Consider the following 57,671-nt stretch of genomic DNA (forward strand, 5'->3'; position numbering starts at 1 on the left):
GCCTTCCTCCTCATGGCCGCAGCGGCCGCGATCATGATCCCCGGTGCGCTGCTGTCGGCGGTCACCCCGATGGTGACGAAGCTGATGCTGACCACGCTCCACCGGACCGGCACCGTCGTCGGACGCCTCTCCGGGATCGGCACCGTGGGCGCCATCGCCGGCACCGTGGTGACCGGCTTCATCCTCATCTCGCGGGTCCCGATCACGTGGATCATGGTCGGTCTCGGGGTCGCCCTCCTGCTCGCCGCCGTGGCGACCGCGGTGTGGATCGGAAGCACCGGGCCCCGGCATGTCGCCACCGGCGCGGCCGCCGCTCTCGTCCTCGGCGCCGCCACCGTCGTCACGCCGAGCGGCTGCGACACCGAAACCGTCTACCACTGTGCCTCCGTGGTGGCCGACCCGGCGCGAGAGGGCGGTGCCACCCTCGTGCTCGACGGACTGCGGCACTCCTACGTCGACACCTCGGACCCGACCTATCTCGAGTTCGGCTACATCCGGGCGATCGCCGCCGGGATCGACAGTCGGCACGCTCCGGGTGAGCCGCTACGGGTCCACAGCCTCGGCGCGGGTGGTCTGACCCTGCCCCGCTACCTCGACGAGGTCCGTCCCGGAACGGTCGGCTCGGTGTCCGAGGTCGACCCCGGGGTGATCCGGCTCGACCGCGAGGAGCTCGCCCTGCCCGAGGACATCGCGCTGGACGTCCGGCTCGAGGACGCCCGCCTCGGCCTGGCCGAGCTCCCGGCCGGAGAGACCGACGTGGTGATCGGCGACGCCTTCGGAGGGGTGAGCGTGCCGTGGCACCTGACCACCCGTGAGACCGTGACGGCCATCGACCGGCTGATGACCGATGACGGGATCTACCTCGCCAACATCATCGACTACGGCCCCCTCGCCTTCGCCCGCGCCCAGCTGGCGACCCTGCGCGACGCATACCCCCATGTCGCCCTCGCCTGGCAGGGCGGCGGCGGGAACCTCGTCGCCGCCGCATCGCGCACCCCGATCGACGTCGCCGCCTGGGAGGACGGTATGGGTGCGCGAGGTCTGACCTGGACCGTCCTGTCCGGTGCCGAGCTCGACGAGTGGATCGGCGACGCGGACGTCCTCACCGACGACTATGCCCCGGTCGACCAGCTCCTGACGCCCTATCCACCCACCGTCGGGCGGGTCTGACCGTCCGATCTGCCGCCCCGGGCGTCCGGATGGCGATTCGTTGTCCAGATCGTGGCTCGGATTGCTGCCGAGATCGGTGTGCGCGTGCTTAGGTTGGACACGACCCGTCAATGCCGATCCGTCCGGGCCGAACCCCGGGGGCCCCTCGCGGTCCGTCGGAGCGGCTGACACCTACCCACGGAGGAACCCATGAGCCTGTCCGTTTCACCCGGTGCGCAGCTGAGCGAAGCTGAGCGCGCCATTATCGAGGGCCGGCCCGAGAACTGCGCCGTCCAGTTCCGGGAGCGGGTCGCCAAGAGCGGCGCCAGGGAGGCGTTCCGCTACCCCGACGCCGCCGAGCAGTGGCAGTCGGTGACGTGGGGTGAGGCCGGGGAGATCGTCGACCGCCTCGCGGCGGGCCTGGTCGCCTTGGGCGTCAAGCACCAGCAGCGGGTCGGCATCGCGTCCGGCACGCGCTACGAATGGGTGCTGGCCGACCTCGCCATCATGTGCGCCGGCGCGGCCACCACGACGGTCTACCCCTCGACGATGGCCGACGACGTCGCCTACATCCTCTCCGACTCGGAGTCGCAGGTCGTCTTCGCCGAGGACCAGCTCCAGGTCGCCAAGCTCGTCGAGCAGCGTGACGCGCTCCCGACCGTCTCCAAGGTCGTCGTCCTCGACAACTCGGTCGCCGTCGACGACCGCGACGGGTGGATCATCACCCTCGACCAGCTCGAGACGCTCGGCGGCGAGTACCTCGAGCAGAATCCCCGCGCGGTCGACGAGGCCATCGAGGCGATCGAGCCCGAGCACCTCGCCACCCTGATCTACACCTCCGGCACGACCGGCCGGCCCAAGGGCGTCCGGCTGCGCCACTCCTCGTGGACCTACGAGGGTGCCGCGATCCAGGCCCAGGACATCCTCAGCGAGGACGATCTGCAGTTCCTGTGGCTGCCGCTCGCCCACTCCTTCGGCAAGGTGCTCCTCTCGACCCAGATGGCGATCGGCTTCCCGACCGCGATCGACGGGCGGGTGGACAAGATCGTCGAGAACCTCGGCATCGTCAAGCCGACCTTCATGGGCGCGGCCCCACGCATCTTCGAGAAGGCCCATGGCCGCATCGTCACGATGCAGGCCGCCGAGGGCGGCGCCAAGGAGAAGATCTTCAACAAGGCGTTCGAGGTCGGCCGCAAGGTGGATGCCCTCAAGCGTGAGGGCAAGTCGGTGCCGTTCCTGCTCAACGTCCAGCACGGCATCTTCGACGCGCTGGTCTTCAAGAAGGTTCGGGAGCGCTTCGGCGGTCGGGTCCGCTTCTTCATCTCGGGTGCCGCGGCGCTGAACCAGGACATCGGCGAGTGGTTCCACGCCGCCGGGATCAAGATCCTCGAGGGCTACGGCCTGACGGAGACCTCGGCGGGCTCCTTCGTCAACCGCCCCAACGACTACAAGTTCGGCAGCGTCGGCCCGGTCTTCCCGGGCAGCGAGGTCAGGCTCGGTGCGGACGACGAGATCCTCATCAAGGGCCCCGGTGTCATGGACGGGTACCACAACCTCCCGGAGGAGACGGCCAAGACCCTGGACTCCGAGGGCTGGCTGCACACCGGGGACAAGGGGTTCATCGATGAGGACGGGCACCTGAAGATCACCGGCCGGATCAAGGACCTGTTCAAGACGTCCGGTGGCAAGTACATCGCCCCGAGCGCGATCGAGAGCAAGTTCAAGGCGATCTGCCCGTACGCCAGCCAGTTCCAGGTCTTCGGCAACGAGCGCAACTACTGTGTCGCGCTCGTCACCCTCGACCCCGACGCGATGGCCACGTGGGCCGAGGAGAACGGCATGGCCGGCGCCTCCTACGAGGAGGTCGTCGCCAGCCCCGCGGTCAGGCAGATGGTGAGCGGCTACGTCGACGAGATGAACCAGGGTCTGAACCGCTGGGAGACCATCAAGAAGTGGCGCCTTCTCGACCACGACCTGTCGGTCGAGTCCGGCGAGCTCACGCCGTCGATGAAGGTCAAGCGCAACGTCGTCGAGAGCAACTACGCCAAGGTCATCGACGAGATGTACCACGCGGAGAACTGAGCCGGCACCGACCTGGGAAGCACCCCGCGAGGGGCGGCGAAGCGGTGGTCATCCTCGTCGATGATCACCGCTTCGCCGTCCCTCGCGGCGCCTGATGGGTATGCGGTGGTCCGGTCTGTGGTTGTACTCGTGGGTGGTGGTGCGGGTCAGGCGACGCCGAGGTCGGCGCGGGCGTAGTGCCGCTGCCGCTCCTCCTCGCCCATGCCGCCCCAGATTCCGTAGGGCTCACGCACGGTCAGGGCGTGCTCGCGGCAGGCCTGGAGCACGGGGCACGAGTCGCATACGGCCTTGGCCTGCTCGATCCGCATCCGCCGTGCGCGACCGCGCTCGCCGTCGGGGTGGAAGAACATCTCGGACGGGAGGACCCGGCAGGAGCCTTCGACCTGCCAGTCCCAAAGGTGGGCAGCCGGAACCGGTGCCTGCGCCTGGATCGCCATGCCTGCCACCGTAGGAGGGATCCGGTGATGATGGGGTCAGCGGAAGGTATAGGTTTCGTATGCATCGTCGCAGGTCGGAGGCGGTTTGCCTGCGCTGCGCGAACGGCTGGCGGGGCGGTGGGCGACCCCCGCATACAATCAGGGGATGAGTCTCGCAGCACCCGGGGCGGAGTCCTCCGACCACTCGCCGTTCGCCGAGCTCGGCCTGACCTACGACGACGTGCTGCTCCAGCCGGGGGAGACCGACGTCGTCCCCAGCGAGGTCGACACGACGTCCCGGCTGACCCGCGGGATCTCGCTCAGCGTGCCGCTGGTCTCGGCCGCGATGGACACCGTGACCGAGTCCCGGATGGCGATCGCGATGGCCCGGATGGGCGGCATGGGGGTGCTGCACCGCAACCTGTCCATCGAGGACCAGGCGTACCAGGTCGACCTGGTCAAGCGCACCCAGACGGGCATGATCTCCAACCCGGTGACGATCGGTCCCGAGGCGACCTTGGAGGACCTCGACCACCGGTGCGGCGAGTACCGCGTCTCCGGCCTTCCCGTCGTCGGGGTCGACGACGAGCTGATCGGCATCATCACCAACCGCGACCTGCGCTTCACTCCCGTCGCGGAGTGGGCGACCACCAAGGTGAGCGAGGTGATGACCCCGATGCCGCTCATCACGGCACCGGTCGGCATCTCCCGCGAGGACGCAACCCTGCTCCTGCGCCGGCACAAGCGCGAGCGCCTGCCGATCGTCGACGGCGACGGGCGCCTCGCGGGTCTGATCACCGTCAAGGACTTCGTCAAGAGCGAGCAGTACCCCAACGCGTCCAAGGACGGCGACGGCAGGCTCCTCGTCGGTGCGGCGGTCGGCTACTTCGGTGAGGCCTGGGAGCGCGCCACGACGCTCATCGAGGCCGGCGTCGACGTCCTCGTCGTCGACACCGCCCACGGTCACGCCCGCCTGCTGCTCGACATGATCCACCGGCTCAAGGGCGACCCGGCCACCCGCCACGTCCAGGTCATCGGCGGCAACATCGCCACGCGCGACGGGGCCCAGGCGCTCATCGACGCCGGTGTCGACGCCGTGAAGGTCGGGGTCGGGCCGGGGTCGATCTGCACGACCCGGGTGGTCGCCGGAGTGGGGGTTCCCCAGGTGACGGCCATCCACAACGCCGCCAAGGCGTGCCGGCCCGCCGGGGTGCCGCTCATCGGCGACGGGGGCCTGCAGTACTCCGGCGACATCGCCAAGGCCCTCGTGGCCGGCGCCGACACGGTCATGGTCGGCTCGCTCCTCGCCGGCTGCGAGGAGAGCCCGGGCGAGCTGGTGTTCATCAACGGCAAGCAGTTCAAGTCCTACCGGGGGATGGGCTCGCTCGGCGCGATGTCCTCGCGAGGCAAGAAGTCCTACAGCAAGGACCGCTATTTCCAGGCTGACGTCGTCAGTGACGACAAGATCGTGCCGGAGGGGATCGAGGGCCGGGTGGCCTACCGCGGCACCGTCGGTCAGGTGGCCCACCAGCTCGTCGGAGGGCTGCAGCAGTCGATGTTCTACGTCGGAGCCCGCACCGTGCCCGAGCTGAAGACCAAGGGCCGGTTCGTGCGGATCACCTCCGCTGGGCTGAAGGAGTCCCACCCCCACGACATCGTCGGCATCGTCGAGGCCCCCAACTACACCGTCAAGGGCTGAGGGGGCCGGACTCGGGGTCCGGACCGGTCGCCGCCGGCGGCTAGGCTCTGCCCCGTGAACGAGATCGAGATCGGCAGAGGCAAGCGGGGACGACGCGCCTACTCCTTCGAGGACATCGCCGTGGTGCCGTCGCGCCGCACCCGCGACCCCGAGGAGGTCTCGGTCTCCTGGCAGATCGACGCCTACCACTTCGACATCCCGGTCATCTCCGCCCCGATGGACTCGGTCATGTCACCGTCGAGCGCGATCGCCCTCGGCCGGCTCGGCGGACTGCCGGTGCTCGACCTCGAGGGGCTGTGGACCCGCTACGACGACCCCGAGCCACTGCTGGCCGAGATCGCCGCCCTCGACCCCGCCCTCGCGACGAGCCGCATGCAGGAGATGTACTCCGAGCCGATCCAGGCCGAGCTCGTCGCGGCCCGCCTCAAGGAGCTGCGCGAGGCGGGCGTGACCGTCGCCGGGGCCCTGAGCCCGCAGCGCACTCAACAGCACTGGAAGACCGTCGTCGACGCCGGGGTCGACCTGTTCGTCATCAGGGGAACGACGGTGTCGGCCGAGCACGTCTCGGGACAGGCCGAGCCGCTCAACCTCAAGCGCTTCATCTACGAGCTCGACGTCCCCGTCATCGTCGGGGGCGCGGCGTCCTACACCGCAGCGCTGCACCTCATGCGGACCGGTGCCGCGGGGGTTCTCGTCGGCTTCGGCGGGGGCGCGGCCTCGACGACCCGCCGCACCCTCGGCATCCAGGTGCCGATGGCGAGTGCGATCGCCGACGTCGCCGCGGCCCGCCGCGACTATCTCGACGAGTCCGGCGGACGCTACGTCCACGTCATCGCCGACGGTGGAGTCGGCACGAGTGGCGACCTCGTCAAGGCCGTCGCCGTCGGCGCCGACGCCGTCATGCTCGGGGCGGCGCTCGCCCGCGCCACCGACGCACCGGGTCGTGGGTTCCACTGGGGCCCCGAGGCCCACCACGGCCAGCTGCCCCGCGGCGAGCGGGTCGAGGTGGGTGCCGCGGCGCCGCTGCAGGAGGTACTGTTCGGCCCCAGCCGCACCGCGAACGGCACGACCAACCTCATCGGCGCCCTTCGGCGGGCCATGGCCACGACCGGCTACAGCGACGTCAAGGAGTTCCAGCGGGTCGAGGTCGTCGTCGCGCCCTACCAGGCCTGAGAAGGATCCGCGTGGGCACGGTGCTGCGGCGGGCTGTCGGGACGTCGGTCGCGTCACTCACCGCCGCTCTCGTCCTCACCGGCTGTGCCGGGTTCGGAGAGGCTCCTGAGCCCACCCGGCTCACGGCTCCACCGCCGGGTGCGCCGACGCTGGCCACGACCGAGGCGTTCAGCGAGATCGACGCGGAGCTCGTCGCGCGCATGGTCGGCCATCACCAGGAGGCGCTCGACCTCGCCGCCCTCGTGCCCGACCGCACCGAGACACCCGAGGTCGTCGTCCTCGCCCAGGACATCACGGACGCGCGCACCGGGCAGCTGGCGGAGCTGGTCGACCGGCTCGACGGCTGGGGCGTACCGACCGGGACCCGATCCGCCGAGCCGGCCACAGCCCTTGCCGAGGCCGAGGGCGCCGAGTTCGACCGGCTGTGGCTCGAGGAGATGACCGCGCACCACGAGGACGGCATCGCGCTCGCCGAGGACGTCCTGGGCAGCGCGTCCGACCGCCCCACCCTGACCTTCGCCGAGCGGCTCGCGGAGACCGAGCGGGCCGAGCTCGGCCGGCTGGAGGCGATGCGCGGCGGGTGACCCGCGCATACCGACCGAGCGCACGCGGCGAGAATCCTCACGTTCGGCCTCCCGATCGGGGGACGCGCGGTTACTTTTGGGTAATGACGGACGTCCTCATCGATCCCGAGACCGACCCCAAGGCCACCTACGCGATCGACCCGGCCCGGGTCCGCGCGCTCACGCGGCTCGCCGTGGCCTCCGGCGAGAGCCACCGCGTCATCACGCCGATGACGGGCGGACCACTCGCCACCGTCCCGTTCTCCACCGAGGAGGACGTGGAGGAGGCGTATGCGGTGGCCCGGGCCGCCCAGCCCGCCTGGGCCGCGCGCTCGGTCGCCGACCGGTCGAAGATCGTGCTGCGCTACCACGACCTCGTCCTCGCCCGGCAGCGCGAGCTCATGGACCTCGTCCAGCTCGAGTCCGGCAAGGCCCGACGGCACGCCTTCGAGGAGATCGCCGACGTCGCGATCTGCTCGCGGCACTACGGCCGCAACGCCGAGCGGTACCTGCGACCCCAGCGCCGCGGGCCGGGAGCCTTCCCCATCCTGTCCCAGTCGGTTGAGTCGCACCTGCCCAAGGGCGTCGTCGGCATCGTGTCTCCGTGGAACTACCCGCTCGCCCTGGCGATCACGGACGCGATCCCCGCGCTGCTGGCCGGCAACTCCGTCGTCCTCCGGCCGGACGCCCAGGGCATCCTCTCGGCGCTCGCCGGGCTCGAGCTGTTCCACGCGGCCGGGCTGCCGCCGGAGGTGTTCCAGGTCGTCCTCGGTCCGGGGTCCTCGATCGGCCAGGCGGTCGTCGACCGCGCGGACTACGTCTGCTACACGGGGTCGACGGCCACCGGCCGTCGGGTCGCGGCGAGCCTCGCGCCGAGACTGGTCGGCTACAGCATGGAGCTCGGCGGGAAGAACTCGATGTACATCGCCGCCGACGCCAGCCTGAGCAGGGCGGTCGAGACGGCGGTGCGGGGGGCGTTCTCCTCGGCGGGTCAGCTGTGCATCTCGCACGAGCGACTCCTCGTGCACACCGACATCTACGACGAGTTCGTCCCGGCCTTCGTCGAGGCGGTCAAGGCCATGCGGCTCGGGACCGAGCTGTCGTTCGGCTTCGACATGGGCTCCCTCGTCGGGGAGCAGCAGCTGCAGACGGTCACCGAGCACGTCGAGGACGCGCGACGCCACGGAGCCCGGGTGCTCGCAGGTGGACGGCACCGGCCGGACATCGGCCCGTTCGTCTACGAGCCGACCGTGCTGAGCGACGTGACCTCGGCGATGATGTGCCGAGACCTCGAGACGTTCGGCCCGGTCGCGTCGATCTACCGGGTCGGCTCGGACGAGGAGGCGATCGCGATCGCCAACGACACCCCCTACGGCCTGAACGCCGCGGTCATGACCGGATCGGTGAAGCACGGTCGGCGGATCGCCGCCCGGCTGCAGGCGGGGACGGTGAACATCAACGAGGCGTATGCGGCGGCCTGGGCCTCCAAGGGCGCCCCCATGGGCGGGATGAAGGACTCCGGCGTCGGGCGCCGACACGGGCGGGAGGGCATCGTCAAGTACACGGAGCCGCAGAACGTCACCGCCCAGCACCTGCTCGGCTTCGGCCCCCCGCCGTGGGTGAGCGACGAGATGTTCGCGACGACGTTGACCGCCGCGCTCAAGGTCATGAAGAAGGTCGGTGTGCGATGAGCGCGGCGCTCGACAGCGATCGGGTCGTCGCCGACGACGTCGTGGGCGAACAGACGAGCGAGCCCGACTACGACGTCGTCGTCATCGGGTCCGGTTTCGGCGGTTCGGTGGCCGCGCTCCGCCTCGCCGAGAAGGGCTACTCCGTCCTCGTGCTCGAGGCCGGTCGCCGGTTCGAGGACGAGGACTTCGCGAAGACGTCGTGGGACGTCAAGAACTATCTGTGGGCGCCGCAGCTCGGCTGCTACGGCATCCAGCGGATCCAGAAGCTCCCGGACGTCATGGTGCTCGCCGGGGCGGGCGTCGGCGGCGGCTCGCTCAACTACGCCAACACGCTCTACGTCCCGCCGCGGCCGTTCTTCGAGGACCGGCAATGGGGCCACATCACGGACTGGCAGGACGAGCTGGCCCCGCACTACGACACGGCGCAGACCATGCTCGGCGTCGTCGAGAACACGTGTGAGGGCCCGGTCGAGGAGGTCATGCGCCAGTCCGCCGACGACATGGGCGTCGGCCACACCTTCCGCAAGACCCCGGTCGGGATCTTCTTCGGCGAGCCCGGTCGCACGGTGCCGGACCCGTACTTCGGTGGTGCAGGGCCGGCTCGCACCGGCTGCACCCTGTGCGGCAACTGCATGGTCGGGTGCCGGGTGGGCGCTAAGAACACCCTGATGAAGAACTACCTCGCCCTCGCCGAGGGACTCGGCGTCACCATCGAGCCCTTGCGCACCGTCGTGCGCCTCGGGGAGGTTCCGGGTGCACCCGGTCTCCACCGCATACTCCACGAGCGGACCGGGCCGCGGCGCGCCCAGGACCGGCGCGTGACCACGGCGCGGCACGTCGTCGTCGCCGCCGGCACGTGGGGCACCCAGACGCTGCTCCACTCGATGAAGGCCGAGGGCGAGCTGCCCCGCCTGAGCGAGCGCCTCGGGCAGCTGACCCGGACCAACTCGGAGGCGATCCTGGGGGCGGTGACGCAACGGGTGCCGGAGCAGACCGACTGCACCCGTGGCGTCGCGATCACCTCGTCGTTCCACCCGGACGAGAACACGCACGTCGAGAACGTCCGCTACGGGCCCGGGTCCAACGCAATGGGTCTGCTCTCCACGCTGCTCGTCGCCGGCGACACCGAGCGGCCCCGTCCGATGCAGTTCCTGCGCGACCTCGTCCGTGACCCGGGCCCGTTCGTCAAGACCTTCCCGATGGTGCGCCGGTGGTCGGAGCGGATCATCATCCTGCTGGTCATGCAGACCCTCGACAACTCACTGACGACCTCGGTCAAGCGCCGGGCCGGACGGTGGGTGCTCACCAGCCGCCAGGGCCACGGTGAGCCGAACCCGACCTACATCAGGGCCGGCCATGAGGCGATGCACGTCGTCGCCAAGCGGCTCCAGGACGTCACGGGGCAGTACACCGCGGCCGGCGGCAGCTGGCCGGAGGTGTTCGACATCCCGATGACCGCGCACTTCATCGGCGGCGCGCCGATCGGGGACTCGCCGGAGTCCGGGGTCCTCGACCCGTACCACCGGCTCTGGGGACACCCCGGCATCAGCGTGGTCGACGGCACGGCGATCAGCGCGAACCTCGGCGTGAACCCGTCCCTGACGATCACCGCCCAGGCGGAGCGCGCTTTCGCGCTCTGGCCGAACAAGGGTGAGGCCGACCCGCGGCCGGAGCAGGGCCGGGCCTACCGCAGGATCGACCCGGTGGCACCGCGTCGGCGGGCGGTCGAGCGGTTCACGCACGTGGAGAGTGCGAGACTGGCGGGATGACGCAGCACCCCCTCGAGCTCTTCGCCGTCGACGGCCTCATCGACTCCGACGCCAAGGACATGCGCGACACCGTGCGCGCCGTTCTCGCCGACCGGGTCCGCCCGCACATCGCGCAGTGGTACGAGGACGCCACCATCCCCGCGCGCGAGCTGACGCGTGAGCTCGGCGCGCTGGGTCTGCTCGGCATGCACCTCGAGGGCTACGGCTGCGCGGGGACCTCGGCCACCGCATACGGGCTGGCGTGCATGGAGCTCGAGGCGGTCGACAGCGGGGTGCGATCACTCGTCTCGGTGCAGGGCTCGCTCGCGATGTTCGCCATCTGGCGCTACGGCAGCGAGGAGCAGAAGCAGGAGTGGCTGCCGCGGATGGCGGCCGGCGAGGCGATCGGGTGCTTCGGCCTCACCGAGGCCGACTTCGGGTCCAACCCCGGGGGTATGCGCACGTCGGCCAAGCGGGACGGCGACGACTGGGTGCTCAGCGGCTCGAAGATGTGGATCACCAATGGCGCCGTCGCCGACGTCGCGATCGTCTGGGCGCGTACGGATGAGGGGATCCGCGGCTTCGTCGTGCCGACCGACAGCCCCGGGTTCACCGCCAACGAGATCACCCGCAAGATGTCGCTGCGCGCGTCGGTCACCGCCGAGCTCGTCCTCGACGGCGTGCGGCTGCCGGCTTCGGCGATGCTGCCGGACGCGCGGGGTCTGTCCGGGCCGCTGTCGTGCCTGTCCGAGGCGCGGTTCGGCATCGTGTTCGGGGCGCTCGGCGCGGCTCGGGACTGCCTCGAGGTGACGATCGACTACTGCCGCGAACGCGAGATCTTCGACAAGCCGCTCGCGGCGTACCAGCTGACCCAGGCCAAGCTGGCCGACATGACGCTCGAGCTCGGCAAGGGCGTGCTGCTTGCACTCCACCTCGGGCATCTCAAGGACACGGTCGGCGTGCGCAACGAGCAGATCAGCCTCGGCAAGCTGAACAGCACCCGGGAGGCGATCGCCATTGCGCGGGAGTGCCGCACCCTGCTGGCGGCGAACGGCATCACCGGTGAGTATCCGATCATGCGGCACGCCAACAACCTCGAGTCGGTGCTGACCTACGAGGGCACCTCCGAGGTGCACCAGCTCGTCATCGGGCAGGCGCTGACGGGCGAGTCGGCCTTCCGCTGAGGCGGGAGCCGTCGGACGACCCTCGACCTGAGGCCCGACCCCCGCTGACGCACCCGACGTACCTGCCGACCGCCGTTCTGAGCCGATGCGCCGGATCTGCGACCTGCCTCCTGCAATATCAGGCGCCTGGTCGCAGTCCGGGTGCGGTGGGCGGGGATCGGGCTCCCAGCACGCCGGGGTACCGTGAGATGCACCCAGACCAGCCGCTCCGGGGACTCCCCGCGCCAGATCGACCAAGGCCAGCATGCTCCGCACCGCCCTCCAGCCGAAGTGGCTCGGGGCCCTCGTCCTCGCGACCGTGTTCGCCGCGGTCTGCGGGTGGCTCGGCGCGTGGCAGCTGGAGGAGGCCCGCGCGGAGGGCCGGGCGCAGGCGATCGAGCGCGCGGCGTCGCTGCCGGTGGCCCCGCTCACCGAGGTCGTCGAGCCGCAGAGCGAGTTCCCGAGGGACGGGTCGACCCGCCGGGTGACCGCGACCGGGACGTATGCGGTGGACGACCAGGTGCTCATCGCCGAGCGTCAGCTCGACGGTCAGGTGGGGTACTGGGTGGTCAGCCCGTTCGTCGTCGACGGCACCGGCGCCACGATCCCCGTGCTCCGCGGCTTCGTCGCCGACCCGGACTCGGCCCCCGCGCCCCCGACGGGAGGTATCGCCCTCGCCGGGGGGCTGGCGCCGAGCGAGTCGCCCCGCAGCGAGGCCGGACTCGCCGACGGGGTCTACCGCTCCATCGACCTCGGGCTGCTCGTCAACCGCTGGGACACCGAGGTCTACAACGCCTTCGTCTTCGCCACCGAGGAGACGGCGCTCTCCGGTGCCGACGAGGGTGCGCCCGCAGCCCTCGAGGGGCTGACCCGGGTCCCGCCACCCACGGGCGAGCAGAGCGAACTGAATCTCAAGAACGCTATGTATGCCGTCCAGTGGTGGGTCTTCGCGGCCTTCGCGTACTTCCTGTGGTGGCGGATGGTCCGCCAGGCCCATCGCGAGGAGCTCGAGGCGTCGCTGGACGACGGCCCGCCGGACCGGACTCCGGATCGGCCCCCCGCCGACGTGACCCCGACCGACCCAGCCGCTGCCGACCCAGCCCCTGATGCGGCCGAACCCGAACGCGCGGCGGGCGCACCGCATACCCTCTCCGTTCCGACGACCACAAGGACCAGGTGACGTGACCACGACCCCCTCCGCTTCCCCAGCCTCGATCGGCAAGGCCCTGAGCTTCTTCAAGGTCTCCGCCATCACCGCCGGTATCGCGATGTTCGTGCTCATCGCCGAGATGGTGCTCAAGTACGGCTTCGGCAACGACGTGCTCGCCTGGTGGAGTCCCGTCCACGGGCTGATCTTCATGGTTCTCGTCGCCGCGACGACCAACCTCGGCTTCAAGGTCGGCTGGCCGCTCGTGCGGATCGGGCTGATCCTGCTCGGGTCGTGCATCCCGTTCGTCGCGTTCGTCATCGAGCGCCGAGTCGCCGAGGAGATCGAACCGCTGACCGCGGATAGGGTTGCCGCGTGACTGCTCCCATGACCGCGAGGCCCGTCCTCGTGGTGGACTTCGGCGCCCAGTACGCCCAGCTCATCGCGCGGCGGGTGCGCGAGGCCAGCTGCTTCTCGGAGGTTGTGCCGCACACGATGTCGACCGAGGAGATGCTCGCCAGGGACCCTGCCGCGATCATCCTGTCGGGTGGGCCGTCGTCGGTCTACGCCGACGGTGCGCCGGGGCTCGACGGGTCGCTCCTCGAGGCGGGAGTGCCGGTCTTCGGCATGTGCTACGGCTTCCAGGCGATGGCGCAGGCGCTCGGCGGAACGGTCGAGCGGACCGGCCTGAGCGAGTACGGCTCGACCCCGGCCCACATCCTCGACGGATCGTCGACGCTGTTCAACGGCCAGCCCGCGGAGCAGTCGGTCTGGATGAGCCACGGCGACTCGGTCGGGTCCGCCCCGGACGGTATGCGCGTGACGGCTGCCACCGCCGGCGCACCGGTGGCCGCGTTCGAGGACGACGAGCGCCGGCTCTACGGGGTGCAGTGGCATCCCGAGGTCATGCACTCGACCTTCGGGCAGCGGGTCCTGGAGAACTTCCTGCTCCGCGGGGCCGGGCTGGCGGGGGACTGGACGCCGGCGAACGTCGTCGATGAGCTCGTCTCCTCGGTGCGCGAGCAGATCGGGGAGTCGCGGGTCATCTGCGCGCTGTCCGGTGGCGTGGACTCCTCGGTCGCCGCCGCGCTCGTCCAGCAGGCGGTCGGGGACCAGCTGACCTGCGTCTTCGTCGACCACGGGCTGCTGCGGGCAGGGGAGGCCGAGCAGGTCGAGAAGGACTTCGTCACCGCGACCGGTGTGGACCTCGTCGTCGTCGACGCCCGAGAGCGGTTCCTGTCGGCCCTGGCCGGGGTGAGCGACCCCGAGGAGAAGCGCAAGATCATCGGGAGGGAGTTCATCCGGGTGTTCGAGCAGGCGGCCCGCGACATCGTCGGGGCTCATCTCGGATCGGACGACCATCCGGTCGAGTTCCTCGTCCAGGGAACGCTCTACCCCGACGTCGTCGAGTCCGGCGGTGGCAGCGGCACCGCGAACATCAAGAGCCACCACAATGTCGGCGGCCTGCCCGAGGACCTCCAGTTCACGCTCGTCGAGCCACTGCGGCTGCTGTTCAAGGACGAGGTGCGGGCGGTCGGAGCCGAGCTGGGGGTGCCGGACGAGATCGTGAAGCGGCAGCCGTTCCCCGGCCCGGGGCTGGCCATCCGGATCGTCGGCGCGGTGAGCGAGGAGCGGCTCGAGGTGCTGCGTGCCGCCGACCGGATCGCTCGCCAGGAGCTGACGGCCGCGGGGCTGGACGACGAGATCTGGCAGTGCCCCGTGGTCCTGCTCGCCGACGTGCGATCGGTCGGGGTGCAGGGGGACGGCCGGACCTATGGGCACCCCATCGTGCTGCGACCGGTGTCGTCGGAGGACGCGATGACGGCGGACTGGACCCGGGTGCCCTACGACGTGCTCGCCAAGATCTCGACACGCATCACGAACGAGGTGCCCGAGGTGAACCGGGTGGTGTTGGACGTGACGTCCAAGCCCCCGGGGACGATCGAGTGGGAGTGAGCAGCCGCTACGGCACGTGAGCCGGGAGGCTGAGGCGGGCTTGCGGCTGCCACTCCCGCGACAAAGGAGATCGAGTGGGAGTGAGCAGCCGCTCCTGAGGTTTGTGTCATGGGGACACGCCGACGCCGCGCCTGCCTCGCCGGCGTGTCGCCATGACACAACCGGCCGGCCGATGTCGTGCGCGTGACGCCGGCGGTCGGTCGACCGGGGCGGAAGCAGCGGAACACCCGTCCCGCACTCGGCGTTGGGGGACAATAGATGTGCAGGACACGCGCGTCCATGGCCGGAAGGAGAACCCCACGATGCTCGCGGCACTGATCGGGCTGCTCGGACTCGGGGGTCTGGCATGGGGGACGACGCACTACGTCCGCTCCCGACTCAGCCCGCGGCTGCAGGCTCGCCGTGAGCGCCACCGTCGGATCGCCCTCGGAGTGGTCGCCGTGAGCGGGACCGCCCTTCTCATCCCCGACGTCATCGCCGGGCTGATCGTCGCGTCGACCGGTAGCTCCGGAGGTCTGGCCGCGGTCGGCTGGTTCCTGTACCGCCTCGTCGCCGTCAGCGCGATCGGCATCTCGCTGGTCGTGATGTGGCTGACCAGCGATCCCGTGACGAACAAGGTCCGGCGCGGTCGCGACGCCGTCGTCGCACGGGTGCCGTTCGGGCCGGCTCGCGACGTCCGCAGGATGCGTCGTTCGCTCGGCGCGACGTCGTTCCCGCAAGAGTGGAACGCGCTGCTCGAGTACGACCGGGAGCTGACCCGCCGGCTCCTGCGCTACCAGCGCGACGCCGACGCGGCCGCATCCGCCCCGATCATGGCCGACCTCGAGCACCCGCTCACCCGCGCGGCCGTCGACGCGATGTTCCGCTGTGACACGCTGCGCACCATGCAGCCGCCGGCGCACGTCCCCGACGTCCTCGCCACCGACTACGGTCGGGCGGTCGCGGAGTTCGATCGCGCCCTCGCCGCGGCCGAGGAGTTCGCCGCACGCAACGTCAGGTCGACGGTCGCTCCCGATGAGCAGCGTGTCGTGGCCGACGCGGCTCGGACGCTGACCTTCCTGCAGACCAACGCGACGACTCCGCAGGAGCGAGCCACCGCATACACGAAGATCAGCGAGAAGCTCGCCTCCGCCCAGGCCAGCGCGGGCGCGGAGGCGACCGAACCGGTTGCGCAGTCGTCCCACCCGTGGCTCACCGTCGAGGAGCGGGCGCGGGTCGGTCGCGACTGAGTCGCTGGACCCGGCCGTCCTGCGCTGCAACCAATTCGCTCATTCGCCCCCCGCGGCTCGTCGGGTAGCGCTAGCGTGTGGCCCAGGCCACACGCACCAGACCCCGTCGGACGGGTGTGACCTCCTGTACCTGGTGCTTCCTCCTCTCGCACGGCAGAAGGCACCGACATGAACAGACGACTGGCTATGGCTGGCGTGGTCCCATTGTTGGCCACCTCGCTCGCGGCGCTCGGACAGGCCCCGGCGATGGCGGTTCCCGACGACCGTTCCGACCGTGAGCTGCCCGCTCACCTCGCCGACCTCAAGCTCGACGCCCCGGTCGAGCGAACCGACGTCTCGGCCGCACAGCTCGACGCGTCTCTCGTCGACGCGGAGGGCACCGGCACCGTCATCGTGAGGCTGAAGGACACGGCCGTCGCCGAGCGCGACCTTCCGGACGCTGCGGCGCCGCGGGCCAGGGCGGACCTGCGCTCGTCGCAGTCGGCGCTGATGGACAGGATCACGGCGCTCGACCCCGACGCGCGACTCGTCGCCCAGACCCAGCTCGCGCTCAACGCCGTGTTCGTCGAGGTCGACCGTGCCGTCCTGCCCCAGCTGGCGAACGACCCGGCCGTCCAGCGCATCGCGCCCGTGGGCACCTATGAGCTCGACCTGTCCGAGACCGTTCCCTACATCGGTGCGACGACCGTGCAGCAGGGCGGCGTCACCGGCAAGGGCATCCGGGTCGCCGTGCTGGACAGCGGGATCGACTACACCCACGCATCCCTCGGCGGATCGGGAGACCCGGCTGACTTCGAAGGCAATGACCCGACGGTCATCGAGCCGGGCACCTTCCCGACGAAGAAGGTCGTCGGCGGATACGACTTCACCGGCAGTGCTTGGCCCAACGGCCCGGAGGCCCCGGATCCCGACCCGATCGACGATGGTCCCGGAGGCGGGCACGGCACCCATGTCGCCGACATCATCGCCGGCAAGGACGGTGTGGCGCCCGGTGCCGACCTCTACGCGGTCAAGGTGTGCTCGTCCGTCTCGAGCGCCTGCTCGGGCATCGCGCTGATCCAGGGCATGGAGTTCTCCCTCGACCCGAACGGCGACGGCAAGCTGAACGACCGGATGCACATCATCAACATGTCGCTCGGCTCCCCCTACGGTCAGCCGTTCGACGACGACCTCTCGGCGGCAGTCGAGAACGCGACAGCGGCCGGCGTCCTCACCGTGGCCTCGGCCGGCAACAGCGGCGACAAGCCGTATGCGAACGGCACCCCGTCGGCCGCGCCCAGCGCCCTGTCGGTCGCCCAGACCTCCGTGCCGAGCGCGCAGCTCGCCCTGATGCAGATCGTTGCGCCGGGGCCCATCGCCGGCCAGGTCCCAGCCGTCTTCCAGCCCTGGTCGGCTCCTCTGGCCTCGGCGATCGAGGCTCCGGTGCAGTACGGCGACGGCGCGGGCGGCAACCTCAACGGCTGTGCCGCCTTCGCGCCGGGCTCGCTGGCGGGCAAGATCGTGCTCGTCGACCGTGGTGCGTGCAACTTCACCCTCAAGGCCAAGAACGTCGGCGACGCGGGCGGCCTGTTGGCCATCATCGGGCAGAACGCGCCCGGCGACGCCTTCGAAGGTGGCGACGGCGGCGACCGGCCCATCACGATCCCGAGCTTCATGGTGACGCAGCAGATCGCGAACCGGCTCAGGTCCGGCCTGCCGAACACCGTGGTGCGCTTCGACCCTGAGGTGGGTCTCCCGCTCGCGGGCACGATGGTGGGCAGCTCCTCGCGCGGTCCGCAGCACGAGGACACCACCTTGATCAAGCCCGAGATCGGGGCGCCGGGTGCCTCGGTGTCGGCGATCGCCGGCACCGGGACCGACACCGGTCCCTTCGGCGGCACCTCCGGAGCGGCCCCGATGGTCGCCGGCGCGGCCGCCCTCGTCCTCGAGGCCTCCGGCGGCGTGAAGACCACCCCGAAGGGCAGGCCGGGCGGACGGGCTGTCGGGCACGGCCTGACGCCCATCGAGGTCAAGTCGCTCCTCGTCAACACCGGCTACACCGGCGTCGTCAACAACGCCCTGACGGGCGAGTTAGCGCCGATCACCCGCATCGGCGGCGGTGAGGTGCGCGTCGACAACGCGGTCTCGGCCGGCACGGCGGCCTGGGCGAGTGACGTCGAGTCCGGGACGCTGAGCTTCGGGTTCGTCGACGTCGCCGACACCGTGACGATCAAGCGCACGGTCACGATCCGGAACTACGACAACAAGAAGCGCACCTACACCGTCACGCCGACCTTCCGGTTCGACAACGACGAGGAGAACGGCGCGGTCACGGTCACCGCACCTGGCAAGGTCAGCGTCAAGCCCGGCAAGGGCCGTGACACGACCTTCACGGTCACCATGACGATCGACGGCTCGAAGCTCCGCGGCAACTTCATGAACTCGGGGAGTGCGGGTGCCGATCCGGCGACGCTGACGACGAACGAGTACGACGGCTACCTCGTTCTCGACGACGGCAAGCAGAAGATCCAGATGCCGTGGCACGTTCTGCCCCGCAAGGCCGCCCAGGTCGTGCCCAGCACGACGGAGATCGTGCCCGGCTCATTCCCGCAGACGATCGGACTGGACAACCAGGGTGTCGGGACGGCTCAGAACGACGCGTATGCGCTGCTCGCGACAAGTGACGACCTGCCCGAGGGCGCCTGGGGTGACCAGTCGCCGACCCCGGACATCCGGGCCGTCGGGGTGAACACCTTCCTGGTGCCGGCCGGTTTCTGTTCAGGCAACCAGTCGTTCTTGTGGGCATTCGCGGTCAACACGTGGGAACGCCAGCAGCACCTCCTGCCGGTCTCGCACCAGGTCTACCTCGACACGAACCAGGACGGGGTCGACGACTACGTCGTGCTCAACCGGGACGCGTCCGGCCTGGGGACGATCACCGACGGCCGCCAGCTGTCCTGGGTGCTGAACCTGGCGACGGGGTCAGCGTCGGCGTTCTTCTTCGCCGAGCACTCGACGAACACAGGGAACACCGTGCTGCTGCTGTGCGGTGAACAGATCGGCATGAACTCCGATGACCCACTCACCACCAGAGTCGACGTCGACGTCGTCGCCCAGGACTTCTACTTCGGAGGACCGGGCGACGCGGTGAACGACCTGACCGTCACTCCACTCGGCGAGCGGTTCTACGGTTTTACTGGTGACGTGGCCGGCGGAGACTCGGGGTCGCTGGAGGTCTACGACTTCGGGCCCTTCCCCGGCAACACCGACGAGCTCGGCCTGATGCTGTTCACCAACGGCGACCGCGGAGCCGGCAACCGCGGCGGCGCCACACAGGACACGGAGGCGCTGCTCTTCACACTGACCCCGTAGCGGGGTCGCGGTCCGGGAGCGACGCTGACGCATCGGACAACGAGTGACTGGAACGGTGTCATCACACCGTTCCAGTCACTCGTTCCGAACTCGTGCCAGCGCTCCGGTGCCGGAGAGCCCCTCACCGAACGCGGTCGCTGTGACCGACCAGTCACCGCGGAGGTGATGGCCGCCCTACCGCCGCTGCCGAGGGCGGAGGAGACTGAGATCGGCGGCACCGGCTGGACCGGGGAGGTCGACGTGGCTGGGACTGATCGCCGTTCCCCGTACTCCCTGCTTGTTCCGGCGGCGACGATCGTGGTCTTCACGCTCGGGGCCTGGGGGTTCGCGCTCGTCGACTCGGGGTCCTGGCTCGACCACGGCTACCGATCACTTCAGCTCTTCGTCATCGAAGCAGGCGACGGTTTTCCCGACCCGATCCCCTGGCAGCTCGAGGTCACGAGGTGGGTCGCTCCAGCGATAACGCTGCTCTCGACCGCTCTCGCGGTGGCGGTCCTGTCGCGCGGACGTCTCGACGCCTGGCGGGCGCGCCGGATGCGCGGCCACGTCATCGTCGCGGGTCTGGGCCGCCGCGAGACCGAGGCGGCCCTCGTCCTGCGCCGCGGCGGTCACGACGTCGTCGTCATCTCACGCCATCCTCCAGCCGGCGGTGTGCGCCGCTGTCGACGAGCGGGGATCGCGGTCGTTGAGGGTGACCCGCGCGACCCCCTTGCCCTCGAGGCCGGCGGTCTCGGTCGCGCCTCGGATCTCATCGTCCTCGACCCCGAGCTGGAGACCAGTGGCCGCGTCGCCCTGGCGGCGGTCGGTCTGGCGGCTGCACGGTCGGAATGGCCACTCGTCGTTCACGTCGAGATGGCTGATCCCGCTCTCGTCGGCCTGCTGAAGGCTCTGAAGATCTCGGAGCACCACGCCGCCGGCTGGCGGGTCGAGGAGCTCGACCTCGCCGGCGCCGGGGCGAGCATCATGGTCGACGCCGTGGCGCCCTGGGCCGATGGGTCTGCCCTCGCCGAGGTCCTCGTGGCCGGTGAGTCCACGCTCGCGGCTGCCGTCGTGTCGGAGCTGCGCCGGAGGTGGCGGCTGTCGGGTGGGGCGCCGGATGCCCTGAGCGTCGTCAGGACCGGATCCGGATCGGCCCTGTCGGTCGGAGCGGTGCCGAGCTCCGTGTACGTGTGTGCCGACGACGAGCCCGAGGCACTGACGACGGCGTTGGCCGTCTTGCGTGACTTCCCGGGCGTGCCTGTCGCTGTCCACCTCGAGCACACCGCCTCCTTCGGGACACTCCTCATGCAGGACGCGCATGATCTGCACGTGGTGAGTCTCGACACCCAGGTCCTCACCCCGGCGGTGCTTCTCGACACGACGGTCGAACGCATCGCCCGTGCGCTGCACGGGGCCTACCGGCGTCAGGCCGAGGCGACGTCCCCCTCGGCGCTGCCCTGGGCCGAGCTCGCCGAGTCCCTGCGCGCGTCCAATCGCGCGCAGGCCGAACATGTGTGCGACAAGCTCCGGGTGATGCGACGCGTGCTCCTTCCCGACGACGGACAGCCGACCGATCGGTTCACCGAGGACGAGATCCAGGAGCTGGGACGGCTCGAGCACGACCGCTGGGTGGCGGAGCGGCGGGCGGCCGGCTGGACTCCGGGGCCTCGCGACACGCACGCCCGCACGACGCCGTACCTCGTGCCATGGGAGGAGCTCACCGAGGAGGTGCGGGAGATCGACCGCCAGTTCGTTCGGGCCCTCCCGGACGTCCTCGCGGATTCGGGTCTTGTCATCCGTCGGTCAGGGGCTTCGTCGGTGCAGCCGTCGGCCGATCGTCCGGTCAGGAGCGGGTCATGAGTCACGATGTGTTCGTCTGTCATTCGTCGCAGGACCGCACGGTTGCGAACGCGATCGTGGCGCGGTTGGAGGGGCGGGGGATCCGGTGTTGGATCGCGCCGCGGGACGTGGTGCCGGGTCGGGAGTATGCGCAGTCGATCATCGAGGCGATCAGTGGGTCGCGGTTGACGGTGCTGGTCTTCTCGGCGCATGCGAACTCATCTCCGCATGTGCGTCGGGAGCTGGAGCGGACAGCCAGCCACGGCATACCGATCCTGCCGTTCCGGGTCGAGGACGTGGTGCCGGCCCCGTCGGTGGAGTACTTCATCTCGGATGCGCACTGGTTGGATGCGATGACGCCGCCGTTGGATCAGCACCTGGACCACCTGGTCGGCACGGTCCGGCTGCTGCTCGACCGACAGGGCCCGGAGGGAACCGCGTCGGTCGGTACCGAGGCGCCGCCCTCGGTTTCACCGGTAGTGCAGCCGGCCGCGCCGCAGCGTTCGCGCAGCCTGCTCCTGTATGCGGTGCTCGCCGGCGTCGTCCTGCTCGCCGCCGCCATCGTCGGGCTCGTCGTGGCGTTGGGCGGCCAGGCCGATGACGAGGTCGCCACCACCCCCTCCCAGTCCACCGACTCGACGACCACGTCGGTCTCCGATGGCGCCGAGGCCGGGTCCGGGCCGGTGACGGTCGAGTTCGACGAGGGGCTCGGTGCCGGCTGGACGTGGGAGAACGAGGACCCGGACTCCTGGACCGTGGCTGACGGCGCGCTGCGCATCGAGGTTCTGCAGAGTCCTCCGATTCGGAACGTCCTCGTGCGCGACCTTCCGGGCGGTGACGCCGTCGTGCAGACCCGCATCGACTTCGACCCGTCCACGCCCCGTCAGGCGGCCGGCCTCGCTCTCGTCGGCGACGACCTCGCGGACCGGGTGGAGCTGTGCTGGACGACGGAGGGACTGTTCCTGCACACCTACGAGGACGACGTCATGGTCGACGGCGTCGAGATCGCTCCGGACCAGTTCTCCGACAAGGAATGGGTCGGTGCCGAGCTGAGCTTCGAGATCGACTCGGGCTTCTACACCGCCCGGTTCCAGTCCGACGTCACGCCGGACTGGCAGATCAACACCGCGCCGGTGCCTGACTTCGTCACCCGGGTCGGTCTCCTCGCCTACACGACGGACGAGGCGGGGGCGGAGACCGCCGCCTTCACCCGCTTCGTCCTGCAGTGAACCCGTCCCGCCGCACACCTCGCCGACGAGGGAGGTCGGGCCGTTTCCACTAGGGTGGCTCCCGTGCTGAGGACCACCGCGGCAGTCATCGCCGGCAAGGCCGCTCGCGCGGCCTCCCGAGTGCGCGGCGGCGGTGGGTCCGCATTCCCGGGGCTGGTCGCCGAGCGCGTCGACCCACGCTTCCTCGAGCACGCCCTGGCGGACGTCCGAGAGGGCGTCGTCGTGGTCACCGGCACCAACGGCAAGACGACGACCACCCGGATGCTCGTGGCCCTGCTGCGCGCGCACGGCAAGCGGGTGCTGACGAACCCCACCGGGAGCAACTTCACCCGCGGCGTGATCTCGTCGATGCTCAAGGACCTGCCGCTGTCGGGACGGGCCCGAGCCGACATCGCCGTGCTCGAGCTCGACGAGGCGCACGCGCTGAAGTTCGCCGAGGTCGTCGCGCCCAGCCACGCTCTCCTCCTCAACGTCGCCCGCGACCAGCTCGACCGGTTCGCCGAGATCGACCACACGGCGCGGCTGCTCGAGCGCCTCGCGGGCCAGGCCACGGAGGGCGTGGTGCTCAACATCGACGACCCCTACGTCGCGCGCTCCCGCGAGGTCATCCCCGAGGGCGTCACGGTGCGCTACTTCGGCCTCGACGCCTCGATCGCGCATCGCCTGCCGGAGATCCTCGAGACCGACGTGCGCTTCGCGGAGGAGTATGCGCCGCCCGAGTCGGGCGATGGCGCGGGCTTCCTGCGTCCCCGGGACGAGCGCGAGTTCGACATCGTCGTGCCCGGCGGCGAGGACATCGGCCCGGTGGCGCTGCAACAGCGCGGACTCGCGGCGATGATCAACGCCACGGCGGCCACGACGACCGCTCGGATGGTGCTCGGCGACGCCTTCTCACCCGGGACCGCCGCCCGAGCCCTCGCCCAGGTGCGGCCACCCTTCGGCCGCGGCGAGGTCGTCGACGTCGACGGACAGCCGCTCGAGCTCGTCCTCGTCAAGAACCCCGCCGGATTCACGGTCGCCCTCTCGACCTACGGGTCGGAGCCGGTGGCCACGATGATCGCCATCAACGACGACTACGCCGACGGCCGCGACGTCTCCTGGCTCTACGACGTCAGCTTCGAGTCCCTCCGAGGGAGGGGAGTGGCCATGACCAGCGGGATCCGCGCATACGACATGGCCCTGCGGCTCCAGTACGACGACGTGCCGGTCGACGCGATCGAGCCGGCCCTCGTCCCCGCCCTGGACCGCTTCATCTCGGCCCACCGGGACGAGCCGAAGCGGCTCTTCTGCACCTACACCGCGATGATGTCGCTGCGCCGCACGCTCGCGGCACGGTACGACCTGCCGGAGTTCGGCGAGGAGGCCGCCGATGCCTGAGATCCCCCAATCTGAGTCGAAGGGGACCATCCGCGTGGTGCATCTCTACCCGCGTGAGATGAGTATCTACGGCGACCTCGGCAACACCCGCTGCCTCGAGAAGCGCATCCAGCGGCACGGCTACACCGCCGAGGTCGTCGGGCACAACCCCGGGGAGCCGTTCCCCGAGGACGGCCACCTGTTCGTCGGCGGCGGCGGGCAGGACTCCGGCCAGGTGCGGGTCGAGGATGACCTCGAGCGCAACGCCGACATCATCCGCTCCCTCGCATCCGACGGGACGCCGATGCTGATGATCTGCGGGATGTACCAGCTGTTCGGCAACGCCTTCATCACCGTCGAGGGCAACCGGCTGCCCGGCCTCGGCATTCTCGACGTGACGACCCAGGGCAACGCCAAGCGGATGATCGGGCCGGTCGTGCTCGAGACCGTCGTCGGCAAGGTCGTGGGCTACGAGAACCACTCCGGCTCGACCACTCTCGGTCATGGCCAGGAGCCGTTCGGCACCGTCCTGCACGGGTTCGGCAACAACGGGACCGACCGCACCGAGGGGGCGCGCACGGGCAACGTCTTCGGCTCCTACCTCCACGGGCCGATCCTGCCCGCCAACCCCGGCCTCGCCGACCTCCTTATCGGCCTGGCCGCCACGCGGGCGACCGGACGACCGTTCGAGCCCGAGCCCCTCACCGACGGTGTGGCCGACGAGGCGCGAGGCCGTCAGGTGCGGCGGCTGCTCGGCATCGCCTCCTGAGGCTCCCGGTCACGGGACCGGAAGTGGGTCTGCGGGTCGACGCTCCACAGGACCCACGACATGACGCCGAACGGGATCTCGGCGAGGTTGGTGAAGATCGACATCAGGATCACCGCGGCGGCCGAGAGTGCCGGGTCCGCTCCGAAGGCGACGAGGGCGGCGGCGGTTCCGGTCTCGGTGATGCCGATGCCGCCGGGCGTGATCCCGACCGCGGTCAGGAGGCGGCCGAGGGCGAAGGCGGCGAACGCGGGTGCGAAGGCCAGCTCGATGCCGGTCACGTGCAGCGAGATGAGGAAGATGCCGAGCTGGGCCGCGAAGAAGCCGACCATGCCGAGGGTGAGCGGCACCCAGGCCACCTGCACCCGCTCGATGATCCGGGCCCGGGTGTCGCGCATGGCGGCCTGCGCCCGGCGTCGGCGGCCGCGGCGGGGGCGTAGCCGCTCGACGGTCCGGTCGACGGCCCGCCCGACGACATCGGCCACCCGCCTCGAGGCGATGATGCCGACGAAGACCGCGAGGATCGCCAGCCCGGAGAGCGCTGCTCCCCAGGCCGCCTGACGCAGGAGTCCCGGCATCGCCGTGTGGGTGGCCGCGAGCAGTCCGATCGCCAGGACCGGCAACGCGACCCGGGTGAGGGTGTTCCACACCCCGGTGACGATCGCCGACGTGGTGACCGCGCGCAGGGAGAAGCCCCAGGACCTGCACAGCATGAACGTCGCCGCGAGGCCGACCGCTCCTCCGCCCGGGAAGAGTTTGGAGACGGTGGTTCCGGCGGTGTTGACGATGAAGGCCTTGGGGATGGTCAGACCCGGCAGCGAAGCCCGCAACGTCACCGCGTAGGAGACGAGGAAGGCGATGGTGAGGGCGAAGCAGGCGGCCAGCGCCAGGCCCGGGACGGTCGCCAGGATGTCGATGATGGCAGACCACGTGGTGTCGGTCACCCGGGGCAGCGCCCAGCCGAGCAGGGCGGCCGCCACGCCCAGGCTGAGCAGTAGCCGCAGGACCGACCGGACGGTCGGCCGCGGCATGGTGAGGGAGGCTGCGGGGTCGGACATCACCTGCCATCCTCCCGCATGCGACGCTGTACCGCGTGAAGGTTGCTCTCATCTCCGACTGCTACCCGCCCCGGGTCGGGGGGATCGAGTCGCAGGTGCGCGACCTGGCCCGTCGACTCGTCGACGCCGGACACGACGTCGAGGTGCTCACCGCCACCAACGGCACCGACGGTTCGACCCAGGGTGCCCGCGAGGTCGTCGACGGCATCACCGTCCATCGCCTCGGCACCCGGGTCCCGTTCGGACTGCCCGTCAACCCGGGCGGACGGGACCTCCTGCGGGATCGTCTGCAGGCGGGCGGTTTCGACGTCGCACACGCCCACGTCGGCGTGATCAGCCCGTTCGCGGTCGACGGCGGGGACGTCGCGCTCGAGCTCGGAATCCCGCTGACGGTGACCTGGCACTGCGTCCTCGGCGCGTGGGAACCGGTCGTGCGCCGGCTCGGTCACGCCGAACGATGGGCAGAGGCGGGAGCCGCCCTCCACGGCGTCTCCGAGATGGCCGCTGAGCAGGTGCGCTCCCTCGCCCCCGGCGCCACGGTCACGGTGCTCCACAACGGCATCGACGCCGGTGCGTGGCGGACCGACGACGGTGAGCCGACCTCCGAGAGGCGACCCCCGCATACCGGCCGGCCGGGCGGCACCGAACCGACAGTGGCCGCACCGGACGCGGCCGACGAGATGGTCCTGGAAGAGCAGCCGTTGCGGGTGGTGCTGGCGATGCGCTTCACGCCGCGCAAGCGCCCGCTGTCGGTCATCGGAATCGTCCGCCGCGCGCGCGGGCGGGCGGCGGTCCCCATCACGCTCGAGATCTGCGGGGGTGGGCCGCTGCTCGCGCCGGTGCGGGCGGCGGTCCGACGTCGCGGCTGGTCCGACTGGGTGTCGTTGCCCGGTCGCATCGACCGGGCAAGCCTCGTCGCGCACTATCGGGCGGCGGACGTCTATCTCGCTTCCTCGCGCTTCGAGTCGTTCGGCATCGCGGCACTGGAGGGCCGAACCGTCGGCCTGCCGGTGGTCGCTCTGCGCGGCAGCGGCGCCGAGGACTTCGTCTCGGACGGCATCACCGGCCTGGTCCGCGACGGCGACGAGGGGTTGGTCGACGGGCTGGTCGAGCTCGCGCACGACCGGGCGCTGCTGGCCCGGCTGCGGGCGCACAACGAGCGGGTGCCGCCCGCGCAGGACTGGTCGCGGATCGTCCGCGACGTCGAACAGGAGTATGCGCGGGCCCGGCGACTGCTCGCCGGCGGCACCGAGGGGCGACACACCGAGACGGTAAACCACTGGCTCGTGCGCGTCGAGGCCGTCGACGGCGTCGGACGCACCGTCGTGACGGTGCGACTCGAGCACGGCGCCGACCCGGTGCAGGTGCTCGCGAAGCAGGGGTGGGACGTCGTCGGCGGCGTCGAGGTCCGCCAGGAGGACCTGACGGTCGTCATCGTGCTCCGCGTCGAGCCACTGGACGTGCTGCGAGGGGCGGCCGAGCCGACGGCCGCTGCCGACCGACCCGTCGAGGACGGACTCACGCCGGCCGAGATCGCCGCTGCGACGCCCTACCAGCGGGTGGCGGTCTATGCCCTCGTCGAGAGCGAGCACGGGCTTCTCCTCACCGAGCTGTCGGACCGGACCTGGCGTCCGGGGGAGTGGACGCTGCCCGGCGGCGGGATCGACCCCGGTGAGTCGGCCCTCGCCGCTCTCCACCGAGAGGTGTGGGAGGAGACCGACCAGGTCATCGACGAGGTCGAGTTCCTCGGCGTCCTCTCGAACCACTGGATCGGCCGCGCTCCGGGCGGTCGGGTCGAGGACTTCCACGCCGTGCGGTTGTACTACCGCGGCCGATGCCGTCATCCGTCCGCTCCCGTCGTCCATGACACCGACGGGTCGACGGCGTCCGCTGCCTGGGTGCCGCGGACGAGGCTCGAGGCCGTCCCCGTGGCCTCGAGCCTCGCCCCGGCGCTGGCTCAGTGGCTGGACTGAGCAGCTCCCTCCTCCGTCGACGTGCCCGTGGGGGTCGACGGTGACGGGGTCGTGGCCGCACCGGCCTGTGGGTGTGATCCCGACCCGGGTGCCTTCGCATCGGCCGGCATGTCGAGCGGGCTACTCGCGACCGGCGGCGGCGGAGGGGCGATTCTCGGCGCCGTGTCCTGCGGCGGGGTGGGCGGCGGCGGGGTCGTCCGGCCCGCGTCGGCCGCACTCCGGCGGCCGGAGCGGATCACGACGATCAGGCCGATGAGCAGGATGAGGACGCCGACCACGATCACCGCTCCCGGACCGGCCGTCCCGAACGGGATGGACAGGCCGGCGATCTCGGTGAGGCCCACGAGGACGGCGAGGCCGAGGGCGATGGCCCCGGCGATCGTCGTCCCCCAGGCGACGGTGCGCGGGGAGCGGGCGGTGTTCTCGTTCATGGGAGTTGTCTGGGTGTCACTCATGGCGGTTGACTCCTGTGTTCTCTACGCCTGTCGATGATGCGACCGGTGCGGTGGCGCCGGTCAACGCTGCTCGCTCGGGCCGACGATGCGGATCGAGCCGAGCCGCACGGTGGCGTTGACGGTCAGGTCGGGCTCGCCGACTCCGAAGACGTGCTCCGCGTCCACCGAGGGACCGCCCTGGTTCTGCTCGCCGAAATCGGGGTCGGCCCCTTGGACGGTCACCGAGCCCAGCTCGGCGGACGAGACGATCCGGGTCGTGATCCCCTCGGGGACGTAGATCACCAGCTCGCCGAGGCTGACGTCCGCGGTGATCTCGTCCTGAGCGGGTGGTGTCGTGATCTGCCGCAGGTCGAGGGTCGCCTGGCCGGCGTTCCACTCGTACGAGGGTGACAGCGACTGGGCCGTGGGCTCCCAGGTCGTGCTGCCCCCGCCCTCCGGCGCAGTGGTGATGCCCCAGGTCCCGAGGAGGGACACCGCGAGGATGATCGAGAGCAGGCTGGTCAGTGCCGAGCGGCGCCCCAGGAGGCCGAGGACGACGGTGGTCAGGCCGCCGGCCGCGGCCGCGAAGAGCATCGCCACGAGGTCGGCCGAGGCGCCACCGAGCGGTCCGACGAGCTGGCCGACGCCGTATCCGACGATCGCGGCGCCGAGGGCGAGGAGGAAGCCGGCGAACCCGCCGCGCGGGGCCTTCGGCCGGTCGTATGCGGTGCTCGCCGAGGCGTGCGGCCGTGCCGGAGGCGGCTCGTACCCCTGCGGGGTTGCGCTCGCCGGCGCCCACACAGGCTCGGGGCGTCCGGTCGAGGACGTGCCGGGGGCCGGGGGAGGCGCGGATGTGTGTGCCGGTCCCGCGGTCCCGCTCGTCGAGCGGGCCCGGGTCACGAGCCACCACACACCCGCGATGAGCGCGACGGTGACGATCAGGGACCACCAGCCGCCCGCGTCGGAGAAGACCGGGCCGATCCCGAGGACTCCGAGAGCGATGATGACGAGGAGGAAGATGCCCCAGCCGTCACCCTCTCGGATCGCCTTCTCGGCGAGGATCGAGTCGTCCTTGTCCGGGATGAGCGCCCACGCGATGAGGTAGGCGAGGAACCCGACGCCGAGGAGCAGCAGGGCGATCATCCCGGCGCGGATGAGGAGGGGGTCGACGTGAAGCCGCTGGGCGATGCCGCCGCAGACGCCGGCGACCCAGCGGTCCTGGCTGCGTCGGATGCCCGCGGAGCGGATCTGGTCGAAGAAGCCGTCGGCCGACATGCGGGGCGACTGCGGCGAGGTGGGGTCACCGTCGGTGTGCGCGCCGCCGTGCTGCGAGCTCTCCGACTGCGGTGGCACGCTCGGCGGCGGTCCGGCCTGGGGTGGGGGCGAGGTGAGCGGGCTGACCTGCTCGTGCGGTTGGGTGTCGTTCATATCCTCATCGTGTCGCGCCGGCCCCTGCCGTGCCATGAGGGTCGCCCCTGAGGACCCCCTGATCGCACCCCTGGTCTGTGGCCAGGGCACTCCCGTGAGTGGGCGCGATGCGTCAGGATGAAGGTATGTCGACCGCTCCCGAACATCCGCGACCGCCGCTCGTCCGGCCCACGGACGGTCGCGTCCTGGCCGGCGTGTGCCGTGGGATCGCGACGCATCTCGGGGCCGACGTCAAGGTCGTCCGCATCGTCTTCGTCATACTCGGAGTCGTCAGCGGTGCGGGCATCATCGCCTATCTCTTCCTCTGGGCCCTGACCCCGGTCGAGGAGGCGCCGTCCGTCATCGACCCCGCGCGCCCCGTGCAGGAGCAGGGCGGGCATCCGTCGCCGGGCGCCGCGGCAGGTGGCGGTGGCTCCGCGACCGCCGCGCCCGGCGCATCGAGTGCCATTCCCCGAGGCGCCATCCTCCTGGCCATCGGGACCCTGACGACGCTCGCCGGCGGCATCGCGCTGCTGCAGAGCAGCGGCTGGAACGTGCGCGCCGGGGTGTTGCTCCCCGTGCTTCTCATCGCGATCGGCGCCGTCCTCGCCTGGGCGCAGCTCGACACCACCCAGCGGGCCCGGTGGGCAGGGGTCGACGGCTGGCGCGGCCTGGGCCTCGCCCGACTCGGGTTCGGGCTCGGTGTCGTCATCCTCGGCCTGCTCGCGCTCGCCACCCGCGGACAGTCGGTCAACGAGATCTGGGACGTGGCGCTGGCGACGCTGAGCATCCTCGTGGGTGCCGCCCTGATCTGTGCGCCCTTCGCCGTGCGGCTCTGGGCGGACTTCCGCCGGGAGCAGGACGCCCGCGTCCGTGAGACGGAGCGGGCGGACATCGCCGCGCATCTCCACGACGGCGTCCTGCAGACCCTCGCCCTCATCCAGCGCGGCGCCGACGACCCCGCCTACGTCACCCAGCTCGCCCGCAAACAGGAGCGGGAGCTGCGCGGCTGGCTGTACGGATCGCAGGAGGACCCCTCACAGACCCTGGCTGCGGCCGCCACCGCCGCGGCGGTCGAGGTCGAGGAGCTCCACGGGGTGCCCATCGAGGTCGTCGTCACCGGCGACCGGCCGCTCGACGACGGTGGCCGGGCGCTCGTCCGGGCGCTGCGCGAGGCACTGGCCAACGCGGTGCGACACGGGTCGCCGCCGGTGAGCGCCTACGTCGAGATCGGACCGGCCGCCGTGGAGGCCTTCGTCCGCGACCACGGGTGCGGGTTCGACCCCGATACCGTCCCCTCGGACCGGCTCGGGGTGCGCGAGTCGATCCTCGGTCGGATGACCCGGCACGGAGGAACCGCCGAGGTCCGCCGTCGCGACCCCGGGACCGAGGTCATCCTCTGCATGCCGCACACCGACACGGGCGGGGACGCCCACCAGGACGCCGGCGCGCCGGACCGCGCGGGCGACCAGCGCATACCCGTAGAGACCACGGTGACCGGGTCCCAGGAGACGGCACCGACCGAGCCTCGACCCGAGCCCGACCTCGAGGTCTCCATCGAGACCCGAGAACCCGATCCCGTGCCCCGAGGAGGGACCCCCCGATGACCGTCCGCGTCGTCCTCGTCGACGACCACCACATGTTCCGCACCGGTGTGCGCACCGAGCTGCTCGAGGCGGCGCCCGGGTTCATCGACTTCGTCGGTGAGGCAGCGAACGTCGAGGACGCCGTCAGCGTCATCCGGCGCGAGGAACCCGACGTGGTGCTCCTCGACGTGCACCTGCCGGGCGGCACCGGACACGGGGGTGTGGACGTCATCCACGGATGTCTCGGCGTCGAGACCGCGGCCGGAGCCCCGGTGCGCTTCCTCGCACTGTCGGTGTCCGACGCCGCCGAGGACGTCATCGCCGTCATCCGGGCGGGCGCCAGGGGCTACGTGACCAAGACGATCAGCGCAACCGACCTCGCCTCGGCGATCCGGCGGGTCGCCGACGGGGACGCGGTGTTCAGCCCACGGCTCGCCGGCTTCGTCCTCGATGCCTTCGGGGTGGCCGCGGGAGAGATCGCCGAGGTCGACGAGGAGCTCGACCGGCTCTCGGCCCGGGAGCGGGAGGTCATGCGGCTCATCGCGCGCGGCTACCAGTACAAGGAGGTCGCCAAGGAGCTGTTCATCTCCGTCAAGACGGTCGAGACCCATGTCTCCTCGGTGCTGCGCAAGCTTCAGCTGTCCTCACGGCACGAGCTGACGGCGTGGGCGATGGGTCGGCGCCTGATCTGAGCACTGCGTGAGTTGCGGCACCCGGTCGGCGCGCGCGGACCGGGCGGCCGGGACGATCACGGGCCGGTGTCGGGAGCGGGGCAGGCGATGTCTAGCCTTGGGGCCATGGACTTCCTCTACCAGCTCATCGTCGTCGCGCACTTCCTCGGACTGGCCGCCCTGATCGGTGGCTGGATCGCCACACGGGTCGGCTCGACTGCGCTCTCGCCGGTGGTCTGGGGTGCTCGGGTCCAGCTGCTCACGGGTCTGTTGCTCGTGGGCATCGCCGAGATGACGAGCGACGCCGAGCTCAACCACATCAAGATCGGGGTCAAGCTCATCGTCGCGGTCGCGGTCGTCGCCGCGGCAGAGATCGCCGCGGCCCGCGCCAAGCGCGGCGAGCCCAAGCCGCAGCTCGTCGACGCCGCCGGTGCGCTCGGGGTCCTCAACGTCCTGGTCGCGGTCCTCTGGACCTGACCGGGCAGACTGTCAGGGGATGAGGAGCAGCTTGCCGGTCGAGGTGCGTGACTCCAGAGCCTCGTATGCGTCGGCCGCCTGCTCCAGCGGGTAGCGACCTCCGATGTCGACCGTAAGCGAGCCGTCTCCCACCGCGGCGAAGACCTCCTCGGCGCGCCACAGCAGCTCGTCCCGGGTCGCGATGTAGTGGGCCAGGCTCGGCCTGGTGACGAACAGCGAGCCCTTGGCGTTCAGGCGCTGGAGGTCGAACGGCGGCACCGGGCCGCTGGCCGCGCCGTAGAGCGCCAGGAGCCCGCGGGGCCGCAGGGAATCCAGCGACGCGTCGAACGTGGCCGCGCCGACACCGTCGTAGACCACGTCGACCCCGCTGCCCCCGGTCGCCTCCCGGACGGCGGCGGCGATGTCGTCGTCGGCGCTGTAGTCGATGGTGACCTCAGCCCCGCGATCACGTGCGAGCTCGCATTTGTCCGCCGACCCGGCGGTCGCCACGACGCGACCCCCACGCGCGACGACGAGCTGCGTGAGCAGCTGACCGACCCCTCCGGCGGCCGCGTGGACCAGTGCCCATGTGCCGGGGCGGACGGCATAGGTATCGGTGACGAGGTAGTGCGCCGTCATGCCCTGGAGCAGCACCGCAGCAGCGGTGTGGGCGTCGAGGCTGTCCGGGACGGGCACCACCTGGTCAGCCGGCACCACCGCACGGCTCGCCGCGCTTCCGAGGCTCATCGCCCAGGCGACCCGGTCGCCCACCGCCACGCGGTCCACGCCCTCCCCGACTGCGGCGACCACGCCCGCCGCCTCGGAGCCGAGGACGAACGGTGTCGGGTTCGGGTAGCGACCCTCGCGCTGGTAGACATCGATGAAGTTGACCCCGGCCGCCTCGACGGTCACCGCCACCTCGCCCGGACCGGGGTCGGTGGCCTCCCGGGACTCGACGGCGAGGACGCCGCGGTCCCCATGGGTCGTCACGGTGAGGGCGCGCTCGGTCATCAGTCCATTAAAGCCCCGGTCCTCAGCCGTTCAGCGGCACGACGCCGAACATCTCGCCCAGTCTGTTGGCACCGAGTCCGTGCTGGGCGGCGACCCGGCCACCCCAGCCGCGCAGGAGGACCTCGAGGTCGGTGCGGTGCCCGGTCTGGGAGGAGTGCTCGAGGAGGGCCGTCACCTTCCGGTCGAACGTGTCCGTGACGTCGACGGCGTGGGTCGGATGCGGATGTGCCATCAACCAGATCTCACCCACCTTCCACGGGTCGAGCCCCTCGTCGAGCAGTTCCGGCCAGGCGAACGGGTTCTCGGCGGCGGGGTAGCAGGCGCGGACAGTCGCCTCACCGGCCGCGAGGTGGTCCGGGTGGGACGCCTGCAGCCGGTCGTACCACCGCTCGGGACTCTGACACAGCACCCGCTGCGGCCGGACGTCGCGAATGACCCGGACGATGTCGCGCTGCAGGTCGAAGGTCGGCTCGAGCCAGCCGTCGCGGTACCCGTCGAGGAAGCGCACGTCATGGATCCCGAGGTGGGCGGATGCGGCTCGCTGCTCGGCCTCCCGCATCGCCGGCATCCCGGCAGCGTCGGCATCCGCAAGGCCGCCCTGCTCGCCCCGGGTGACGACGAGAAGGGTGACCGCTATCCCCGCGTCGCTCCATCGGGCGAGGGTGCCGGCGCATCCGAAGTCGGCGTCGTCGGGGTGGGCGGCGACGACGAGCGCTCGCTCGACCGTCGTGTCGTCTCGGGGTGTGGTCACCGGGCCAAGGCTATGCGTCTGCACCTCACGGCCCGAGGGCGGTCCGGCCGTTGCTCGAGATGGCATCGACGATGCCGTCGAGGTCGCCGCCGGGGTCGCCCCCGAGGACCGCGGCCATCGCAGGGACGACCTCGGTGTCGTACCGGTGCCCCTCTCCCTGCGGGGCCGAGTTCGCCCAGCCCAGGTCGGCCGAGACCTGCCAGAAGGTGACGAACGGGGCCCAGGACATCTGTTCGGCAGGCGAGCCCTGTCGGGTCTCGTCAAGCCAGTCGGGGGTGCGGTAGAGCAGTCGCGGATGCCACCACACGACGGGGTCGGACCGGTTCTGTAGGTAGACGATGCGGGGCTCGCCCCAGGGCCCCAGCCCACGGCCGAACTGGTCGGCCTCGAGCTCGTCGGGCTCCGACGCGAAGCGCACGTGCCGACCGTCGTCCACGACGGGCAGCACCTGGGTCGAGCTCATCACCCTGGACTCGGTGATCTCCTCGTGCAGGGGCGTGAAGCCCGGGGTGCCGGTGAAGAGTGCGCCGTCCACTCGGTCCACCATGTCGTCGAGCGAGTCGAAGGCTGCGTTCGCGCCATAGGCCCCGAGCGACTCCCCGGACAGGTACAGCTCGGGGCGGCTCGCTTCCGGCAGCTCGTCGAGCGCGGTCTCGACGGCCGTGATGAGAGCCGTTCCGGCCTCGGGTGGGGTCGTGGCGCTCTCGATGAAGGCGAGGGCCGACGGCAGGGTGGAGTACTGCATGGCCGCGACCGCGGAGTCACCGCCGAGGAGGAACTCGAACGAGGACGGGACCCATTCGTTGATCCACCCGGTGCCTGTGGTCACGATGAGCAGGACGGCCCGCCGCTCGAAGGCCCCCGTCCGCTCCAGCTCGGCCACCACGGCGGCGGCGGTGTCCTCGAGGTCACGGCCCCGGGTGAGCCCCGCATACACCCGAATGGGGTCGACGGCGCCGCCGTCGGTCACCTCGGCGATCTCGTCCCGGGACGGGCCGGAGCTCACGAAGGTCCGTCCGGCGTGCCCCAGCGAGGCCCACGACTCGGCGGATTCCGGGCCACCGGACCGCAGCGGGCTCTGTGGTGGGGCGTCCTGCAAACCACGGGCGTTGACCGTGTCGGCGTTGCTCACCGCGCGCGCGACGAAGGTGTCGACGACCAGACGGTCGACGGCGATACCCACCAGGGCGATGACGAGGATCGCGGCAATGGCCTGGGCGGCCCAGCGCGGCAGAGCGCGCCGCAGCTGCCGGGACGTGAGGGACACCAGGGCGCTCAGGCCCTCCCAGACGCCCATGAGCAGCGCGAAGACGAGGAGTGCGACGCCGGTCGCGTAGAGGATCTCCAGCGCGGTGGGGGCCTCGGTCCCGACGATCTCCGCCGTGCGCTGATGGCGTCGGAGCATGGCGAACGGCGTGACCAGCAGGATGACGCCGAGGACGATCGGCCACCCCCACAGCAGGAGCCGGCGGGCCTCCGGGCGCATGGTCACCTCGAGCCCGGCCCATCGGCCGATCGCCCCGCCGAGGGTCTCGAGGAGGCGGCCCACCGCATACCCGAACGTGCCGCAGAGGCCCGCGATGGCGCCCTGCACCAGCCAGGTCCTCGGCAGCAGCGACGGGGTTATGGACGCCAGGTAGCCCGCCAGCCCGAGGAGGGTGCTCAGGAGGTGGGAGCGGCGCGCCCAGGGGCGCAGCGCGCCCGCGAGCCGTCCGACGGCGGCGGAGGCGGGGCTGGTCACGGCCGGTCGTCGTCCTCGTCCTCGTCAGGGTCGGGGGCCGGTGCCGCCCCGGCCGCCTCGTCTCGGTCGGCCCACTCGAGGAGCGGGGCGATGTCGAACGGGTGCTCATCGATGTCGGCGTGGAGGTCGCCGACCTCGGCGAAGCGGTCCGGCATCGTCGCGATGGTGAAGTCGGCCGGCTCGGCCGAGTCGACCTCGTCCCACCGCAACGGCGCCGACACCCGCCCCTCCGGTGTCCCGCGCACCGAGTAGGCCGCCGCAATCGTGTGGTCCCGGGCGTTCTGGTTGTAGTCGACGAAGACCGCACTCGGGTCCCGGTCGCGTCGCCACCATGCGGTCGTGACCTCATCGGGTATGCGGCGCTCCACCTCCCGGGCGAAGGCCAGGGCGGCGCGGCGCACGTCGGAGAAGCCGTGGTCCGGTGGGATGCGCACGTAGACGTGGAGTCCCCGCCCGCCACTGGTCTTCGGGTATCCGCGGGCGCCGAGCTCGTCGAGGATCTCGTGGGCGATGGCGGCGGCCCGCCGCACCGAGGCGTAGGGCGCCTCCGGCATGGGGTCGAGGTCGATTCGCCACTCGTCGGGAGACTCGGTGTCGGCACGCCGGGAGTTCCAGGGGTGGAACTCGACGGTGCTCATCTGGACGGCCCACACGACGTCGGCGAGCCGGGTGACGCAGAGCTCGTCCGCGTGCAGACCCCAGCGCGGGAAGTGCAGCCGGACCGTCTCGACCCACGGAGGCGCGCCGCGGGGGAGCCGCTTCTGGTGGACCTTCTCGCCGTCGACCCCGTCCGGGAACCGATGCAGCATGCACGGACGCTCGCGGAGGGCGTTGACGATGCCCGGCCCAACCGCCAGGTAGTACCGCGCCAGGTCCAGCTTGGTCTCGCCGCGGGCGGAGAAGTACGGCCGGTCGGGGTTGCTGATCCGCACGTCGAACCCGTCGACGTCGAGGACGACCGGGTCCCCGAACTGTCCCTTTCGTGCGGCCATGGTCCCAAGGCTAGGACGTCCTGTCGCCAGGGCGCACCATCCCCGGCCCGCACAGGTCGTTAGGCTCGGCACCATGTCCGACCAGGCTCCCCCACAGACCACGGCCCACGGTGACCAGGTCTCCGTCCAACGACTCATCGCGGCCCCTCCCGAACGCATCTTCGACCTCCTGGCCGATCCGGAACGGCACAGCGAGATCGACGGATCGGGCACCGTCGTCAAACCCCGTTCCTCGCGCGGCGAACGGCGTCTCGGCCTGGGCGACAGCTTCGGGATGGACATGAACTGGAAGGTCGCGTACTCGACCAAGAACGTCGTCACCGAGTTCGAGGAGAACCGCCGGATCGCGTGGCGCACGCTCGCCCCGGCGCCCTTGGACAAGCTCTTCACCGGTCGGACCTGGCGGTACGAGCTCGAGCCACAGGACGGTGGCACGCTGGTGCGGGAGACATGGGACATCAGCACCGAGGCCTGGCCGGCCCGGCCCGTCGTGCGGCGTCTGGGGGAGCAGACCAGGCGCAACATGGCTCGTACGCTCGAGCGGATCGAGAAGGTCGTCACGGCCTCGAGCTGAGGCTCTCCGGACCCGAACCGGGACTGTCCGCCGATCGGCTTAGGCTGGAGGTCGAGATGAGCACCCTCTTCGACGACCTGTTCGGTCCTGACGTCCCCCGACCTGCCGGAACCGTGTCCGCCGACCCGCGGACGACGCCCGTGACGGAGGCCGGCGTGCCGACCTGGGCGGATCAGGTCGGAGCCGACCAGGGCGCGCCCACGCGTCCCCGTCCCGACCCGGAGGATCTTCTCGAGGGCCTCAACCCGCGCCAGCGGGAGGCGGTGCTCCATGAGGGCGGCCCCCTCCTCATCGTCGCCGGTGCCGGCTCGGGGAAGACTCGGGTCCTCACCAACCGGATCGCCTACCTGCTCGCGGCACGTGGGGTGCAGCCGGGGCAGGTCCTCGCGATCACCTTCACCAACAAGGCCGCCGCCGAGATGCGGGAGCGCGTCGAGGCGCTCGTGGGCGGGCGATCGCGAGCGATGTGGGTCTCCACCTTCCACAGCGCCTGTGTCCGGATCCTGCGGCGCGAGGCGGCCAAGGTCGGGTTGAAGTCGACGTTCTCGATCTACGACGCGGCCGACAGCCACCGCCTGATGGCTCTCGTCATGCGTGACCTCGACCTGGATCCGAAGCGCTACCCCCCGCGCTCCTTCAGCCACCAGGTGAGCAACCTCAAGAACGAGCTGATCGACGAGGAGACCTATGCCGCCGGCGTCGGCGAGTCCTCGACCCATCGCGAGCAGCTCCTCGCGCAGGCCTACACGATGTACCAGCAACGGCTGCGGGCCGCCAACGCGCTGGACTTCGACGACCTCATCATGACGACGGTCCACATGCTCCAGGCATTCCCGGAGGTCGCCGAGCACTACCGTCGTCGGTTCCGCCACGTCCTCGTCGACGAGTACCAGGACACCAATCACGCCCAGTACGTCCTCATCCGCGAGCTCGTGGGAGGAGCGGGGGCGACCGTGTCGACGCCCGAGGGCGCTCCCGCCGTCGAGCCGGCCGAGCTCGTCGTGGTCGGCGATGCCGACCAGTCGATCTATGCGTTCCGGGGCGCGACGATCCGCAACATCGTCGAGTTCGAGAAGGACTACCCCGACGCCGACACCATCGTGCTCGAGCAGAACTACCGCTCGACCCAGACGATCCTGTCGGCCGCCAATGCCGTGATCGCGCGCAACGAGGGGCGCCGCAAGAAGAATCTCTGGTCCGAGGCGGGGGCGGGATCGCGGATCATCGGCTACGTCGGGGACTCCGAGCACGACGAGGCGGCATTCGTGGCCCGCACGATCGACCGGCTGGCCGACGAGCATGGCGTCAAACCACGCGACGTCGCCGTCTTCTACCGCACGAACGCGCAGTCGCGCGCGCTCGAGGAGGTGTTCGTCAGGGTCGGCCTGCCCTACAAGGTCGTCGGCGGGACCCGCTTCTACGAACGTCGAGAGGTCAAGGACGCCCTCGCATACCTGCGGGTCGTCTCCAACCCCGCCGACACGGTCAACCTGCGCCGCATCGTCAACGTCCCCAAGCGCGGGATCGGGGACCGGGCCCAAGCGTGCGTCGCGGCGCTCGCCGAGCGCGAGCGCATCCCGTACGTCGCCGCACTGGGCCGTCCCGAGGACGCTCCCGGCATCGCCACGCGGTCGGTGACGGCCATCAAGGGTTTCACCGCGCTCCTCGAAGAGCTCGGGCGGGTGCACGCGGACGAGGACTCCGGCGTGGGCGACCTTCTCGAGGCGGTGCTCGAGCGGTCCGGCTATCTCGCCGAGCTGCGGGCGAGCCGCGACCCCCAGGACGAGTCGCGGCTCGAGAACCTCGCCGAGCTCGTGTCGGTGGCCCGCGAGTTCGACGAGAACCGCGCCGAGACGGGGGAGGCCTACAGCCTGGAGGACTTCCTCGAGCGGGTCTCACTCGTCGCCGACGCCGACGAGATCCCGGACGGCCCGGAGGCCGACGACGGGGTCGTCACGCTGATGACCTTGCACACGGCGAAGGGTCTGGAGTTCCCCGTCGTCTTCCTCACGGGGATGGAGGACGGCACGTTCCCGCACCTGCGGTCCCTCGGTGAGCCGAAGGAGCTCGAGGAGGAGCGTCGCCTCGCCTATGTCGGCATCACCCGGGCACGGGAGCGGCTCCATCTCTCGCGCGCCGCCGTGCGCTCTGCGTTCGGTCAGCCGATGTACCAGCCGGCCTCGCGGTTCCTCGACGAGATTCCGGACGAGCTCGTCGAGTGGGAGCGTGAGCAGTCGGCCGCGGCGGTGGGGTACCGCCGAGCCGGTGAGCCGGCGGTCGCCACGCTCGCGGCCCGGCCCGGTGTGCGAGCTCGCGGGACCCGCCCGGTGCCGTCACTCGCATCGGGTGACCGGGTCACCCACGACACGTTCGGTCTCGGCACGGTGACGGCTGTGACCGGTGAAGGTGATCGCGCCCAGGCCGAGGTCGACTTCGGGCCGGAGACCGGGGTCAAGCGGCTGTTGCTGCGGTTCGCACCACTCGAGAAGCTCTGAGGCCCTGGGAGAGTGCCTCCGCTGCGCGACCCCTGCTCCGTGAGTCACTGGTTCCTCCGCCGATCGCGCGGCGCAACTGCGGTCCCGTGAGCGAGTGTCGGTCTCACCGAGGAGTGTCGGTCGCGTCGCGGAGCGATCGCCGCGGTCGGGGCGGCGGCGTCAGCGGCGGGGGGTGTCAGTGCGGTGGGATGTCGCCGGCGGCGCGAGGCCGCTGGATCAGAGGCTCAGGCCCTTGGAGCGGAGCCAGCCGATGGGGTCGACCGGCTCGCCGTTCTCGCCGCCGGGGCGAACCTCGAAGTGCAGGTGCGGGCCGTAGGACCGGCCGGTGTTGCCCGAGCCGCCGAGCTTCTCGCCGGGTGCGACCCGCTGGCCGACGCTGACGGAGAAGTAGTCCATGTGGCAGTACCGGGTCACGGTGCCGTCCCAGTGCTCGACCCAGACGTTGTTGCCGCAGGCCCCGGTGTGGGACGCCTTGAGCACCGTCCCGGATGACACCGAGTAGAGAGGGGTCCCGACCGGGGCGGCCAGGTCGATGCCGGCATGCAAGCGTCCCCACCGCGACCCGAAGCCGGAGGTGTAGTTGTACTTGCCCATCGGCATGACCCACTTCTGGGCGGCCTTGCGAGCCTCTTCCTCGGCCTTCTTCTTGGCCTCCTCGGCCTTCTTCTTGGCGAGGGCCTCGCGCTCCTTCTCCCGGGCGACGCGCTCGGCCTCCTGCTCACGACCCTGCAGCAGGGCGGCCTGGTCGGTGGTGGCGCTGCGACGCTCCGCGAGGGCTGCCGTGTCGTCACGGATCTCGGTGACCTGGCTCTGGGCCAGTGCGAGGTCGACGGGTGTCGTCTTCAGCTCGAGCGGTGCGGAGCCGGCCATCGACGCTCCCGTGGTCGTGAGGACCAGGGTGGCGGCTGCGGCGGTGGGAAGGGCGAACTGCGGCGTGAGCGCGCGCGGGAGGGTGCGCTTGCGGGAGGCTCGGTGCCGTCCGGGCGTCCGATGACGGCCGGAATACGAGCTGGAACTCAACGAAACAGTCCTTACAGGCAGGGGCAGATCAGGTCAGAACGGGTGATGCAGGGGAAAAGCACAGGAAAACAGCACTGGTGCAGGGGTGCGTCAGTGCTGTCGTCGCCACGTCGCGGCAGGGTGCGAAGTGGCTTTCATTTACCCTAGCGTAACCATTCCGTTATGCAAATTCGGTGTCCACATTGCACAGCCGATAGGGATCCATCAGGACTCTACCCGATCGGGGAGCCGGATCGGGACCGGCTCGAATGTCGCTGTCCGCCAGTGCGTTTCGACGGCAGCGAGGTCCCCCGCCCGCGCCCGCGGGGTGTGATCGGTGCCACGCCGGGGCGGCGTGTCGAGCCGTCGGGCTCCAGATCGGCCAGTGCGGCCGAGATCCCGTGGACGACCGACCCGAGGATCGGCAGCGACACGTGTCCCACACCGTGCAGGGCGATGTTGCGCGCCTTCAGGTCCGGGTGGTCGATCGCCGCGTTGTGCTGGGGGAAGACGAGCTGGTCGAGGTCGGACCAGTAGGCGATGAAACGGGTCCGGCACTCCGGGACCGGCTTGCGCAGCTCGGCGATCAGACCGCTGTCCGGGCGCATCTGGGCCACCAGCCGGGTCGGCCATGCGTACGCGGCGTACGTGCCGCCGTGGGGCGTCCCCAGCGTGACGAGGGTGTGAACTCGGTCGTCGCCGCCGAGCCGGGTGATGTAGTAGCGCGCGATGAGCCCGCCGAGGCTGTGCCCGACGATGTGGATGCGCTCGTAGCCGGTCTCAGCGACGATCCGCTCGATCTCCTCGCCGAGGTGCGCGGCGGCCACGCGGATGTCGGAGACGATGGGGGAGTAGTTGAGCGTCGTCAGCTGGTGGAAGCCGCGAGAGCGGAGTCCACGACGCAGGAGCGTGAAGATCGATCGGTTGTCGATGAGGCCATGGATCATGAGGATCGGGGTGCCGGCCGCCTCGATGTCGGAGACCAGCAGACCGCGCTGGTGCGGCGGCAGGTGCTCGATGCGGTACCCCTGATCCGCCCGCTCGGCGCGCTCGGCCATCACCCCGAAGGGGTAGGTCACGAGGTGTGCGGCGAGCCATCCGGTCTCGATCGCCGCGCCGGCCAGGCCGCTCGGGGTGGCCAGACCCCGGGCCATCTCGCCGAAGATGTCGGCGGCGCCACGGGCGACGACCGTCGCACCGCGGGCGGCTCCGACGGCGCTGCGCACGAGAGGAGCCTGGCCGAAGCCCAGCTGGTCGCAGGCGTCCCGGGCTCCGCGCACGAGCGGGTTGGAGGACGGTGACGTCGTCATCGACGCAGGCTCCTTCTCGATCGCACTCCAGTGGGCAGGCTTCTCACGGTACACGTGCGACCTGCTCACACCGGCCGAATCGGAGGGATCAGGGCACCGGGCCCGAGGACGCGTGGCGCGCGTCACGCCTGGCCGCCGCGCCTCCCGTGAGTGTCGCGGCGGGCACTAAGGTGGGCGCCATGAGCGAGTCCGCATCGGTCCCCGCCTCGCCCGTTCGGGTCGTCGTCGCCAAACCCGGCCTGGACGGTCACGACAGGGGCGCCAAGGTCGTGGCGCGAGCCCTGCGCGACGCAGGCATGGAGGTCGTCTACACCGGGTTGCACCAGACGCCCGAGCAGATCGCCGAGGCGGCAATCCAGGAGGATGCCGACGCCGTGGGACTCTCCGTGCTCTCCGGCGCCCACATGACCCTGTTCGCCAAGGTGATCGACGAGCTGCGCAAGCGCGACGCGGAGGACATCGTCGTGTTCGGCGGCGGCATCATCCCCGAGGCCGACATCCCCACGCTCAAGGAGCTCGGCGTGGCTCAGATCTTCACCCCGGGGGCCACGACCCACGAGATCGTCGACTGGGTCCGCTCCGCCTGCTCCGGTCGCTGAGCCGTCACCGCACCCACCACCACGCAAGCCCGCCGGTGCGCCGCGTCATCCATACCGCCCAGGCGCTGGTCGACGCCGTCGTCGAGGTGCCACACCTGCCCCAGCGGGGCGGGAACGTGATGGCCACCTCCTACACGCGGTATGCGGGGGGCGCCGTGACCATCCTCCTCGCCGCAGCCCGATGCGGGGCGAGCGCCGTCCATGCGGGCTCGGTCGGGACCGGCCCCAACGGCGATCTGATCAGGGCCACGCTCGCGGACGACGGGATTCCGGTCAGCAGTCCGCCGGTCGCCGACCTCGACACGGGCGTCTGCGTCGTCATGCTCGAGGCCTCGGCGGAACGCACCTTCGTCACGACGATGGGGGCCGAGCGCCGCGTCACGCACCAGAGCCTGTCGACGGCCCGGCCGGGACCGGGAGACATCGTGTGCGTCAGCGGCTACAGCCTCATCGAGCCGACCGTCACCGGCCTCCTGCCCTGGCTGGAGTCGCTCGAAGGCGTCGAGGTCGTCCTCGACCCCGGGGCGGTGTTCACGGACCTGCCCGCGGACGTCCGCACCCGAGCCCTCGCGGCCACGACGGTCTGGACCGGCAACGCCGCCGAGGCGGAGGCGCTCGCGGGCTCCGCCGACCTCGAGCGCGCGCCGGCGCGCGTCGCCGCGCATCTGCGGCCCGATTCAGTCGTCGTGGTCCGCGACGGGGAACGCGGCTGTGCGGTCCGAGTCGGCGGTGCCGACGTCCTCGTCCCCGGCTTTCCACAGACCCCGGTCGATACGAACGGAGCGGGGGACACGCATACCGGGGCTCTCTGCGCGAGGGCCGCGCAGCCGGCGGTGCCCAGCCGCGAGGTGCGGGAGTGGGCCGAGGCGGCCCGCTACGCCAACGCCGCCGCGGCCATCAAGGTGACCCGTCGGGGACCGACGACCGTCCCGACCGCGGCCGAGGTCGAGGAGTTCCTCGCCGGCAGCGCCCGGTGACGCCGACCACCGGAAGGGATGAGCCCGTATCCGGACCGTCCGGCGCACCGTTCAGCCGCCCGGGGATGTGATCCACCCGACCGTCGCAGCCGAGGTGGTGGCCTCTCGGCCTCCCGATAGGCTCGGAGCCATCTACCCCCGACGAGACCGAAGGACGGCAGCATCTCGTGGACCTCTTTGAGTATCAAGCCCGTGACGTATTCGAGAAGCACGGGGTCCCCGTGCTCGCCGGTGAGGTGGCGACAACGCCACAGCAGGCTCGCGAGGCCGCGGAGCGCGTCGGCGCCGAGAGTGGTGGCGTGACGGTCGTCAAGGCCCAGGTCAAGACCGGTGGCCGCGGTAAGGCCGGTGGCGTGAAGGTGGCCAAGTCCGTGGACGAGGCCGAGCAGCACGCCGAGGCCATCCTCGGGATGGACATCAAGGGCCACACCGTCCACACCGTGATGATCGCCCAGGGCGCGCAGATCGCCGAGGAGTACTACTTCTCCATCCTGCTCGACCGGGCCAACCGGTCCTACCTCGCCATGTGCAGCAAGGAGGGCGGCGTGGACATCGAGACGCTGGCGGTCGAGCGGCCCGAGGCGCTGGCCAAGGTCGCGGTCGATCCCAACGTCGGCATCGACGAGGGCAAAGCGCGTGAGATCGTCGATGCCGCGGGCTTCGAGGGACAGACCGCCGATGACATCGCCCCCGTGCTGCAGCGGCTGTGGACCGTCTACCACGCCGAGGACGCGACGCTCGTCGAGGTCAACCCCCTGGTCAAGACCGAGGACGGTCAGATCCTCGCGCTCGACGGCAAGGTGACCCTCGACGCGAACGCGGACTTCCGCCAGCCCGACCACGCCGCGCTGGAGGACCAGGCCGAGACCGACCCGCTGGAGGCCGCCGCCAAGGAGAAGGACCTCAACTACGTCAAGCTCGACGGCAACGTCGGCATCATCGGCAACGGCGCCGGCCTCGTCATGAGCACCCTCGACGTCGTCGCCTACGCGGGCGAGCAGCACGGCTCCAAGCCCGCCAACTTCCTCGACATCGGCGGCGGCGCCAGCGCCGAGGTCATGGCCAACGGCCTGCACATCATCCTCAGCGACCCGCAGGTGAAGTCCGTGTTCGTCAACGTCTTCGGCGGCATCACCGCCTGCGACGCGGTGGCCAACGGCATCGTCGGTGCCCTGGAGAAGCTCGGCGACGAGGAGGACCGCCCGCTCGTGGTTCGCCTCGACGGCAACAACGTCGAGGAGGGCCGGCGCATCCTCGCCGAGTTCGGCCACCCGCTCGTGACCATCGAAGAGACCATGGACGGCGCCGCGGCCAAGGCCGCCGAGCTGGCCGCGAAGTAAAGGGACCCACACAGACATGGCAATCTTCCTCACCGCAGACTCCAAGGTCATCGTCCAGGGCATGACCGGCAGCGAGGGCATGAAGCACACGACGCGCATGCTGGCCTCTGGCACGCAGGTCGTCGGCGGCGTCAACCCGCGCAAGGCCGGCCAGGTCGTCGACTTCCCGAACGACACGCAGGTCCCCGTCTTCGGCTCGGTCGCCGAGGCGATGAAGGAGACCGGCGCCGACGTCTCCGTCCTCTTCGTCCCCCCGGCGTTCGCCAAGGACGCCGTCGTCGAGGCCGTCGACGCCGGCATCGGCCTCGCGGTCGTCATCACGGAGGGCATCGCCGTCCGCGACACGGCCGAGTTCTACAACTACAGCCTCGGCAAGGGCACCCGGATCATCGGCCCCAACTGCCCGGGTCTGATCAGCCCCGGGAAGTCCAACGCCGGCATCATCCCGGCGAACATCTCCGGCCCCGGTCGGATCGGACTCGTCAGCAAGTCCGGCACGCTGACCTACCAGATGATGTACGAGCTCAAGGACTTCGGCTTCTCCACCGCGGTCGGCATCGGCGGTGACCCGATCATCGGCACCACCCACATCGACTGCCTCGAGGCCTTCGAGAACGACCCCGAGACCGACGCGATCGTCATGATCGGCGAGATCGGCGGCGACGCGGAGGAGCGGGCCGCCGCATACATCGAGGAGCATGTGACCAAGCCGGTCGTCGGCTACGTCGCGGGCTTCACCGCCCCGGAGGGCAAGACGATGGGCCACGCCGGCGCGATCGTGTCCGGCTCCTCCGGCACGGCGCAGGCCAAGAAGGAGGCCCTCGAGGCCGCCGGGGTCAAGGTCGGCAAGACCCCGTCCGAGACGGCCGCTCTCATGCGGGAGATCATGCAGGACCGCTGAGCGCGACCGTCCCCGCGGACGGATCGCGCACCACGCACCCGTGACAGAGGCTCGGGCGACTGTGTCGCCCGAGCCTCTGCTCCCCTGTGATGTGCCCCTGCATGAGCTCCATCGATCGTTCAGACGCACGACATCGCCCATCGGTTGCATCGCACGGCGTCTCGAGTGCGCGCTCTGTCGCCCTCGTGTCGGGTCTGGATCACTGAGGCCGCGGGGCGAGGTGTCGGGTAGCGCTTCACCGCGCACCGGCGTGTACGGCGGGGCTCCAGTTCGCTCCTGCGGTTGACTAGAGGGACCATGAGCCCCATCGACCTGCTCCGCCGCGCGTTGCCCTCGACCGGCTCCGGCGCGGACGGGCATACATCGCGGGTGACGCAGGGCCCGCAGTCCGGCTCCATCGCGCGCGCGGCGCTGCGCGGCGCCTCCACGGCCTGCGCCACTCTCGTGCCGGTCCTCCTCATCGCGTCGGTGTTCTGGGTGACGACGGCGGATCCGGCGCTCGGCTGGGTCGAGGCGAGCCTGGCCGGCGCCGCGTTCTGGCTGCTCGCGCACGGCGTCCCACTCGTCACCGGGAGCGGTGTCCTCGGCATCGTCCCGCTCGGGGCGCTGCTCGGCGTCGTCGCGCTCGGGACCTGGTCCGCCGGACGGGCGACGTGGGCCGCGGCGGAGCACGGGTACCGGGCCGCCGGGAGGGTCGCGGCCGCCTGGGCGGCCGGCTACGCAGGCGTGCTCGGCCTCGTCGGGACGGCCTGCCTCGCCGGTCCGATGACCCCGCACATCGGCCGCTGGCTGACGGCGACGGTCGCGGTGCCGGCTCTGATGGGCGTCGTCGGGATGGTCCGCTCCCTCGACCACGACGACGTCGACGAGCTCCTCGAACGCGCGCACGCCCCGGCCGCGCTGCGGCGGGGTTGGCGACCGGCCCTGCACGCAACGGCCGTCCTGCTCGCTGCCGGCACCCTGGCCGCCGTGGTCGCCGTGGGGCTGTCGGTCGGCGACGTCCTGGCCCTGCAGTCCGACCTCCGCCCGGGTCTCGTCGGGGGAGTCGTGTTGACCTTCATCCAGGTTATGGCGCTGCCGAACCTCGGCCTCTGGATCCTCTCCTTCGTCGCAGGTCCGGGGTTCAGCGTCGTCGACGGCGCCGCGGTGACCTGGGACGGCGCGAGCACCGCGCTCGTGCCGATGATCCCCGTCCTGGGGGCCCATCCGGAGCCCGTGGCCTTCCCATCGGCGACGCCCCTCATCGCGCTGACGGTCGTGGCGACGGGGGCCTGGCTGGGCTGGCAGAGCCTCGCCGCGACGGCGCGACTCGCCAGCCTGCGCGCGAAGGCCCTCACCGTCCTGTCGGCGGTCGCGTCGACCGGCGCGCTCATCGCCCTTCTCGACCGGATCGGGGGCGGGTCGCTCGGCATGGGTCGCCTCGTCGACGTCGGAGCCCCCGCCGCGATACTCGGCCTCACCGTCGCCGGCTGGCTGCTCCTCGGCGCCGCACTCGTGCTCGCCTGGGACTGGCGCAGCCTGAACCGGTGAGGAGGCGATGATCGCCCCTCCGCCGTCGCCCCTGCGCATCGTCGTCCTCGTCTCCGGGTCGGGCACCAACCTGCAGGCGCTTCTCGACGCCGGCCCACCCGAGCAGACCGGGTATGCGGTGGTCGCCGTCAGTGCGGACCGCCCCGGGACGGGGGGCGAGGATCGGGCCCGCGAGCGGGGCATCCCGACGTTCGTCGTCCGCGTCGCGGACTTCGCCACCCGCGCCGAGTGGGACGCGGCGCTGACGCGGGAGGTCGCCGCGCATACCCCGGAGCTCGTCGTGTCGGCGGGGTTCATGAAGGTTCTCGGCGGTCGGTTCCTCGACCGGTTCCCGACGATCAACACGCATCCGGCGCTGCTTCCGAGCTTCCCCGGCACGCACGGGGTGCGGGACGCGCTGGCCCACGGCGTCAAGGTGACCGGGTGCACCTGCCACTGGGTCGACGGCGGCGTCGACACCGGACCGATCATCGACCAGCGCGCCGTGCGGGTCGAGCCGGGCGACACCGAGGGCATCCTCCACGAGCGCATCAAGGTGGCCGAGCGGGCCATGCTCGTCGACGTCGTGCGTGCCCTGGCCGCCGAGCGCCGCGCCGGACTGCGGCCCCTAGACTGACCGGAGACGACTGGCGAGGGTGGGCGACCACCAGGGAGTCACCAGCCGGCATCGCCCGCCTGGGTGCCGGCAGAGCCGACCGATACCCCGATCACGAGGAGCGATCCGCCGCGATGTCCGACGTCCCCGCTGCCCGACCCCCCGCCGACCCCGCCGAGCCCGACCAGGCCGACCAGGACGGCGTCCGCCCGGTCCGCAGGGCACTGGTCTCGGTCTACGACAAGACCGGGCTCGAGGACCTCGTCCGAGGCCTGCACGAGGCCGGCGTCGCGCTCGTCTCGACCGGTGGCTCCGCGGCGTTGATCGAGTCGCTCGGCGTGCCGGTGACCCGGGTCGAGGACCTCACCGGCTTCCCCGAGTGCCTCGACGGGCGCGTCAAGACGCTGCACCCGCACGTGCACGCCGGGCTGCTCGCCGACACCCGGCGCCCCGAGCATGTCGCGCAGCTCGGCGAGCTGGGCGTCGAGCCGTTCGAGCTCGTCGTGTGCAACCTCTATCCCTTCGCGGCGACGGTCGCCTCTGGCGCGTCGCCGGACGAGTGCATCGAGCAGATCGACATCGGCGGGCCGTCGATGGTCCGGGCGGCGGCCAAGAACCACCCGAGCGTCGCCATCGTCACGAGCCCGCAGCGGTATGCGCTGGTCCTGGACGCGGTCCGCTCCGGCGGGTTCACGCTCGAGCAGCGCAAACGGCTCGCGGCCGAGGCCTTCGTCCACACCGCGACCTATGACACCCACGTCGCCTCGTGGCTGGGTAACGCCTATACCGACACCTCCGACGGCACCGGCTTCCCCGCCTGGGTGGGCGCGACGTGGGACAAGGTGTCCGTGCTCCGCTACGGCGAGAACCCGCACCAGCGGGCGGCGCTGTACGCCAACGGCTTCCAGCCGCAGCCGGGGCTGGCGCAGGCGGAGGTGCTGCACGGCAAGGAGATGTCCTACAACAACTACGTCGACGCGGACGCGGCGGTGCGGGCCGCCTACGACAACGGCGACCGGCCGACCGTCGCGGTCGTCAAGCACGCCAACCCGTGCGGCATCGCGGTGGCCACCGAGGACGAGGGGATCGCCGAGGCGCACCGCAAGGCGCACGAGTGCGACCCGGTCTCGGCGTTCGGAGGGATCATCGCGACCAACCGACCGGTCACGCTAGCCATGGCCGAACGCGTCGCCGACATCTTCACCGAGGTCGTCGTCGCGCCCTCCTTCGACGACGACGCCCTCGAGGTGCTGACCCGCAAGAAGAACATCCGCCTGGTCCGGTGCGCAGCGCCGCCGCTCGGCGGGGTCGAGACCCGGCCCGTGTCCGGCGGCCTCCTCATGCAGCAGCGCGATGCCGTCGACGCCGTCGTCCGCGACGACTCCGGCGTGGTCACCGGCGGCGACGCACCCGAGCACTGGCGCCTCGTCAGCGGCGAACCGGCCGACGATGCGGTCCTCGCCGACCTCGTCATGGCGTGGCGGGCCGTGCGAGCCGTGAAGTCCAACGCGATCCTGTTGGCCAGGGACGGCGCCTCGGTCGGTATCGGCATGGGTCAGGTCAACCGGGTGGACTCGTGCCGGCTCGCCGTGGAGCGCGCCGGAGCCGAGCGGGTCCGCGGCGCCGTCGCGGCCTCGGACGCGTTCTTCCCCTTCGCCGACGGTCTGCAGATCCTCCTCGACGCCGGCGTGCGAGCCGTCGTGGCACCGGGCGGCTCGGTCCGCGACGAGGAGGTCGTCGCGGCGGCGGCGGGGGCCGGGGTAACGATGTACTTCACCGGCACGCGCCACTTCGCGCACTGAGACGCGTCGGGCGCCGAACGAGGGCATGCTGGACCCATGACGGAGCTACCGATCGGTAACCAGGACGGCATGCTCAGGGGACTCGCCGACCTGCCCGATGAGCTCGACGTCCTCGTCGTCGGTGCCGGTCTGTCCGGGATCGGGTTGGGATACCGGCTCGCCCAGTCGCTCCCCGACATCTCGTATGCGCTGGTCGAGTCCCGCGGCACGATCGGCGGGACGTGGGACCTGTTCCGCTACCCCGGGGTCCGCTCGGACTCGGACATGTTCACCTTCTCGTTCCCCTTCCGGCCGTGGGCCGGGCGCCGGGCGCTGGCGTCCGGTGACGACATCCGGGGCTACCTCGAGGACACGGTCGCCGAGTCGGGGATCGGCGACCGGATCCACTACGGCTGCAGGGTCGTCGCCGCGTCGTGGTCGACGCCGGAGCAGCGGTGGACGGTCGAGCTCGAGGCGACCGACGCGACCGGCGAGGTCTTCCGCCGCTCGGTGCGCACCGCATACCTCCACTTCGCGAGCGGCTACTACCGCTACGACCAGGGCTACGACCCGGTCTTCGCGGGCCGTGAGGACTTCGCCGGGCGCATCGTGCACCCGCAGTTCTGGCCCGAGGACCTCGACCATGAGGGCACGCGGGTGGTCGTCATCGGGTCCGGCGCGACTGCGGTGACACTCGTGCCTGCGCTGGCCGAGCAGGCGGCGCACGTCGTCATGCTCCAGCGGACGCCGACCTACATCTACTCGGTCCCCGGGGCCGACCGGCTCGCCGATGGACTCCGGGCGGTCCTCCCCGCGCAGCTCGCGCACCGGGTCGTGCGCGCGAAGAACGTCGGGATGCAGACCCTGCTCTACCGCCTGTCCCGAACGCGTCCGGAGCTCACGAAGCGGCTCATCCTCGGCGACGTCCGCCGACGGCTGCCGGAGGACGTCGTCCGCGAGCACTTCGACCCGCCGTACGGCGTCTGGGACCAGAGACTCTGCGCCGTTCCCGACGGCGACTTCTTCGAGGCCATCCAAGCCGGCCGCGCGTCGGTCGTCACCGGCACCATCGACCGGTTCGTTCCCGAGGGCGTGCGCTTGGCCGACGGCCGCGTCATCGAGGCCGACATCGTCGTGACGGCCACCGGGCTGTCGCTGTCGATCATGGGCGGCGCCCGGATCGCTGTCGACGGCGAGCCCGTCCGCCTCGGGGAGCGCTTCGCCTACCGCGGGGCCATGCTCTCCGGGGTGCCCAACGCCTCGATGACGGTCGGCTACTCCAACGCCTCATGGACCCTGCGCGCCGACCTCGTCAGCCGCTACGTCGTGCGGGTGCTTCGCCACCTGCGCGAGCACGGCCTGGGGGTCGCGGTGCCGGTCGCCCCGGAGGGTATGCGCGCCGGGCCGATCCTCGACCTCACCTCCGGCTACGTCCAGCGTGCCGTCGCCGACCTGCCCAAGGTCGGTGACCGGGCGCCGTGGAAGATGCCGCAGAGCTACCTGCACGACCGCCGCGCGTTCCCGCGGGCCGACGTGACCGCGGACATGGTGTTCCATCCGGTAGGAGCCGCGGCCACCGGGGTCCCGACCGGTGCGGCAGCACCCGCCGAGCTCGACGCCGGCGCTGCCGGCACCGGCCCGGTCCTCGCGGGAAGGGAGTGAGTATGCGCTGGTTGCCTCCGCTCGACCCGGCCGGCGCCAAGGCCGTGGTCACCGGCGCGGCCGGGGGGATGGGGGAGCATCTGGCCCGGGGCCTGGCCCGCCGGGGTGCCTCCGTCGTGATCGCCGACATCCGCCGCGAGCCGCTGCACGCCGTGCGTGACACCATTCGGGCCGAGAGTCCCGGCGTCGCGGTCCACGACTATGTCGTCGACCTGTCGGACTCGACCGCCGCCGACCACTTCGCGGCGTGGGTCGCCGCCGAGCACCCCGATCTGCGCATCCTCGTCAACAACGCCGGCGTCGCCCTCGGCGGCCGGCTGCACGAGGTCGAGCGCGACGACCTCGACTGGCTGCTCACGGTCAACCTGCTGACCCCAGTGCGGATGACGCACGCGCTCCTGCCGCTCCTGCTCGCCAACGGCGCCGCGACCGGAGGACAGGCGCACATCGTCACCCTCTCCTCACTCTTCGGGATCATCGCGCCACCCGGCCAGACGGCGTACAGCACCTCGAAGTTCGGTCTGCGCGGGTTCTCGGAGGCTTTGCGCCACGAGCTGCAGGCCGAGAAGGCGCCTTGCGGCCTGACCCAGGTCCACCCGGGCGGGATCCGCACCGACATCGCCCGCAACGCGCGGGTGGGGTCGGGGACCGACCCGGAGGAGGAGCGGGTGGCCCGCGAGGCCTTCGACCGGATGCTCCGCTTCCCGGCCGACCGCGCGGCCGAGCTGATCATCGAAGCGATGGTGGCCCGCAACCCGCGGCTGCTCATCGGTGCGGACGCCAAGGCGCTGGCCGGACTGACCAGGCTGCTGCCGCGGCGGTACTGGTCACTCCTGCAACGTGGAGTGGATCTGGCGGGACGGTGAGGTCGCGGGCCGCTCCTGCGCGCGCAGGATCCGGACGGCGAGTGCGAACCCGAGCGCGACGACGAGCGCAGCCGTGCCGAAGCCGACCCCGGGGCGCAGCGGGAGGACGATCGCAAGCGCACCGCCGGCCACCCAGGACAGCTGCAGGGTCGTCTCCAGCCATGCGAAGACGCGGCTGTGCCGGGACTCCGGCACCTCGCTCTGGACGATCGAGTCGAGGCACAGCTTGCCGAGCTGGGCGGAGACGCCGCCCACGAATGCGAGGAGCAGGAGGCTCCAGAGGGCGTAGAACAGGGCGGCGACGAGGGCGCTCGCGACGCCGCCGAGACCGAGGACGACCAGGGTCGGTGTGGGGGGAGGCGCCACCTTGCGGTTGCCGAGAAGGGAGCCGACGACGTTGCCGACGCCGGCCGCTCCCACGGCGGCTCCGATGACGAGCGGGGTCGACCAGCCGGGGATCGGGTTCGCGCGGAGCAGGAAGAGCAGGAACACGGTCAGGAAGGCGACGAGGAAGCGAGCGCCGCACATGATGACGAGGGCGTGCCGGACGCGGGGCGGCAGGTTGCGGATCCGCTCCTCCGGCCGGCTGCGCAGAGGTGGCCGGATCCGAGGGGTCTCGGCGGTCACCGGTGTGTCGACCTGGCTCGGCAGCCGGATCGCCATGACGGTGGCGACGATGTAGCCGACGAACGCCAGGCGCAACGACCACTCCGGTCCGATCCGGCTCACCCCGCCCGCGAGTGCACCGCCGATCCCCATGCCGATCAGGCCCGCGATCATGATGCGCGAGTTCGCGGTGACGAGGTCGAGCCTCGGGGGGAGGAGGCGGGGGATCGCCGCCGCTCGGGCCACCGCGTAGGACCGAGATGCGACCAGGCAGACCAGCGCGAGCGGGAAGACCCACGGTGAGTCCGTGACGAGCGCCGACGCGAGGACCCAGGCGAAGAACCCGCGCACCGCCAGCGTCGTGCCGATCGCCCAGCGGCGGCCGTGCCGGAAGCGGTCCAGGACCGGGCCGACGAAGGGAGCGAGCAGGACGAAGGGCGCCATCGTCAGCAGCAGGAAGAAGGCGACAGCGCTGCGGGCCTCGTCGGTGGGCATCGCGAACACCGTCCCCGCAAGCGCGACGGTTAGAGCGGCGTCGGCACCGACCTGGACGGAGTGCATCTCGATGTAGCGGGCGAGGCCCGACTCGTCCGCACCGTCGCGGCGGGCGAAGGTGCGGAAGGCGCGCCCGGTGCGCTGGCCGCCCGTAGCCGTGGCCCGCGCCGTGGTCCGCGCTCCCGTGCGCACGGCGTGGCTGACCCGCCGGGTGCCCGCCGTGAACCGACGCGTCGGGCCACGGGTCGCGCGGCGGTCGATCGGCTCCACGGGGTCCACAGCAGCATTGTCTCCCCCCGTCCGCCCGGGTGTGGTGCGAACCTCCCGGTTCGGGGCGAGATATCGCACCGGTCGGTCGAGTCCGCCCGGCGTCCTACCGCGGTTGGCATGCCGGTGGACGTCGGAGTGGCCGGGAGCATGTCAGGGGCGTGGGATGTGGCGCGGTTGGCATGCCGGTGGGCGTCGGAGTGGATAGGGGCATGTCAGGGGCGTGGGATGTGGCGCGGTTGGCATGCCGGTGGGTTGCGCGTTGGACGAGGAGCATGTCAGGGGCGTGGGATGTGGCGCGGTTGGCATGCCGGTGGGGTATCGCGTGGAGGAGGGGCATGTCAGGGGCGTGGGATGTGGCGCGGTCGGCATGCCGGTGCGCGTCGGAGTGCACGGGAGCATGTCAGGGGCGTGGGATGTGGCGCGGTCGGCATGCCGGTCGTGGGTCCAGCCTCCCGTCGCCCGCCGGTTACGGTGGGCGGATGCTCAGCCTCCTCCCCGAGCCCCGGCCCGCCGTCCGCGCCGAGCACGGCGTCGTCGCCACGAGCCACCCCGCCGCGGCCGAGGCCGGCAGGGACATCCTGCGGGCGGGCGGCACGGCCGTCGACGCCGCCGTCGCCACGGCAGCAGCCCTCACGGTCGTCGAGCCGACGTCGAACGGGATCGGCGGCGACGCCTTCGCGCTCGTGTGGGACGGCTCGCGCCTGCACGGCTACAACGGCTCGGGGCGGGCGCCCGCCGCCCTCACCGGACAGACACTGCGCGAGCTCGGCCACGATCAGGTCCCCCTCCACGGCTGGGCCGCCGTGACCGTGCCGGGGCAGGTGCGCGCCTGGGCCGACCTGCACGAGCGCTTCGGCCGGCTGCCGTGGGAGCGGGTGCTCGAGCCGGCCGTTCGCCTGGCGTCCGAGGGCTGCCCCGTGCCGCCCGTCGTCGCGCACTACTGGGAGCGCGGGCTCGCGGCGGCGGCCGGTCTCACCGGCCCGGAGTTCGCGGGCTTCGTCCCGACCTTCGCGCCGACCGGTGGTGCGCCGCGCGTCGGCGACACCGTCCGGCTTCCCGACCACGCCCGCACCTTGAGCCGGCTCGCCGAGTGCGGAGCCGACGACTTCTACACGGGCGGGATCGGCCGCGCCATCGCCGAGTTCGCCTCCCGGACGGGAGGGTTCCTCACAGCCGAGGACCTGGCCCGCCACGAGGGCGAGTGGGTGGAGCCGGTGATTACCGCATACAGGGGGTATGCGGTGGCCGAGATCCCACCGAACGGCCAGGGGATCGCGGCGCTGGTCGCCCTCGGAATCCTCGAGGGTCTCGACCTCGGGCCCGACCCGGCCGACCCGACCGCGCTGCACCTGCAGATCGAGGCGATGCGACTCGCCTTCGCCGACACGTTCGCGCACGTCGGCGACCCGCAGCACGTGGCTGTGCCGACGTCGGGGCTTCTCGACGCCGGCTACCTGGCCGGGCGGCGGTCGCTCATCGGCGAGCGTGCGTCCGAGGTGCGTTCGGGATCACCGCCGCGTGGCGGCACCGTTCTGCTCTGCACCGCCGACGCGAACGGCACGACGGTCGGCCTGATCCAGTCCAACTTCCACGGCTTCGGATCCGGCGTCGTCGTGCCTGGCTGGGGGATAGCCCTGCAGAACCGGGGGAGCGGATTCGTCCTGGACGAGGGACATCCCAACGAGCTGCGCCCCGGGCGAAGGCCGTTCCACACGATCATCCCTGGGTTCCTGCTCCGACATACCGAGGCGGGTGGGCTCGAACCGGTCGGGCCGTTCGGCGTCATGGGCGGCCACATGCAGGCGCAGGGGCACGTGCAGGTCGTCCTGCAGACGGTCGCCGGTGCCGATCCCCAGGAGGCCCTCGACGCGCCGAGGTGGCGCGTCGAGGGTGACGTCGTGCTGCTCGAGCCGGGGCTGGCCGACGCGGCCGACGCGCTGCGACGCCGCGGCCACGCGGTGCGGGTCGGCACCGACGGCGGCTTCGGGCGGGGGCAGGCGATCTGGCGAAGTCCCGAGGGTGGGTGGGTGGCCGGCAGCGAGACCCGGTGTGACGGGCTCGCCGCCGGCTACTGACCCAGGGTCTCGCTCCCGAGGACCCGACTCGCCCGCCGGCCCCTGACCGCTCCCGTCAGTGCCGCGCTTTGAGCTGATCCCGGGAACCTGGCGGGCGGTAGCCGGTCGGCTCACCCTCGCCCAGGTCGACGATCGCGGCGACCGGTCCGCCGCCCTCGGGGCCCTGGTGCGCGGCGGAGACCGACACGAACACGGCGGGGTCGCCGGTGACGGCTGCGGTCACGCCGCCGACGCAGGACTTGATCTGGCGGTGCCAGTGCACGTCGGAGTCGTCGAGCATCGCGTTGCGGCGGCCGTGCACCTCCCCGTCGAGCGAGGCCTCGCACTTGAGGAAGACGTTGACGAGCCGGCCGTCGATGTCGCTGGTGTGCGGACGCTCGGGCAGGTCGAGTCCGGCGTCCTTGATCGCCGCCCAGATGCCGTCCTGGTCGAGCGCGTCCTGCATGACGGAGTGGCCGATGCGGTACCGGCCACCGACTCCGCGGGCGTTGCCGACGACGACGACCTGGGCCTGGTCGAGCTCGACACCGGAGGAGCAGGACGCGACCGAGGAGTACAGGTCGCGGTTGTGCATGACGTCCTCGTCGCTCGGCATCTCGATCTCGCCCAGAGCGACCGCGATGCCGAGGGCGGTGCAGCCGTTCGACAGGTCCATCGACTCGTGGGTGTGCTCGGTCCACACCTTCTGGCCGCGGGACTTGGCGTCGCGGATCGTGTGGATCGTGAGCAGCGGCGTCTTGGTCTGCACGTAGTGCACGTCGGCGGGGTCGGTGATGCCCGCTCGCTCCATGGCGACCTTCACGGCGTCGGCGACCTTGGTGATCATCGGGGTGTAGCCGATCTCCTCGGGTGCCAGCGGCTCGGACATCGCGAAGCCGACGGTGAGCCGAAGGTCGTCGCTGGGCTCGGCCTGCTCCGGAGCGACGGTCGCGAAGATCGTCGCGTGCGGGCTGATCACGCCGTCGGTTCCGCCGGACCAGACGATCGGGATCTCCTTGACCTTGGCCGGGTCGGCGCCCTTCTCGACGAGGATCTCGCGGAAGGCGCGGTCGGCGATGATGCGGGTGTAGTCGTTGACCCCGCCGTTGCCCTCGGTCTTGCCGATGATGGCGATGACGCGGTCGGCCGCCATGACCCCGTCGTCGATGAGGGTGCCGAGCTCGCTCGCGTCGGACACGGAGTGCAGCGGGACCTTGCGGACCTCGATGGCGTCAGGCATGTTCTGCGGTTCCTTTCTGTTGGCGAATCCACCGTCGGTGGGTGTCAGGTCGATTCGGTATGCAGTGCTCGGCTCTGCGGTCTGGGGCGGGTGTTCCTGTGGTCGGGTGGTGCGGTCGCTCGTCGTCGGTCAGGTCACCGAGAGCCGGAGATCACGGTGCCGAAACCGGCGTCGACGGCCTCGACGATCCGGTCGAGGGAGGTGATGATGCTCCGACCGCCGGTGCGTGCGAAGCGGAGCGCCGCCTCGACCTTGGGCCCCATCGACCCGGACGCGAACTGGCCGTCCCGGGCATACCCTTCCATCTGCGCGACCGAGACCTGCTCGATCCGCTGCGCGTGGTCGGTGCCGTAGTCGAGGATGGCGTGGTCGACATCCGTGGCGATGACCAGCGCATCGACACCGAGGTCGGTGGCGAGGAGGGCGGCGGTGAGGTCCTTGTCGATGACCGCCTCGACGCCGCTCAGCCGACCGGAGTCCTCTCGGACGACGGGGATCCCCCCACCGCCGGCGGCGACGACGACGTAGCCGGCGTCGACGAGGGTCCGGATCGTCTCCGTCTCGAGGACCTGGCGGGGCTCGGGTGAGGCCACCACTCGGCGCCAGCCCCGCTCGCCGCGGTCCTCCCAGGTCTGGCCGTGCTCGATCATCCGCTCGGCCTGCTCCCGGTCCAGATAGCGCCCGATCGGCTTGGTCGGGCGGCTGAAGCCGGAGTCGTCCGCATCGACCAGAGTGCGTGAGACGAGGGCGGCCACCTGCTT

General features: G+C 71.3%; 46 protein-coding genes (2 of these 46 running past the window's edge). 33 read left to right on the plus strand and 13 right to left on the minus strand.

Features of this window, described 5'->3' with window-relative positions; genetic code table 11:
* Window positions 1–1,170: the 3' portion of a fused MFS/spermidine synthase gene (locus tag GA707_RS13355; RefSeq protein ID WP_152178936.1), read on the plus strand. 366 nt of this gene lie to the left of the window's left edge; only the last 1,170 of its 1,536 coding nucleotides appear in the window; the start codon falls outside the window, past its left edge; its stop codon occupies window positions 1,168–1,170.
* 189 nt (window positions 1,171–1,359) lie between these two features.
* Window positions 1,360–3,231, plus strand: a complete 1,872-nt coding sequence (locus GA707_RS13360; protein ID WP_152178937.1) for a long-chain fatty acid--CoA ligase — start codon at window positions 1,360–1,362, stop codon at window positions 3,229–3,231.
* A 146-nt stretch (window positions 3,232–3,377) separates the two neighbouring features.
* Here the strand turns inward: GA707_RS13360 and GA707_RS13365 are convergent, their stop codons facing one another.
* Window positions 3,378–3,668: a WhiB family transcriptional regulator gene (locus tag GA707_RS13365; protein ID WP_152178938.1), complete on the minus strand. Its 291-nt coding sequence runs from the start codon at window positions 3,666–3,668 to the stop codon at window positions 3,378–3,380.
* Between the two features lie 145 nt (window positions 3,669–3,813).
* Between GA707_RS13365 and guaB the strand changes: the two genes are divergently transcribed.
* The 15 genes from guaB (at window position 3,814) to GA707_RS13440 (ending at window position 24,539) form a co-directional block, all read left to right on the plus strand.
* Window positions 3,814–5,346 (plus strand): IMP dehydrogenase, encoded by a 1,533-nt coding sequence (guaB, locus tag GA707_RS13370; protein ID WP_152178939.1) that lies wholly within the window; start codon window positions 3,814–3,816, stop codon window positions 5,344–5,346.
* A 54-nt stretch (window positions 5,347–5,400) separates the two neighbouring features.
* Window positions 5,401–6,519, plus strand: coding sequence for a GuaB3 family IMP dehydrogenase-related protein (locus GA707_RS13375; protein ID WP_152178940.1), 1,119 nt, complete (start codon window positions 5,401–5,403; stop codon window positions 6,517–6,519).
* 11 nt (window positions 6,520–6,530) lie between these two features.
* Window positions 6,531–7,103 (plus strand): DUF305 domain-containing protein, encoded by a 573-nt coding sequence (locus tag GA707_RS13380; protein ID WP_152178941.1) that lies wholly within the window; start codon window positions 6,531–6,533, stop codon window positions 7,101–7,103.
* A gap of 83 nt (window positions 7,104–7,186) precedes the next feature.
* Window positions 7,187–8,773 carry a succinic semialdehyde dehydrogenase gene (locus GA707_RS13385; RefSeq protein ID WP_152178942.1) on the plus strand — a complete coding sequence of 529 codons (1,587 nt, stop codon included), beginning with the start codon at window positions 7,187–7,189 and terminating at the stop codon, window positions 8,771–8,773.
* Window positions 8,770–10,542 carry a GMC oxidoreductase gene (locus tag GA707_RS13390; RefSeq protein WP_152178943.1) on the plus strand — a complete coding sequence of 591 codons (1,773 nt, stop codon included), beginning with the start codon at window positions 8,770–8,772 and terminating at the stop codon, window positions 10,540–10,542. Before GA707_RS13385 ends, GA707_RS13390 begins: the two co-directional genes overlap by 4 nt.
* Window positions 10,539–11,705, plus strand: a complete 1,167-nt coding sequence (locus tag GA707_RS13395; protein ID WP_152178944.1) for an acyl-CoA dehydrogenase family protein — start codon at window positions 10,539–10,541, stop codon at window positions 11,703–11,705. The genes GA707_RS13390 and GA707_RS13395 overlap by 4 nt, the downstream gene beginning before the upstream one ends.
* Before the next feature lie 244 nt (window positions 11,706–11,949).
* Complete coding sequence (locus tag GA707_RS13400; RefSeq protein WP_152178945.1) at window positions 11,950–12,864, plus strand: SURF1 family protein; 915 nt, start codon at window positions 11,950–11,952, stop codon at window positions 12,862–12,864.
* A gap of 1 nt (window position 12,865) precedes the next feature.
* Complete coding sequence (locus GA707_RS13405; RefSeq protein WP_226963786.1) at window positions 12,866–13,210, plus strand: DUF3817 domain-containing protein; 345 nt, start codon at window positions 12,866–12,868, stop codon at window positions 13,208–13,210.
* A gap of 8 nt (window positions 13,211–13,218) precedes the next feature.
* The gene (gene guaA, locus GA707_RS13410; protein WP_152178947.1) at window positions 13,219–14,787 is read left to right on the plus strand and encodes a glutamine-hydrolyzing GMP synthase; all 1,569 of its coding nucleotides are present in this window, start codon (window positions 13,219–13,221) and stop codon (window positions 14,785–14,787) included.
* Between the two features lie 302 nt (window positions 14,788–15,089).
* On the plus strand, window positions 15,090–16,016 hold the full coding sequence (locus GA707_RS13415; protein ID WP_152178948.1) for a hypothetical protein: 927 nt from the start codon (window positions 15,090–15,092) through the stop codon (window positions 16,014–16,016).
* A 186-nt stretch (window positions 16,017–16,202) separates the two neighbouring features.
* Window positions 16,203–19,367, plus strand: a complete 3,165-nt coding sequence (locus GA707_RS13420; RefSeq protein ID WP_193315333.1) for a S8 family serine peptidase — start codon at window positions 16,203–16,205, stop codon at window positions 19,365–19,367.
* A gap of 165 nt (window positions 19,368–19,532) precedes the next feature.
* Window positions 19,533–21,206, plus strand: coding sequence for a RyR domain-containing protein (locus tag GA707_RS13425; protein WP_152178950.1), 1,674 nt, complete (start codon window positions 19,533–19,535; stop codon window positions 21,204–21,206).
* Window positions 21,203–22,414 (plus strand): TIR domain-containing protein, encoded by a 1,212-nt coding sequence (locus tag GA707_RS13430; protein ID WP_193315334.1) that lies wholly within the window; start codon window positions 21,203–21,205, stop codon window positions 22,412–22,414. The genes GA707_RS13425 and GA707_RS13430 overlap by 4 nt, the downstream gene beginning before the upstream one ends.
* Window positions 22,415–22,477: 63 nt before the next feature.
* On the plus strand, window positions 22,478–23,791 hold the full coding sequence (locus GA707_RS13435; RefSeq protein ID WP_152178952.1) for a Mur ligase family protein: 1,314 nt from the start codon (window positions 22,478–22,480) through the stop codon (window positions 23,789–23,791).
* Window positions 23,784–24,539 (plus strand): type 1 glutamine amidotransferase, encoded by a 756-nt coding sequence (locus tag GA707_RS13440; protein WP_152178953.1) that lies wholly within the window; start codon window positions 23,784–23,786, stop codon window positions 24,537–24,539. Before GA707_RS13435 ends, GA707_RS13440 begins: the two co-directional genes overlap by 8 nt.
* Here GA707_RS13440 and GA707_RS13445 read toward each other — a convergent pair.
* Entirely contained in the window at window positions 24,506–25,594 is a 1,089-nt protein-coding gene (locus tag GA707_RS13445; RefSeq protein ID WP_152178954.1) for a lysylphosphatidylglycerol synthase transmembrane domain-containing protein, read from the minus strand. The genes GA707_RS13440 and GA707_RS13445 overlap by 34 nt on opposite strands.
* Before the next feature lie 35 nt (window positions 25,595–25,629).
* Between GA707_RS13445 and GA707_RS21345 the strand changes: the two genes are divergently transcribed.
* Window positions 25,630–27,567 (plus strand): glycosyltransferase, encoded by a 1,938-nt coding sequence (locus tag GA707_RS21345; RefSeq protein ID WP_226963787.1) that lies wholly within the window; start codon window positions 25,630–25,632, stop codon window positions 27,565–27,567.
* Here the strand turns inward: GA707_RS21345 and GA707_RS13455 are convergent.
* Window positions 27,552–28,022, minus strand: a complete 471-nt coding sequence (locus tag GA707_RS13455) for a hypothetical protein (protein WP_152178955.1) — start codon at window positions 28,020–28,022, stop codon at window positions 27,552–27,554. The genes GA707_RS21345 and GA707_RS13455 overlap by 16 nt on opposite strands.
* 60 nt (window positions 28,023–28,082) lie before the next feature.
* The gene (locus tag GA707_RS13460) at window positions 28,083–29,429 is read right to left on the minus strand and encodes a PspC domain-containing protein (RefSeq protein ID WP_193315335.1); all 1,347 of its coding nucleotides are present in this window, start codon (window positions 29,427–29,429) and stop codon (window positions 28,083–28,085) included.
* A 125-nt stretch (window positions 29,430–29,554) separates the two neighbouring features.
* Here GA707_RS13460 and GA707_RS13465 point away from each other — a divergent pair, with 125 nt between their 5' ends.
* From GA707_RS13465 to GA707_RS13475, 3 genes are all read left to right on the plus strand, one after another.
* Window positions 29,555–31,015, plus strand: coding sequence for an ATP-binding protein (locus GA707_RS13465; protein WP_152178957.1), 1,461 nt, complete (start codon window positions 29,555–29,557; stop codon window positions 31,013–31,015).
* Window positions 31,012–31,686, plus strand: a complete 675-nt coding sequence (locus GA707_RS13470; RefSeq protein WP_152178958.1) for a response regulator transcription factor — start codon at window positions 31,012–31,014, stop codon at window positions 31,684–31,686. The genes GA707_RS13465 and GA707_RS13470 overlap by 4 nt, the downstream gene beginning before the upstream one ends.
* Window positions 31,687–31,791: 105 nt before the next feature.
* Window positions 31,792–32,142, plus strand: coding sequence for a hypothetical protein (locus GA707_RS13475; protein ID WP_152178959.1), 351 nt, complete (start codon window positions 31,792–31,794; stop codon window positions 32,140–32,142).
* A gap of 12 nt (window positions 32,143–32,154) precedes the next feature.
* On the opposite strand, the gene GA707_RS13480 is transcribed toward GA707_RS13475, so the two are convergent.
* The 4 genes from GA707_RS13480 to ligD are packed head-to-tail and all read right to left on the minus strand — an operon-like array spanning window position 32,155 to window position 36,616.
* The gene (locus GA707_RS13480) at window positions 32,155–33,132 is read right to left on the minus strand and encodes a quinone oxidoreductase (protein WP_152178960.1); all 978 of its coding nucleotides are present in this window, start codon (window positions 33,130–33,132) and stop codon (window positions 32,155–32,157) included.
* A 22-nt stretch (window positions 33,133–33,154) separates the two neighbouring features.
* Window positions 33,155–33,883, minus strand: coding sequence for a PIG-L deacetylase family protein (locus GA707_RS13485; RefSeq protein ID WP_152178961.1), 729 nt, complete (start codon window positions 33,881–33,883; stop codon window positions 33,155–33,157).
* Between the two features lie 25 nt (window positions 33,884–33,908).
* Window positions 33,909–35,624 carry an alpha/beta-hydrolase family protein gene (locus tag GA707_RS13490; protein ID WP_152178962.1) on the minus strand — a complete coding sequence of 572 codons (1,716 nt, stop codon included), beginning with the start codon at window positions 35,622–35,624 and terminating at the stop codon, window positions 33,909–33,911.
* The gene (gene ligD, locus GA707_RS13495) at window positions 35,621–36,616 is read right to left on the minus strand and encodes a non-homologous end-joining DNA ligase (protein ID WP_152178963.1); all 996 of its coding nucleotides are present in this window, start codon (window positions 36,614–36,616) and stop codon (window positions 35,621–35,623) included. Before ligD ends, GA707_RS13490 begins: the two co-directional genes overlap by 4 nt.
* 73 nt (window positions 36,617–36,689) lie before the next feature.
* Here ligD and GA707_RS13500 point away from each other — a divergent pair, with 73 nt between their 5' ends.
* Window positions 36,690–37,190 (plus strand): SRPBCC family protein, encoded by a 501-nt coding sequence (locus GA707_RS13500; protein WP_152178964.1) that lies wholly within the window; start codon window positions 36,690–36,692, stop codon window positions 37,188–37,190.
* A 56-nt stretch (window positions 37,191–37,246) separates the two neighbouring features.
* Window positions 37,247–39,685 carry a DNA helicase PcrA gene (gene pcrA / locus GA707_RS13505; RefSeq protein WP_152178965.1) on the plus strand — a complete coding sequence of 813 codons (2,439 nt, stop codon included), beginning with the start codon at window positions 37,247–37,249 and terminating at the stop codon, window positions 39,683–39,685.
* A 216-nt stretch (window positions 39,686–39,901) separates the two neighbouring features.
* Here pcrA and GA707_RS13510 read toward each other — a convergent pair whose 3' ends face one another.
* A complete protein-coding gene (locus GA707_RS13510; protein ID WP_152178966.1) occupies window positions 39,902–40,705 on the minus strand; it encodes a M23 family metallopeptidase in 804 nt (267 codons plus the stop codon).
* A 212-nt stretch (window positions 40,706–40,917) separates the two neighbouring features.
* Window positions 40,918–41,994, minus strand: coding sequence for an alpha/beta fold hydrolase (locus GA707_RS13515; protein WP_152178967.1), 1,077 nt, complete (start codon window positions 41,992–41,994; stop codon window positions 40,918–40,920).
* A gap of 179 nt (window positions 41,995–42,173) precedes the next feature.
* On the opposite strand from GA707_RS13515, the gene GA707_RS13520 reads away from it, so the two are divergent.
* From GA707_RS13520 to GA707_RS13560, 9 genes are all read left to right on the plus strand, one after another.
* Window positions 42,174–42,593, plus strand: a complete 420-nt coding sequence (locus tag GA707_RS13520) for a cobalamin B12-binding domain-containing protein (RefSeq protein ID WP_152178968.1) — start codon at window positions 42,174–42,176, stop codon at window positions 42,591–42,593.
* Between the two features lie 35 nt (window positions 42,594–42,628).
* Entirely contained in the window at window positions 42,629–43,570 is a 942-nt protein-coding gene (locus GA707_RS13525) for a PfkB family carbohydrate kinase (protein ID WP_226963788.1), read from the plus strand.
* 167 nt (window positions 43,571–43,737) lie between these two features.
* On the plus strand, window positions 43,738–44,910 hold the full coding sequence (gene sucC, locus GA707_RS13530) for an ADP-forming succinate--CoA ligase subunit beta (RefSeq protein WP_152178969.1): 1,173 nt from the start codon (window positions 43,738–43,740) through the stop codon (window positions 44,908–44,910).
* 16 nt (window positions 44,911–44,926) lie between these two features.
* Window positions 44,927–45,811 (plus strand): succinate--CoA ligase subunit alpha, encoded by an 885-nt coding sequence (gene sucD, locus GA707_RS13535; protein WP_152178970.1) that lies wholly within the window; start codon window positions 44,927–44,929, stop codon window positions 45,809–45,811.
* Between the two features lie 297 nt (window positions 45,812–46,108).
* A complete protein-coding gene (locus GA707_RS13540; RefSeq protein ID WP_152178971.1) occupies window positions 46,109–47,341 on the plus strand; it encodes a DUF6350 family protein in 1,233 nt (410 codons plus the stop codon).
* A gap of 31 nt (window positions 47,342–47,372) precedes the next feature.
* Window positions 47,373–47,957, plus strand: coding sequence for a phosphoribosylglycinamide formyltransferase (purN, locus tag GA707_RS13545; protein WP_226963800.1), 585 nt, complete (start codon window positions 47,373–47,375; stop codon window positions 47,955–47,957).
* 113 nt (window positions 47,958–48,070) lie between these two features.
* Window positions 48,071–49,738, plus strand: a complete 1,668-nt coding sequence (gene purH, locus GA707_RS13550; protein WP_152178973.1) for a bifunctional phosphoribosylaminoimidazolecarboxamide formyltransferase/IMP cyclohydrolase — start codon at window positions 48,071–48,073, stop codon at window positions 49,736–49,738.
* Window positions 49,739–49,774: 36 nt separating this feature from the next.
* Complete coding sequence (locus tag GA707_RS13555; protein ID WP_226963789.1) at window positions 49,775–51,379, plus strand: NAD(P)/FAD-dependent oxidoreductase; 1,605 nt, start codon at window positions 49,775–49,777, stop codon at window positions 51,377–51,379.
* 2 nt (window positions 51,380–51,381) lie between these two features.
* The gene (locus GA707_RS13560) at window positions 51,382–52,245 is read left to right on the plus strand and encodes an SDR family oxidoreductase (protein ID WP_152178974.1); all 864 of its coding nucleotides are present in this window, start codon (window positions 51,382–51,384) and stop codon (window positions 52,243–52,245) included.
* Here the strand turns inward: GA707_RS13560 and GA707_RS13565 are convergent.
* The gene (locus tag GA707_RS13565; protein ID WP_226963790.1) at window positions 52,207–53,625 is read right to left on the minus strand and encodes an MFS transporter; all 1,419 of its coding nucleotides are present in this window, start codon (window positions 53,623–53,625) and stop codon (window positions 52,207–52,209) included. The genes GA707_RS13560 and GA707_RS13565 overlap by 39 nt on opposite strands.
* 470 nt (window positions 53,626–54,095) lie before the next feature.
* Between GA707_RS13565 and GA707_RS13570 the strand changes: the two genes are divergently transcribed.
* Entirely contained in the window at window positions 54,096–55,691 is a 1,596-nt protein-coding gene (locus tag GA707_RS13570) for a gamma-glutamyltransferase family protein (protein WP_152178975.1), read from the plus strand.
* A gap of 55 nt (window positions 55,692–55,746) precedes the next feature.
* Here GA707_RS13570 and GA707_RS13575 read toward each other — a convergent pair whose 3' ends face one another.
* Together GA707_RS13575 and GA707_RS13580 are read right to left on the minus strand one after the other, a co-directional pair.
* The gene (locus GA707_RS13575; RefSeq protein ID WP_152178976.1) at window positions 55,747–56,910 is read right to left on the minus strand and encodes a ring-opening amidohydrolase; all 1,164 of its coding nucleotides are present in this window, start codon (window positions 56,908–56,910) and stop codon (window positions 55,747–55,749) included.
* Between the two features lie 134 nt (window positions 56,911–57,044).
* A protein-coding gene (locus GA707_RS13580) for a carbamate kinase (RefSeq protein WP_152178977.1) crosses the window boundary here: on the minus strand, window positions 57,045–57,671 show its 3' portion. The gene runs 309 nt beyond the window's last position; only the last 627 of its 936 coding nucleotides appear in the window; the start codon falls outside the window, past its right edge; it ends in the stop codon at window positions 57,045–57,047.

Origin of the sequence: Nostocoides sp. F2B08, from assembly GCF_009184895.1 — a bacterium.
GTDB lineage: Bacteria > Actinomycetota > Actinomycetes > Actinomycetales > Dermatophilaceae > F2B08.

Coding starts and splice junctions, on each gene's coding strand:
- GA707_RS13395 (WP_152178944.1), top strand. CDS start 10,539: ATGACGCAGCACCCCCTCGAGCTCTTCGCCGTCGACGGCCTCATCGAC.
- GA707_RS13520 (WP_152178968.1), top strand. CDS start 42,174: ATGAGCGAGTCCGCATCGGTCCCCGCCTCGCCCGTTCGGGTCGTCGTC.
- GA707_RS13555 (WP_226963789.1), top strand. CDS start 49,775: ATGACGGAGCTACCGATCGGTAACCAGGACGGCATGCTCAGGGGACTC.
- GA707_RS13420 (WP_193315333.1), top strand. CDS start 16,203: ATGGCTGGCGTGGTCCCATTGTTGGCCACCTCGCTCGCGGCGCTCGGA.
- GA707_RS13515 (WP_152178967.1), bottom strand. CDS start 41,994: ATGACGACGTCACCGTCCTCCAACCCGCTCGTGCGCGGAGCCCGGGAC.
- GA707_RS13480 (WP_152178960.1), bottom strand. CDS start 33,132: ATGACCGAGCGCGCCCTCACCGTGACGACCCATGGGGACCGCGGCGTC.
- GA707_RS13540 (WP_152178971.1), top strand. CDS start 46,109: ATGAGCCCCATCGACCTGCTCCGCCGCGCGTTGCCCTCGACCGGCTCC.
- GA707_RS13390 (WP_152178943.1), top strand. CDS start 8,770: ATGAGCGCGGCGCTCGACAGCGATCGGGTCGTCGCCGACGACGTCGTG.
- GA707_RS13470 (WP_152178958.1), top strand. CDS start 31,012: ATGACCGTCCGCGTCGTCCTCGTCGACGACCACCACATGTTCCGCACC.
- GA707_RS13560 (WP_152178974.1), top strand. CDS start 51,382: ATGCGCTGGTTGCCTCCGCTCGACCCGGCCGGCGCCAAGGCCGTGGTC.
- GA707_RS13440 (WP_152178953.1), top strand. CDS start 23,784: ATGCCTGAGATCCCCCAATCTGAGTCGAAGGGGACCATCCGCGTGGTG.
- pcrA (WP_152178965.1), top strand. CDS start 37,247: ATGAGCACCCTCTTCGACGACCTGTTCGGTCCTGACGTCCCCCGACCT.
- GA707_RS13425 (WP_152178950.1), top strand. CDS start 19,533: ATGGCCGCCCTACCGCCGCTGCCGAGGGCGGAGGAGACTGAGATCGGC.
- GA707_RS13460 (WP_193315335.1), bottom strand. CDS start 29,429: ATGAACGACACCCAACCGCACGAGCAGGTCAGCCCGCTCACCTCGCCC.
- purH (WP_152178973.1), top strand. CDS start 48,071: ATGTCCGACGTCCCCGCTGCCCGACCCCCCGCCGACCCCGCCGAGCCC.
- GA707_RS13500 (WP_152178964.1), top strand. CDS start 36,690: ATGTCCGACCAGGCTCCCCCACAGACCACGGCCCACGGTGACCAGGTC.
- sucD (WP_152178970.1), top strand. CDS start 44,927: ATGGCAATCTTCCTCACCGCAGACTCCAAGGTCATCGTCCAGGGCATG.
- GA707_RS13570 (WP_152178975.1), top strand. CDS start 54,096: ATGCTCAGCCTCCTCCCCGAGCCCCGGCCCGCCGTCCGCGCCGAGCAC.
- GA707_RS13360 (WP_152178937.1), top strand. CDS start 1,360: ATGAGCCTGTCCGTTTCACCCGGTGCGCAGCTGAGCGAAGCTGAGCGC.
- GA707_RS13365 (WP_152178938.1), bottom strand. CDS start 3,668: ATGGCGATCCAGGCGCAGGCACCGGTTCCGGCTGCCCACCTTTGGGAC.
- GA707_RS13415 (WP_152178948.1), top strand. CDS start 15,090: ATGCTCGCGGCACTGATCGGGCTGCTCGGACTCGGGGGTCTGGCATGG.
- GA707_RS13475 (WP_152178959.1), top strand. CDS start 31,792: ATGGACTTCCTCTACCAGCTCATCGTCGTCGCGCACTTCCTCGGACTG.
- GA707_RS13385 (WP_152178942.1), top strand. CDS start 7,187: ATGACGGACGTCCTCATCGATCCCGAGACCGACCCCAAGGCCACCTAC.
- GA707_RS13430 (WP_193315334.1), top strand. CDS start 21,203: ATGAGTCACGATGTGTTCGTCTGTCATTCGTCGCAGGACCGCACGGTT.
- GA707_RS13400 (WP_152178945.1), top strand. CDS start 11,950: ATGCTCCGCACCGCCCTCCAGCCGAAGTGGCTCGGGGCCCTCGTCCTC.
- GA707_RS13445 (WP_152178954.1), bottom strand. CDS start 25,594: ATGTCCGACCCCGCAGCCTCCCTCACCATGCCGCGGCCGACCGTCCGG.
- ligD (WP_152178963.1), bottom strand. CDS start 36,616: ATGGCCGCACGAAAGGGACAGTTCGGGGACCCGGTCGTCCTCGACGTC.
- guaA (WP_152178947.1), top strand. CDS start 13,219: ATGACCGCGAGGCCCGTCCTCGTGGTGGACTTCGGCGCCCAGTACGCC.
- GA707_RS13575 (WP_152178976.1), bottom strand. CDS start 56,910: ATGCCTGACGCCATCGAGGTCCGCAAGGTCCCGCTGCACTCCGTGTCC.
- guaB (WP_152178939.1), top strand. CDS start 3,814: ATGAGTCTCGCAGCACCCGGGGCGGAGTCCTCCGACCACTCGCCGTTC.
- GA707_RS13465 (WP_152178957.1), top strand. CDS start 29,555: ATGTCGACCGCTCCCGAACATCCGCGACCGCCGCTCGTCCGGCCCACG.
- GA707_RS13455 (WP_152178955.1), bottom strand. CDS start 28,022: ATGAGTGACACCCAGACAACTCCCATGAACGAGAACACCGCCCGCTCC.